At 66.9% G+C, this 55,300-nt stretch carries 53 protein-coding genes, 1 tRNA gene and 2 riboswitches (2 of these 56 running past the window's edge); of the genes, 17 read left to right on the forward strand and 37 right to left on the reverse strand.

Features of this window, described 5'->3' with window-relative positions; genetic code table 11:
- Positions 1-248, reverse strand: partial view of an omega-aminotransferase AptA gene (gene aptA, locus AC24R4_RS15470; RefSeq protein ID WP_400394908.1) — the start only. The gene continues 1,084 nt to the left of window position 1, outside the view; the window shows 248 of its 1,332 coding nt (coding positions 1-248); the start codon lies at positions 246-248; the stop codon falls past the left edge of the window.
- 306 nt (positions 249-554) lie between these two features.
- On the opposite strand from aptA, the gene AC24R4_RS15475 reads away from it, so the two are divergent.
- On the forward strand, positions 555-2,000 hold the full coding sequence (locus AC24R4_RS15475; protein ID WP_400394910.1) for an aminotransferase-like domain-containing protein: 1,446 nt from the start codon (positions 555-557) through the stop codon (positions 1,998-2,000).
- A 9-nt stretch (positions 2,001-2,009) separates the two neighbouring features.
- On the opposite strand, the gene AC24R4_RS15480 is transcribed toward AC24R4_RS15475, so the two are convergent.
- The 4 genes from AC24R4_RS15480 to leuC form a co-directional block, all read right to left on the reverse strand.
- Positions 2,010-2,597, reverse strand: coding sequence for an acyloxyacyl hydrolase (locus AC24R4_RS15480; protein WP_400394913.1), 588 nt, complete (start codon positions 2,595-2,597; stop codon positions 2,010-2,012).
- Positions 2,598-3,146: 549 nt separating this feature from the next.
- Positions 3,147-4,031, reverse strand: coding sequence for an alpha/beta fold hydrolase (locus AC24R4_RS15485; RefSeq protein WP_487523326.1), 885 nt, complete (start codon positions 4,029-4,031; stop codon positions 3,147-3,149).
- 12 nt (positions 4,032-4,043) lie between these two features.
- Positions 4,044-4,688 carry a 3-isopropylmalate dehydratase small subunit gene (gene leuD / locus AC24R4_RS15490; RefSeq protein WP_400396818.1) on the reverse strand — a complete coding sequence of 215 codons (645 nt, stop codon included), beginning with the start codon at positions 4,686-4,688 and terminating at the stop codon, positions 4,044-4,046.
- Between the two features lie 14 nt (positions 4,689-4,702).
- Positions 4,703-6,118 (reverse strand): 3-isopropylmalate dehydratase large subunit, encoded by a 1,416-nt coding sequence (leuC, locus tag AC24R4_RS15495; RefSeq protein WP_487523327.1) that lies wholly within the window; start codon positions 6,116-6,118, stop codon positions 4,703-4,705.
- Between the two features lie 140 nt (positions 6,119-6,258).
- On the opposite strand from leuC, the gene AC24R4_RS15500 reads away from it, so the two are divergent.
- The gene (locus AC24R4_RS15500; RefSeq protein ID WP_400395368.1) at positions 6,259-7,176 is read left to right on the forward strand and encodes a LysR family transcriptional regulator; all 918 of its coding nucleotides are present in this window, start codon (positions 6,259-6,261) and stop codon (positions 7,174-7,176) included.
- 113 nt (positions 7,177-7,289) lie between these two features.
- Positions 7,290-8,300, forward strand: coding sequence for a CDF family Co(II)/Ni(II) efflux transporter DmeF (dmeF, locus tag AC24R4_RS15505; RefSeq protein ID WP_400395366.1), 1,011 nt, complete (start codon positions 7,290-7,292; stop codon positions 8,298-8,300).
- Positions 8,301-8,321: 21 nt separating this feature from the next.
- On the opposite strand, the gene AC24R4_RS15510 is transcribed toward dmeF, so the two are convergent.
- The 9 genes from AC24R4_RS15510 to glmU all read right to left on the reverse strand — a co-directional run bounded on the left by AC24R4_RS15510 (position 8,322) and on the right by glmU (position 16,970).
- Complete coding sequence (locus tag AC24R4_RS15510; protein WP_400395364.1) at positions 8,322-9,305, reverse strand: quinone oxidoreductase family protein; 984 nt, start codon at positions 9,303-9,305, stop codon at positions 8,322-8,324.
- A gap of 76 nt (positions 9,306-9,381) precedes the next feature.
- A complete protein-coding gene (locus AC24R4_RS15515; protein ID WP_153949864.1) occupies positions 9,382-9,825 on the reverse strand; it encodes a GNAT family N-acetyltransferase in 444 nt (147 codons plus the stop codon).
- A gap of 370 nt (positions 9,826-10,195) precedes the next feature.
- Positions 10,196-10,270 (reverse strand) — tRNA-Cys (locus AC24R4_RS15520).
- A 138-nt stretch (positions 10,271-10,408) separates the two neighbouring features.
- Positions 10,409-10,888, reverse strand: coding sequence for a bacterioferritin (bfr, locus tag AC24R4_RS15525; RefSeq protein WP_487523328.1), 480 nt, complete (start codon positions 10,886-10,888; stop codon positions 10,409-10,411).
- Between the two features lie 220 nt (positions 10,889-11,108).
- Entirely contained in the window at positions 11,109-11,564 is a 456-nt protein-coding gene (locus AC24R4_RS15530) for a PA2169 family four-helix-bundle protein (protein WP_487523329.1), read from the reverse strand.
- Positions 11,565-11,741: 177 nt separating this feature from the next.
- Entirely contained in the window at positions 11,742-12,338 is a 597-nt protein-coding gene (gene ribA / locus AC24R4_RS15535; RefSeq protein ID WP_487523330.1) for a GTP cyclohydrolase II, read from the reverse strand.
- A gap of 183 nt (positions 12,339-12,521) precedes the next feature.
- On the reverse strand, positions 12,522-13,343 hold the full coding sequence (locus AC24R4_RS15540; protein WP_487523331.1) for a hypothetical protein: 822 nt from the start codon (positions 13,341-13,343) through the stop codon (positions 12,522-12,524).
- Positions 13,344-13,754: 411 nt separating this feature from the next.
- On the reverse strand, positions 13,755-15,593 hold the full coding sequence (glmS, locus tag AC24R4_RS15545) for a glutamine--fructose-6-phosphate transaminase (isomerizing) (protein WP_400393509.1): 1,839 nt from the start codon (positions 15,591-15,593) through the stop codon (positions 13,755-13,757).
- Positions 15,594-15,605: 12 nt separating this feature from the next.
- Positions 15,606-16,970, reverse strand: coding sequence for a bifunctional UDP-N-acetylglucosamine diphosphorylase/glucosamine-1-phosphate N-acetyltransferase GlmU (gene glmU / locus AC24R4_RS15550; RefSeq protein WP_400393511.1), 1,365 nt, complete (start codon positions 16,968-16,970; stop codon positions 15,606-15,608).
- A gap of 266 nt (positions 16,971-17,236) precedes the next feature.
- On the opposite strand from glmU, the gene AC24R4_RS15555 reads away from it, so the two are divergent.
- Complete coding sequence (locus AC24R4_RS15555) at positions 17,237-18,043, forward strand: DUF6279 family lipoprotein (RefSeq protein ID WP_400393513.1); 807 nt, start codon at positions 17,237-17,239, stop codon at positions 18,041-18,043.
- Between the two features lie 81 nt (positions 18,044-18,124).
- Here AC24R4_RS15555 and ttcA read toward each other — a convergent pair whose 3' ends face one another.
- The 3 genes from ttcA to AC24R4_RS15570 form a co-directional block, all read right to left on the reverse strand.
- Positions 18,125-19,096, reverse strand: coding sequence for a tRNA 2-thiocytidine(32) synthetase TtcA (gene ttcA, locus AC24R4_RS15560; protein ID WP_400393515.1), 972 nt, complete (start codon positions 19,094-19,096; stop codon positions 18,125-18,127).
- A gap of 133 nt (positions 19,097-19,229) precedes the next feature.
- Entirely contained in the window at positions 19,230-19,628 is a 399-nt protein-coding gene (locus AC24R4_RS15565; protein ID WP_153949925.1) for a dihydroneopterin aldolase, read from the reverse strand.
- 24 nt (positions 19,629-19,652) lie between these two features.
- The gene (locus tag AC24R4_RS15570) at positions 19,653-20,474 is read right to left on the reverse strand and encodes an SDR family oxidoreductase (RefSeq protein ID WP_400393517.1); all 822 of its coding nucleotides are present in this window, start codon (positions 20,472-20,474) and stop codon (positions 19,653-19,655) included.
- A 16-nt stretch (positions 20,475-20,490) separates the two neighbouring features.
- On the opposite strand from AC24R4_RS15570, the gene AC24R4_RS15575 reads away from it, so the two are divergent.
- Together AC24R4_RS15575 and AC24R4_RS15580 are read left to right on the forward strand one after the other, a co-directional pair.
- Positions 20,491-21,669, forward strand: a complete 1,179-nt coding sequence (locus AC24R4_RS15575) for a class I SAM-dependent methyltransferase (RefSeq protein WP_400393519.1) — start codon at positions 20,491-20,493, stop codon at positions 21,667-21,669.
- Between the two features lie 20 nt (positions 21,670-21,689).
- Positions 21,690-21,884, forward strand: coding sequence for a DUF2905 domain-containing protein (locus AC24R4_RS15580; protein ID WP_092602987.1), 195 nt, complete (start codon positions 21,690-21,692; stop codon positions 21,882-21,884).
- A gap of 18 nt (positions 21,885-21,902) precedes the next feature.
- Here AC24R4_RS15580 and AC24R4_RS15585 read toward each other — a convergent pair whose 3' ends face one another.
- The 4 genes from AC24R4_RS15585 to AC24R4_RS15600 all read right to left on the reverse strand — a co-directional run bounded on the left by AC24R4_RS15585 (position 21,903) and on the right by AC24R4_RS15600 (position 27,122).
- Complete coding sequence (locus tag AC24R4_RS15585; RefSeq protein ID WP_400393521.1) at positions 21,903-23,144, reverse strand: multifunctional CCA addition/repair protein; 1,242 nt, start codon at positions 23,142-23,144, stop codon at positions 21,903-21,905.
- 2 nt (positions 23,145-23,146) lie between these two features.
- Positions 23,147-23,836 carry a glutathione S-transferase family protein gene (locus tag AC24R4_RS15590; RefSeq protein ID WP_400393523.1) on the reverse strand — a complete coding sequence of 230 codons (690 nt, stop codon included), beginning with the start codon at positions 23,834-23,836 and terminating at the stop codon, positions 23,147-23,149.
- Between the two features lie 200 nt (positions 23,837-24,036).
- Positions 24,037-25,059, reverse strand: coding sequence for a complex I NDUFA9 subunit family protein (locus AC24R4_RS15595; protein ID WP_400393570.1), 1,023 nt, complete (start codon positions 25,057-25,059; stop codon positions 24,037-24,039).
- A 95-nt stretch (positions 25,060-25,154) separates the two neighbouring features.
- Positions 25,155-27,122, reverse strand: coding sequence for a lytic transglycosylase domain-containing protein (locus AC24R4_RS15600; RefSeq protein WP_400393568.1), 1,968 nt, complete (start codon positions 27,120-27,122; stop codon positions 25,155-25,157).
- Positions 27,123-27,223: 101 nt separating this feature from the next.
- Here AC24R4_RS15600 and AC24R4_RS15605 point away from each other — a divergent pair, with 101 nt between their 5' ends.
- Positions 27,224-27,856, forward strand: a complete 633-nt coding sequence (locus AC24R4_RS15605) for a 5-formyltetrahydrofolate cyclo-ligase (protein ID WP_400393567.1) — start codon at positions 27,224-27,226, stop codon at positions 27,854-27,856.
- Positions 27,857-27,895: 39 nt separating this feature from the next.
- Here AC24R4_RS15605 and AC24R4_RS15610 read toward each other — a convergent pair whose 3' ends face one another.
- From AC24R4_RS15610 to ahcY, 5 genes are all read right to left on the reverse strand, one after another.
- On the reverse strand, positions 27,896-28,666 hold the full coding sequence (locus AC24R4_RS15610; protein WP_400393565.1) for a Mut7-C RNAse domain-containing protein: 771 nt from the start codon (positions 28,664-28,666) through the stop codon (positions 27,896-27,898).
- A gap of 41 nt (positions 28,667-28,707) precedes the next feature.
- The gene (locus AC24R4_RS15615) at positions 28,708-29,070 is read right to left on the reverse strand and encodes a TfoX/Sxy family protein (RefSeq protein WP_400393563.1); all 363 of its coding nucleotides are present in this window, start codon (positions 29,068-29,070) and stop codon (positions 28,708-28,710) included.
- A gap of 4 nt (positions 29,071-29,074) precedes the next feature.
- Positions 29,075-29,905 carry a methylenetetrahydrofolate reductase [NAD(P)H] gene (metF, locus tag AC24R4_RS15620; protein ID WP_153949881.1) on the reverse strand — a complete coding sequence of 277 codons (831 nt, stop codon included), beginning with the start codon at positions 29,903-29,905 and terminating at the stop codon, positions 29,075-29,077.
- Positions 29,906-29,951: 46 nt separating this feature from the next.
- Positions 29,952-30,299, reverse strand: a complete 348-nt coding sequence (locus AC24R4_RS15625; protein ID WP_153949882.1) for a phage holin family protein — start codon at positions 30,297-30,299, stop codon at positions 29,952-29,954.
- A 150-nt stretch (positions 30,300-30,449) separates the two neighbouring features.
- Positions 30,450-31,868 (reverse strand): adenosylhomocysteinase, encoded by a 1,419-nt coding sequence (gene ahcY / locus AC24R4_RS15630; RefSeq protein WP_400393561.1) that lies wholly within the window; start codon positions 31,866-31,868, stop codon positions 30,450-30,452.
- Between the two features lie 141 nt (positions 31,869-32,009).
- Positions 32,010-32,082, reverse strand: a riboswitch (S-adenosyl-L-homocysteine riboswitch).
- Between the two features lie 101 nt (positions 32,083-32,183).
- On the opposite strand from ahcY, the gene thiD reads away from it, so the two are divergent.
- Both thiD and AC24R4_RS15640 read left to right on the forward strand, forming a co-directional pair.
- A complete protein-coding gene (gene thiD, locus AC24R4_RS15635; RefSeq protein WP_400393559.1) occupies positions 32,184-33,014 on the forward strand; it encodes a bifunctional hydroxymethylpyrimidine kinase/phosphomethylpyrimidine kinase in 831 nt (276 codons plus the stop codon).
- Positions 33,015-33,032: 18 nt separating this feature from the next.
- Complete coding sequence (locus AC24R4_RS15640) at positions 33,033-33,488, forward strand: PGDYG domain-containing protein (RefSeq protein WP_400393557.1); 456 nt, start codon at positions 33,033-33,035, stop codon at positions 33,486-33,488.
- Here the strand turns inward: AC24R4_RS15640 and AC24R4_RS15645 are convergent.
- The 6 genes from AC24R4_RS15645 to thiC all read right to left on the reverse strand — a co-directional run bounded on the left by AC24R4_RS15645 (position 33,485) and on the right by thiC (position 39,874).
- Positions 33,485-33,970, reverse strand: coding sequence for a PaaI family thioesterase (locus AC24R4_RS15645; protein ID WP_153949886.1), 486 nt, complete (start codon positions 33,968-33,970; stop codon positions 33,485-33,487). The genes AC24R4_RS15640 and AC24R4_RS15645 overlap by 4 nt on opposite strands.
- Positions 33,971-34,427: 457 nt before the next feature.
- A complete protein-coding gene (locus AC24R4_RS15650) occupies positions 34,428-35,558 on the reverse strand; it encodes a thiamine phosphate synthase (RefSeq protein WP_400391722.1) in 1,131 nt (376 codons plus the stop codon).
- Entirely contained in the window at positions 35,555-36,403 is an 849-nt protein-coding gene (locus AC24R4_RS15655; RefSeq protein WP_400391724.1) for a thiazole synthase, read from the reverse strand. The genes AC24R4_RS15650 and AC24R4_RS15655 overlap by 4 nt, the downstream gene beginning before the upstream one ends.
- A gap of 11 nt (positions 36,404-36,414) precedes the next feature.
- Positions 36,415-36,612, reverse strand: coding sequence for a sulfur carrier protein ThiS (gene thiS / locus AC24R4_RS15660; protein ID WP_092602951.1), 198 nt, complete (start codon positions 36,610-36,612; stop codon positions 36,415-36,417).
- A gap of 12 nt (positions 36,613-36,624) precedes the next feature.
- Positions 36,625-37,833 carry an FAD-dependent oxidoreductase gene (locus AC24R4_RS15665; protein ID WP_400391728.1) on the reverse strand — a complete coding sequence of 403 codons (1,209 nt, stop codon included), beginning with the start codon at positions 37,831-37,833 and terminating at the stop codon, positions 36,625-36,627.
- Positions 37,834-37,996: 163 nt separating this feature from the next.
- Positions 37,997-39,874, reverse strand: a complete 1,878-nt coding sequence (gene thiC / locus AC24R4_RS15670) for a phosphomethylpyrimidine synthase ThiC (RefSeq protein ID WP_153949890.1) — start codon at positions 39,872-39,874, stop codon at positions 37,997-37,999.
- A 124-nt stretch (positions 39,875-39,998) separates the two neighbouring features.
- A riboswitch (TPP riboswitch) is annotated at positions 39,999-40,101 on the reverse strand.
- 175 nt (positions 40,102-40,276) lie between these two features.
- Here thiC and AC24R4_RS15675 point away from each other — a divergent pair.
- The gene (locus AC24R4_RS15675; protein ID WP_400391731.1) at positions 40,277-41,971 is read left to right on the forward strand and encodes an acyl-CoA dehydrogenase family protein; all 1,695 of its coding nucleotides are present in this window, start codon (positions 40,277-40,279) and stop codon (positions 41,969-41,971) included.
- A gap of 178 nt (positions 41,972-42,149) precedes the next feature.
- Positions 42,150-43,691 (forward strand): methyl-accepting chemotaxis protein, encoded by a 1,542-nt coding sequence (locus tag AC24R4_RS15680; RefSeq protein ID WP_400391734.1) that lies wholly within the window; start codon positions 42,150-42,152, stop codon positions 43,689-43,691.
- Positions 43,692-43,752: 61 nt separating this feature from the next.
- Here AC24R4_RS15680 and AC24R4_RS15685 read toward each other — a convergent pair whose 3' ends face one another.
- Positions 43,753-45,435 (reverse strand): GMC family oxidoreductase, encoded by a 1,683-nt coding sequence (locus AC24R4_RS15685; RefSeq protein WP_400391737.1) that lies wholly within the window; start codon positions 45,433-45,435, stop codon positions 43,753-43,755.
- 236 nt (positions 45,436-45,671) lie between these two features.
- Here AC24R4_RS15685 and AC24R4_RS15690 point away from each other — a divergent pair, with 236 nt between their 5' ends.
- Positions 45,672-47,075, forward strand: coding sequence for a coniferyl aldehyde dehydrogenase (locus tag AC24R4_RS15690; protein WP_400391740.1), 1,404 nt, complete (start codon positions 45,672-45,674; stop codon positions 47,073-47,075).
- 9 nt (positions 47,076-47,084) lie between these two features.
- On the opposite strand, the gene kdoO is transcribed toward AC24R4_RS15690, so the two are convergent.
- Positions 47,085-47,972 (reverse strand): Kdo hydroxylase KdoO, encoded by an 888-nt coding sequence (gene kdoO / locus AC24R4_RS15695; protein WP_400391743.1) that lies wholly within the window; start codon positions 47,970-47,972, stop codon positions 47,085-47,087.
- A gap of 137 nt (positions 47,973-48,109) precedes the next feature.
- The gene (gene metK / locus AC24R4_RS15700; protein WP_092602939.1) at positions 48,110-49,273 is read right to left on the reverse strand and encodes a methionine adenosyltransferase; all 1,164 of its coding nucleotides are present in this window, start codon (positions 49,271-49,273) and stop codon (positions 48,110-48,112) included.
- Between the two features lie 285 nt (positions 49,274-49,558).
- On the opposite strand from metK, the gene AC24R4_RS15705 reads away from it, so the two are divergent.
- The 4 genes from AC24R4_RS15705 to AC24R4_RS15720 all read left to right on the forward strand — a co-directional run bounded on the left by AC24R4_RS15705 (position 49,559) and on the right by AC24R4_RS15720 (position 53,110).
- The gene (locus AC24R4_RS15705; RefSeq protein ID WP_400391747.1) at positions 49,559-50,452 is read left to right on the forward strand and encodes a lysophospholipid acyltransferase family protein; all 894 of its coding nucleotides are present in this window, start codon (positions 49,559-49,561) and stop codon (positions 50,450-50,452) included.
- On the forward strand, positions 50,449-51,342 hold the full coding sequence (locus tag AC24R4_RS15710; protein ID WP_400391750.1) for a lipid A biosynthesis lauroyl acyltransferase: 894 nt from the start codon (positions 50,449-50,451) through the stop codon (positions 51,340-51,342). The genes AC24R4_RS15705 and AC24R4_RS15710 overlap by 4 nt, the downstream gene beginning before the upstream one ends.
- Before the next feature lie 14 nt (positions 51,343-51,356).
- The gene (dapF, locus tag AC24R4_RS15715; RefSeq protein WP_400391753.1) at positions 51,357-52,223 is read left to right on the forward strand and encodes a diaminopimelate epimerase; all 867 of its coding nucleotides are present in this window, start codon (positions 51,357-51,359) and stop codon (positions 52,221-52,223) included.
- Positions 52,224-52,300: 77 nt separating this feature from the next.
- Positions 52,301-53,110 carry a polyphosphate kinase 2 family protein gene (locus AC24R4_RS15720; RefSeq protein ID WP_400391756.1) on the forward strand — a complete coding sequence of 270 codons (810 nt, stop codon included), beginning with the start codon at positions 52,301-52,303 and terminating at the stop codon, positions 53,108-53,110.
- 62 nt (positions 53,111-53,172) lie between these two features.
- Here the strand turns inward: AC24R4_RS15720 and AC24R4_RS15725 are convergent, their stop codons facing one another.
- Together AC24R4_RS15725 and pyrE are read right to left on the reverse strand one after the other, a co-directional pair.
- Positions 53,173-54,504 (reverse strand): DUF3734 domain-containing protein, encoded by a 1,332-nt coding sequence (locus tag AC24R4_RS15725; RefSeq protein WP_400391759.1) that lies wholly within the window; start codon positions 54,502-54,504, stop codon positions 53,173-53,175.
- 59 nt (positions 54,505-54,563) lie between these two features.
- A complete protein-coding gene (pyrE, locus tag AC24R4_RS15730; protein WP_066730642.1) occupies positions 54,564-55,241 on the reverse strand; it encodes an orotate phosphoribosyltransferase in 678 nt (225 codons plus the stop codon).
- Between the two features lie 30 nt (positions 55,242-55,271).
- Between pyrE and AC24R4_RS15735 the strand changes: the two genes are divergently transcribed.
- Positions 55,272-55,300, forward strand: partial view of an exodeoxyribonuclease III gene (locus tag AC24R4_RS15735; protein WP_400391762.1) — the beginning only. 748 nt of this gene lie beyond the right edge of the window; only the first 29 of its 777 coding nucleotides appear in the window; it begins with the start codon at positions 55,272-55,274; its stop codon lies beyond the right edge, outside the window.

Genomic DNA, 55,300 nt, shown 5'->3' on the forward strand with positions numbered 1-55,300 from the left:
AACGGCGGCGCATAGTCCAGCGTGGCCGCCTGCTGCGCGATCGCGTCGACGATCTCCTTGCGCGAATGGCCGGCGGCCACGCACCAGAGACCGGCGCAACCATCGAGCACCTTGCGGCCATCGTGGGTCGTGTAGTACATGCCGCTGGCCGATGCCAGCAGGCGCGGGGCGGCCTTGTACTGGCGATTGGCGGTAAACGGCATCCACAGGGCTTCGAGATCGGGAATCACGGTCTTGGCGGCGTCCATACGTTCTCCTGGTGCGGTATGCGGGGTGGCGCGCGCGAAATGCGACGCCGAGGTTTCCGGCAACTCTACCGGCGGGGTCCGGCGTAAAGAATATACGGTCACGAGATCGCCGCCTTACCGTACAGTTTAGGCATCGGCAACCGTACAGGCATGCATGCCGCGGGCGGCACGGCCGCACGGCGGGCCGTGCGCTGTGACAGCCCTGAAACCGATCCGGCACAAGGCCCGCACGCTGCAGCGCACCAATTCGGGCGTCCTGCCCGCAAGCCAGTACACTGTACAGGTTTCGCACCTTGCAGCCGTCCCATGTTGAACCTGAACCTCGCACGAAGCCGCCGTGGCGGTGAAACCCTGACCGAACAGATCGTGGCCGGCATTGCCGGGCTGGTGGACCAGCGCGCCCTGCGTGCCGGCGCCCTGCTGCCCTCGGTGCGGCGCTTCGCGCAGCAGCACAACGTCAGCACCTTCACGGTGGCCGAGGCCTATGGCCGGCTGACCGCGCTGGGCTACCTGACCGCGCGGCCCGGCTCGGGCTACACGGTGGCGCATCGGCATACGCCGGCCGGCCAGGCGCGCACGTCGCAATGGGAGGCCCCGGCGCTCAACGCCGCGTGGCTGCTGTCCGATGTCTTCGCCGACCATTCCGTGCCGATCAAGGCCGGCGCCGGCTGGCTGCCCGGCGACTGGCTCAACGAAGAAGGCCTGCACCAGGCCATGCGCAGCGCGGCGCGTGTGCCGGCCGCGCAGGTGTCCGGATACGGCCACCCATACGGCTTTGGCGCCTTGCGCGAACACATCGCCACGCACCTGAGCCAGTACGGCATGCCCGTGCAGGCACAACAGGTGGTGCTGACGCAGGGCGCCACGCAGGCGCTGGACCTGGTGGTGCGCACCCTGCTCCGGCCCGGCGACACGGTGCTCGTGGAATCGCCGTGCTATTGCAATCTGTTGCAGATCTTGCGGCTGGCCGGCCTGCGCGCCGTGGGCGTCAATCGTACCGAGGCCGGCCTGGACACCGATGCGCTCGAAGACGCCATCCGCCAGCACGCGCCGCGCGCCCTGTTCGTCAACACGGTGCTGCAGAATCCGACCGGCGCCAGTCTGACCAGCATGAACGCGTTTCGCGTGCTGCAACTGGCCGAGCAGCACCGGCTGCTGGTGGTGGAAGACGATATCTATCGCGAACTGGCGCCGGCCGGGTCCCCAATGCTGGCGGCCATGGATGGCCTGTCGCAGGTGATCTACGTCAACGGGTTTTCGAAGACGATCACGCCGTCGCTGCGGGTGGGCTACCTGGCGGCCAGTCCGGACCTGGCCAAGGCCTTTGCGCAGACCAAGATGGCGGTGGGTCTGACTTCATCGGAAGTCACCGAACGGCTCGTGTATTCGGTGCTGACCAGCGGCCACTATGGGCGGCACGTGGCCGCGCTGGCCGAACGGCTACGCGCGCAACAGGATCGCGTGGCGGAAAGAATGGAAGCGCATGGTCTGGAGATCATGCTGCGGCCCGACGGCGGCATGTTCGCCTGGGCCCGCCTGGCGCAGCAAGATGGCGCGCCGGCACTGACTGGCAACCAGCTGGCAACGCTGGCGCTGGAACACGGCATCTGGCTGGCGCCCGGTTCGTACTTCGAACCCGATGAAACCGATTCGCCGTGGATCCGCTTCAACGTGGCCACTGGCGATGCGCCCCAGCTGTGGGCGTTTTTCGACGCGCTGCGCGGCGGCCGGGCCCGCACCCGGGCCGCCTGACGCAGGCAATCAGAAGCGATAGCGCACGTAGCCGGTGTAGAAGTTGCTGCCCGGGTTCGGTTCCTTGATGCCGGCATTGGAAATGTGCTGGAACCGGAAACCGACTTCGGTATTGGCGTTCTTGCCAAAGCCCACGCCCACGCCAAGCATGTCGGAGAACTGGAAGGCGCTGCCCATGCGATGCTCGTCGGACGTTCCGGTGTGCGTCAGCACGCGCACACCCACCGAGGCCTCGGCGAACGGCACGAAGTAGCCACCGCGCTTTTCGACGCGCAGGATCGGCGAAATGCCAAATTCGAACAGGTTTTGCTGGTTGGTGCCCCCGCGCGCGTCCCAGCCGGCCACATTGAACTCCGCCTGCAGCCTGAACAGCCAGCCTTGCGGGTTGCCGTACTGGATCGGCGTATTGAAGTTGACGCCCAACTCGTACTTGTTGACGTCGTGGCTGGTATCGCGGCCATAGGCCATGTGCACGGCCGGATGGGCCCAGCCCACCAGCTCTTCGGCGCTGGCGGCCGAACTGGCACCAGCGAAGGCTGCGGCGACGGCCAGGGTACGGAGGACGAACAGGGATCGGGGTGACTTGGCGAGATGCATGCGGCGTTCTTGTTGTGTTGTCTTCATGGTGAAGACATCGAAGAGAGTGACTCGGCAACTAGACGAAATCGACTGCCGGCCCCGCCGAAGCACCTTGGCGCCAGGGACGGGTCAGGCCCAGAGCCGCTCTACCACCCAGCTCGCGGCAACACAGATCCCGAGCCAGATGGCGAGGCAGCTTGCAATAAATCGGTACGTCATTGTGGGAATTAACAGCTGAGGAGAAGTTTTAACTGGAATTTTTGCGACGGATTATACATACATTCACGAATGCATGTAAATCGCCGAGCAGGCTGCCGATGTGCGGGCAACGCGGCAATTCCACTAAAAACATCCTCCAGCTCGCGATGATGCCAGCACATGGCCATCCGTGCAGACCGGAGTTGGAACAGGTGTATCGACGTAAATGGTGTCGCGCCGCTGCCAGATGTGTCGCGAGCGCCTCACGAGCCCATCACGCAGCGGCCGCCGACACCGGCCAGTCCAGGGCCGCGCGCGCAGCCGGGCAGCCGCAGCGGGCAAAGAAATCTCTGAGAAATCAGAGAGTTGTCATCGTCCGTCGCGCAGGAACGGCAGCACTTCGGCCAGCAACAGTTCCGGCGCTTCCTCGGCGATGTAGTGCCCGCAGGGCATGGCGTGACCCGTCACATTGCGCGCGACCTTGCGCCATTCTTCCAAAGGTGAAAAACACTGTTCCACGGCACCGTTGGCGCCCCACAACGCCAGCATGTCGCATTCGACCTTTCGGCCGGCCTCGATGTCGGCGCGGTCGTGCTCGAGGTCGATGCCCGCGCTGGCCCGATAGTCCTCGCAAAGGCCATGCGCGGCGCCCGGCAGCTTCAGGCAGCGCAGGTATTCGGCCAGTGCGGCGTCGGTAAATGGCGTCATGCCGGCGCTGCGCCCGCCCATGGTCTGGCGCAGGTACAGCGTCGGATCGGCCTCGATCAGCGTTTCGGGGAACGGTGCCGGACGGATCAGGAAGAACCAGTGGTAGTAGGCACGCGCAAAGGCCTCGGTGGTCTGGTTGTACATGGCCAGCGTCGGCGCGATGTCCAGCGTGACCAGCTTTTCCACGGCCTGCGGATGATCGACCGCCAGCCGGTGCGCCACGCGGGCGCCCCGGTCGTGCGCCAGCACCCGGAACCGCTCGAAGCCAAGCTGGCGCATGACGGCCAGCTGGTCGGCCGCCATCACGCGCTTGCTGTAGTTGCTGTGGTCCGGCAGCCCGGCCGGCTTGCCGCTGTCGCCATAGCCGCGCAGGTCGGTGGCCACCACCGTGAAATGGCGCGCCAGTTCGCCCGCCACCTTGTGCCAGATCACGTGGGTCTGCGGGTGCCCATGCAACAGCAGCAGCGGCGGCCCCTCTCCGCCCACCACGGCGTGGATCTGCACGCCATCATGGTCGATCCGGTGCGTCTTGAAACCTTCGAACATCGTCCTGTCTCCTTAGCCCGCAAGTCGCGCCATGGTAGTGCGGGCCACATCGCGAAGCCAAGGGCTGGCCGCATGGTGGCGGCCCGCGAATGCCGCGATGGCGTCGGCGTGGGTCAGCGACATGCCAATGATGTCCAGGCCGCGCCGGAACATGTCGAGGTGCCGGTCCGACAGCGTGAACGGCGCCGTGAAGTCGCCGGCGGCCACGGTCATCGTGTCCAGATCGATGCGGATCGATGCCGGTGCCGCCGGGTCGCTCACGGCGCGCATCAGCACATCCACCTGGGCCTGCGGCAGCATCACCAGCAGCAGGCGGTTGTTCATGGCGTTCGAATAGAAGATCTCGCCGAAGCTCGGCGCGATGACCGCGCGGATGCCGTACTGCTGCAGCCCCCAGACGGCGTGCTCGCGGCTGGAACCGCAGCCGAAGTTGGGGCCGGCCACCAGCACGCCGGTATCGCGCCAGGCCGGCTGGTTCAGTACGAAATCCGGGCGCGGCGCGCCATGCTCGTCGAAGCGCATGTCGTAGAGCAGGCCACGGTCCAGCCCGGCCTTGTCGATGCCGCGCAGGAACTGCTTGGGCATGATCTGGTCGGTGTCCAGGTTCGGCAGCGGCAGCGGTGCGCCGATGCCTTCGATCAGGGTGAATGCGGACATTGTGGGGTCTCCGGTCAGCGGGAAAGGCCAAGCTGGCGCACGTCGGTGATGCAGCCCGTGATGGCGGCCGCGGCGGCCATGGCCGGGCTCATCAGGTGGGTGCGGCCCGCCCGGCCCTGGCGGCCCTCGAAATTGCGGTTGGTGGTGGATGCGCAGCGTTCGCCCGGCGCCAGCACGTCGTCGTTCATGGCCAGGCACATCGAGCAGCCGGGCTTGCGCCATTCGAAACCGGCTTCCCGCAGCAGCGCGGCAATGCCCTCGGCCTCGGCCTGCTCGCGCACGGCACCGGACCCGGGCACCACCATCGCCCGTACGCCGTCCGCCACCTTGTGCCCGCGTACCACATCGGCCACGGCGCGCAGGTCTTCGATCCGGCCATTGGTGCACGAGCCGATGAACACCCGCTGCACCGGCAGGCCCTGCAGCAGGCTGCCGGGCGCCAGGCCGATATAGTCGAGCGCACGTTCGGCCGAAGCCCGCGCGATGTCGTCCGCGGCGTCCGCCGGATGCGGCACGGCGGCGCTGACCGGGATGGCCTGGTCCGGGCTCGTGCCCCAGGTCACATAGGGTTCCACCGCCAAGGCATCGAACACCAGTTCGGCGTCGAAGCCAGCATCGGCATCGGATACCAGTTGCGCCCAGGCCGTGCGCGCGGCCTGCGCCATGGCCCCGTCGATATCGGCGGCGCGCCCCAGCACATAGTTCACCGACGTGGCATCCGGCGCGATCAACGCGCCACGCGCGCCGGCCTCGACCGTCATGTTGCACAGGGTCATGCGCGCCTCCATCGACAGGGCGTGGATGGCGCTGCCCGTGAACTCCACCACGTAGCCGCGCGCCCCCTGGGCGCTGATGCGCGAGATGATGTGCAGGATCAGGTCCTTCGACGTGGTACCCGGCGGCAGCAGGCCGTCCACCCGGATGCGCATGTCGCGCGCCAGGCGGTAGACCAGCGTCTGCGTGGCCAGCACGTGCTCCACTTCGGACGTGCCGATGCCAAACCCCAGTGCGCCAAAGGCGCCATACGTGGTGGTGTGGCTGTCGCCGCACAGCACGACCATGCCGGGGCGGATCATGCCGTGCTCGGGCGTGATGACGTGCTCGATGCCCTGCAGCGGGTCATTGGTATCAAATAGCGGAATGCCGTGCAGGTCGCAGTTGCGCTTGAGGTTGCGCGCCTGCAGCGCCGACGCCGGGTCCTGGATCACGCGCGGCGACTCCGCATGCGTGGGGATGATGTGGTCGACCACGGCCAGCTGCTGGCCCGGCGCCGGCACCTTGCGGCCGTGCTCCGCCAGCCCCGCGAAGGCCTGCGGGCTGGTGTACTCGTTCATGATGTGCAGATCGGCGTAGAGCAGCACGTTGTCAGCGTCCAGCGTGACCACGGTGTGCGACTCCACGAGCTTGCGATACAGCGTGCGTCCGGCCATGTTGCTTGCCTGCCTGTTGTGGGGGATGGAATGACAGGCAGTCTAATCGCGGAATCCATCGCTATAATTTCGCGAATCGCATGTCATTCGTGCCGTGGATTCACCAGTCTCGCTGTCGGATTTCCAGCACGATCGCCACCATGGACACCTTTTCGGACCTCGCCTTCTTCATCCTGCTGGTCAAGCGCGGCAGCCTGGCCGGCGCCGCGCAGCAGCTGGGCCTGACCCCTTCGGCCGCCAGCAAGCGGCTGGCCGCGCTGGAGGCCCGGCTCGGCGTGCGGCTGCTGAATCGCACCACGCGGCGTCTGTCGGTGACGCCCGAGGGCGAGGCCTACCTGGACCAGGGCGCGCGCATCCTGGCCGAACTGGAGGAACTGGAACAGGGGCTGGGCGGCAGCCGGGTAGCGCCGCGCGGTCTGCTGCGGGTGAATGCCACGCTGGGCTTCGGCCGCCGGCATATCGCGCCGGCCGTGGGCGATTTCCTGCAGGCGTATCCCGATGTCGAAGTCCAGCTGCAGCTGACCGACCGCGCGCTGAACCTGGCCGAGGAAGGCTTCGATGTCGGCATCCTGGTGGGCGACCTGCCCGATGCCCGGCTCAACGCGCGCAAACTGGCGCCGAACAGCCGGCTGCTGTGCGCCGCGCCGGCCTACCTGGCGCGCCATGGCGAGCCCGCGTCGCCGCGCGCCCTGCAGCAGCACCGCTGCATCGTCATCCGCGAGAGCGAAACCGCGTACGGTACCTGGCACCTGCAGGCGGCGGGCCGTCAGGAGACGGTCAAGGTGCGCGGCGCGGCGGCCACCAACGATGGCGAGGTGGCCGTGAACTGGGCGCTCCAGGGGCACGGCATCGTGCTGCGGTCCGAATGGGAGGTGGCGCCGCTGCTGCGCTCCGGGCGGCTTCGGCAGGTGCTATCCGAATGGTCGGCGCCGTCGGCCGATATCTACGCGGTGTATCTCTCGCGCGACAAGCTGTCGGCCCGCGTGCGCGCCTTTGTCGACTTCATGGCCGACCACTTTGGCGGGTACGACACGGCGGCCGACTATCACGGCTGGTAGCGGGCCCCGCGCCGGCGGCGCAACAACCCCCGGGCGCCCATGGTTGTCAGATGACTGTCCGGATGCGGCTGGTACCCTAGGGACTGCATCCATCCCGCATCACGGACTTCCTCATGCATACGCACAATTTCTCGGCCTGGACCCATTCCCACGTCTTCGACACCGGCAACCAGGCCGCCGAACGCGGCACCCGCCTGGTGATGTGGATCACGCTGGCGATGATGGCCATCGAGATTGCCGCCGGACTGGGCTTCAATTCGATGGCGCTGCTGGCCGACGGCTGGCATATGAGTTCCCACGCAGTGGCCATCGGCCTGTCGGCATTTGCCTATGCCGCGGCCCGGCGGCTGGCGCAGGACGCGCGCTTCACGTTCGGCACGTGGAAGATCGAGGTGCTGGCCGCCTTTGCCAGCGCCGTGTTCCTGCTGGGCGTGGCCGGCCTGATGGCCTTCGGTTCCATCGAACGGCTGTTTAGCCCCGCACCGATCCACTACCGCGAAGCCATGGCCGTGACCGCCATCGGCCTGCTGGTCAACCTGGGCTGCGCGCTGATCCTGGGCGGCGCCCACCATGGACACGATCACGGCCACAGCCACGGGCACGACCACCACCACGGCCATGGCCATGGTCACGATCACGGCCACGCGCATCACGACATCAACCTGCGCGCCGCCTACCTGCACGTGATTGCCGATGCGGCCACGTCCGTGCTGGCCATCGTGGCACTGGCCGGCGGCTGGTGGCTGGGCTGGGGCTGGCTGGACCCGGTGATGGGTCTGGTGGGCGCCGTGCTGGTGGGTCGCTGGGCGATCGGCCTGCTGCGCCAGAGCGGCACGGTGCTGCTGGACCGCGAGATGGACCACCCCGTGGTAGCGGAAGTACGCGAAGTGCTCGACGCATTCGCCCACGGCGACAGCCACACCCGCGTGGCGGACCTGCACGTCTGGCGCGTGGGCCGCGAACAGTTTGCCTGCATCGCCAGCCTGGTCACCCATGACGCCACCCTGACGCCGCAACGCGTGCGCCAGGCCCTGTCAGTGCACGAGGAGCTGGTGCATGTCAGCGTCGAGATCAACCAGTGCGACGATGGTCCGGCACCGGGCCGGACCTCGCACCGCCACTAGATCGCGGCCGACGTCAGGGATTCAGGGCTGCAGCAGGATCGCGCCGGTCGTCTCGCGGCGCTCGGCCGCCTCGTGGGCGTGCGCCACGTCGGCCAGCGGGAATCGGGCGCCGATATCGACCTTCACATGGCCGGCGGCGATGGCATCGAACAGATCCTTGGCGTTGGCGCGGAAGCGCGCCGCATCGGCGTTATGCGGGAACACCGACGGCCGGGTCAGGAACAGGCAGCCTTTCTTGTTGAGCAGTTCGGGCTCGATCGCCGGTGCCGGCCCCGATGCCGCGCCGTACAGCACGACCATGCCGAAGGTCTGGGCGCAGTCGAGCGACCCAAGGAAGGTGTCCTTGCCCACGGCGTCGTAGACCACCGTCACGCCGCGCCCATCGGTGGCATCGCGCACCTGCTTGACCCAGTCGCCATGGCTGTAGTCGATGGCGATATCGCAACCGGCTGCGCGCGCGCGCTCGCACTTGGCCGCCGAACCGGCCGTGCCGATCACGCGCGCGCCCAGCGCCTTGGCCCAGCCGCTGAGGATCTGGCCCACGCCGCCGGCCGCCGCATGCACCAGCACCGTGTCGCCGGGCTTGACCGCATGGGTATGGCGCACCAGATACTGCGCGGTCATGCCCTTGAAGATGGTGGCGGCGGCCTGTTCGTCGCTGACGTTGCCGGGCAGCTTGACGAGTTTGTCGGCGGCCACGTTGCGGCCTTCCGCATAGGCGCCCAGGCCCGCGTTCATGTAGGCCACGCGGTCGCCCACCGCCACGTCGGCCACACCGGGGCCCACGGCGTCCACCACGCCGGCGGCCTCGAAGCCGAGCCCGGTTCCGGCCGGCAGCGGATACGTGCCACGGCGCTGGTAGATATCGATGAAATTGAAGCCGATGGCCGTGTGCCGCACGCGCGCCTCGCCGGGGCCTGGATCGGGCAGTTCCACCGATTCCAGCCGCATGACCTGCGGCAGACCAAATTCGTGAAGGCGGATGGCGCGGACGGTCGTCGGCATGGGGTCTCCTCGATGGACTGGCTGAACGTGAAGGCCCGATTATTGACGCTTTTACGAAACCTTGCCGGCGCTCACGTCAGATCAGTTCGGCGCTCATGCACAGCGCGCTGGTATCGCGCAGCCGCCGGAACTCCTGGCTCTCCAGTACCTCGGTCGGCAGCTTCGACGCGTGAATCAGCGAGAAACCGTAACGCGCGAAGTAACTGGGGCAGGTGGACGTCAGCAAGACCGCGCGACGGCTGCCGTTGGCGCGCGCGCGCATCATCACGGCGTGTACCAGATGGCTGGCCACGCCCTGGTCGCGCCATTCGTGCAACACGGCCACCGATCGGATAATCGCCGTATCGCCAAATAGCTCGGCGCAAGCGCAACCCACCAGTTGCGCTTCGAGCACGGCCACATGAAATTCGCCGACGAGTCGCGGCAGATCGTCTATCGGCAAGCCGCACCGCTCAAGAACGGTACCGATAGCGAGCGCATCCGACGGCTGCGCCATCCGGATTCGCAGGTCTTTAATCATTGGGAGCCTCTGTTTCTCTCATCACGTTGCGACGGATACGCCATGGAAGCCCTGCATGGTGAAACGTGTGCGCCGGCGCCGTGCCGCCACGACCCGCCGGTCGTACGACAACGGCACCAAAGAGAGCGGTGATTTGCTGACGATTGGTGCACGCGGGCCTCACAGTATCGCAATCGCGCACGAGTTTCCAGAGGGAAATCACCGAATGCGACGCGTGCCATGCATGACCGGAAAGGGAGCATAAATAGCGCCAGGCCTGCCCGTCAGTATCGGCATGTTTCGTGAAGATAATGCGTGCGCGGAAACCTTCGTCCAGCCAGGCGCCCCGCGGAAAAAACCGGGGAGAGAAGACGGGATGCGCGTCGGGGAGTGGAGGCGGGGATACGGAATCGAACCGTCGTAAACGGCTTTGCAGGCCGTCGCATAACCACTCTGCCACCCCGCCCCGGGATGCCGGCCCGAATGGGCCGTGCTGTGGTGCGGGGCGCAGTGTAGCCGAAGTCAGAAAAGTCTGCTGGACGCGAGTCTGTCCTGCCGGCCGGCGAAGGGGCTCGCGCCGGGGCCGGCCGACTATTCCCCCGGGCTATTCCCCCGGCTCTCCCATGGCCGACTGCAGGTAGTTCTGCACGCCGACCTTGGCCACCAGTTCGATCTGGGTCTGCAGCCAGTCGATATGGTCTTCGGTGTCATCCAGGATGTCGGTCGCGATATCGCGCGACACGTAGTCGCTCACCGATTCGAAGTACTTGATGGCTTCCTTCAGGCTGGCCTGCGATACCAGTTCGAGCTTCAGATCGCAGCCGAGCATTTCCTCGGTGTTCTCGCCGATCATGAGCTTGTCCAGATCCTGCAGGTTGGGCAGGCCATCGAGCATGAGAATACGTTCGATCAGCCGGTCGGCATGCTTCATTTCCTCGATCGACTCTTCATACTCATGTTTGCCCAGCGCCTGGAGCCCCCAATGACGGTACATGCGGGCGTGCAGAAAATACTGGTTGATCGCCGTCAGTTCGTGCTTGAGCTGACCGTTGAGCAACTGAATTACCTTTTTGTCGGCTTTCATGACCTTGGTCCCCTTCCATCCTCAATACGGGCCAGCGACGATTTTCATGGTAATTCCCCCAACCGGAACTTCAAGCTCCGTGCGGCTTTCCGGTCGATCATGGCTTGCAAACCAAAAAATACCGCACAACGATGATTATGCGAGTGATACTGATTCCGATTCAGATGAAATAAAAAGGCGCCCCGCAATGGAGGCGCCTTCCTTATATTGGCCGGACCCTTCATTCACCGCTGGCACGATAGCGATTGCGCAGATCCCGAATCAGGTCGTGGTTGCGCAGCACGCCCTGATATTGCCGTTCGATCAGTGCACGAATATCGAAACTGAGATCGGGTTCCTGCAGCGCATCGGCGTACTTCTTCTTCGCAACGTCCTCGCCCTTCTCGGTTTCTTCCAGAATGGCCAGATCGGTGCGGTCCGTGACCGCCGTGCGCAGGCTCAGCCAACCGCGATGCAGCGCACCGGCCACGCTGCCGTGGTCTTCCGGTTTGCCGCCAAGCGCGGCCACCTGCCCCTGAAGCTCGCGCACCGCCGCACCAATCTCCATGGCGCGGCTCGAAAACAGCGTCTTCAGTTCCGGATTCTTGGCATCTTCGGCAGCCTTGCGAAACCCTTCCTCGCCGTCCCGCGAGACTTCAATCAGGTCGTTAAGCACAGAGACGTTGTTGTCAGCCATGTCGGACTCCTCTCATCGGCGCGCACGCACCGCGCGACGCGCATGGAACATCCCGCACGGCGCCTGACGCCACGCGGCCCTTGTGTTCCAAGATAGAAGAGTGGCCCCGGCCGGGCTGTCGGGGGGCCTCGCAAGCCGCTGTCGGCCTATGCCTACAGGCCGGCAGCGCGCCCGAAGTCAGTCCAGCAAGTGACCCATGCGCGATCGCTTGGTCGCCAGGTACTTCTCGTTTTCGGCGTTGGCCGGCACGATGTGACGCATCTGCTCCGTCACCTTGATGCCGGCGTCTTCCAGTGCCTTGATCTTGATGGGATTGTTGCTCATCAGGCGAACCGACGTGACCCCCCATTGGCGCAGGAAATCGGCGGCAAACGCATAGGTCCGCGAATCGATCGCCTGGCCGAGCGCCAGGTTGGCATCGACGGTATCGAGGCCGGTGTCCTGCAACGCATAGGCGCGGATCTTGTTGGACAGGCCGATGCCGCGGCCTTCGTGGCCGCGCAGGTACAGCAGCACGCCGCGGCCTTCCTCGGCGATCTTCTTCATGGCCAGATCGAGCTGCTCGCCACAGTCGCAGCGGCACGAGCCGAACACATCGCCGGTGAGGCACTCGGAATGCAGGCGCAGCAGCACGTCCTCGCCCGAAATATCGCCCATCGAGAGCGCCAGGTGTTCGGTGCCGGTGTCCAAGCCCTGGAAGGCATGGGCGGTGAATTGGCCATAGCGGGTCGGCAGCCGGGCGGAGCCGATCAGCTCACTTTCTAGGTCTTTCATATTGATGTTCGCTGGAGGCGCCATGGTGCCCGCGCGGCATGATGCGGGCGCGGGGCAGGCGCGCCACGGAGCGCCGATTGGGAGAGGCGCCGACGCGGCATGCCGGCAAGGATACCGCGAAATGCAATCCGCCATCCGCAGAGGGGTTACCGGGCGGTAGGCCGCAGGCGGGTTACGCAAGGCTCAATCGGGAACGAACAGGCCGCTCGACCGCGCGCGGCGGACCCGAACCGGCTGGTTGTTCCGGCCGATCAGCGTAAAGCGATACCGGAACTGGGCCGGCGTCAGAACCGCCGGATCGGGCACATGCTTGCGGCAACGATACCGCTGCAGGCCGCGCTCGGTGAGCAGGAAGTCCAGGCGTTGGCGCCAGGAGGCTGCCCGCAGGTCGTCCCGCATGGCGGGATCGATGAAACCGGCGGCGTCTTCGATCAACGCCAACAGCCCGCGCAGGCGGTCGATGCTTTCCGCAGGACTTCTGGAAGGGAGCAGGTTCGTGGCGTCCGGGGTCCCGGAGGCATCCCGCATCGCGCCAAATTTCCACAACGGCTCGTGATGCGCAAGACGGTTCCTGAATGCGTGCAGTTCAAAGACGAACGCCAGCGCCCGACGCCGCACCTTCGTGTCACGCCATTGCGGCACCGGCGCACTCAGCGGATGAAAGGGAAATACGGCCGGCAGGATCAGATTGGCGTGCGCATGATCGATATTGCGCAGGACAGCGGGCCAGAAGCCCAGCGAAAGACTTGCCACCATCTCGTCCGCGTCAAGTGTCACCTTGGACCTGCGCTGGCGCACCTCTTCGATGCGCCGCTGAGTCGTCGGGCTCAGGGTCTTCCAGATCTGGTCATACCAGTGCGCGCTTGTGCTCCGGCCTCTTGTGCAGAACATCGACATCGCGCGATGGACGCTGTTGCGCAGCACGATCTCGAAGTATGCAAGGTGCGACGCGAAGCACGATGAAACCTCGCCATTCCACAAATACAAACCGATGGCTTCGTCCATCGTTTTTGTCTTGAAGTATCTTCGGTAGCTGTTCAGACGTCGCGACGAAACGACGCGTTCAAAGTTCTCGATGGATGATGTCCGCATAGCGATTGACAGTGCCTATTGGGTTCTCTAGGATCCCTCCTGAGACGTCGATCGGCATACCCCGCAAGGGCGCCCCGGCGTAAGGAGTAAAAGGCCTCCCAAGCGGGAGGCCTTTTGCTTTGTAGCGCGCCGGAAACACCACGGCTATGAGACAACGCCGCAATCGTGCGGGGCCTTGCGTCAGCGCTGGCCGGGACGCTCTCCAGACGGCCACTTTCGGCCCGACAGCCTGGCCCGCCAAAGACAAAGGCCGCCCGGAGGCGGCCCTTGTTCGATGGGTCAATGTCCCGGTGCCCCCGATGTCCGGGGGCCGGACGGGGAGGATTACTCCACCGTCACCGACTTCGCCAGGTTGCGCGGCTTGTCCACGTCGGTCCCCCGGGCGCACGCCGTGTGGTAGGCCAGCAGTTGCAGCGGCACCACGTGCAGGATCGGCGAGAGCGCGCCGTAGTGCTCGGGCATGCGGATCACCTGGATGCCGTCCGACGACTGGATGTGCGTGTCCGAATCGGCAAACACGTACAGGCGGCCGCCACGGGCGCGCACTTCCTGGATGTTCGACTTCAGCTTTTCCAGCAGCGCGTCGTTCGGGGCTACCGTCACCACCGGCATGGCTTCCGTCACCAGCGCCAGCGGGCCGTGCTTGAGCTCGCCCGCCGGATACGCCTCGGCGTGGATGTACGAGATCTCCTTGAGCTTCAGCGCGCCTTCCAGGGCAATCGGGTAATGCAGGCCGCGGCCCAGGAACAGGGCGTTCTCGCGGCGGGCAAAATCCTCGGACCAGGCGATGATCTGCGGCTCCAGCGCCAGCACGCCATGCAGCGCGGAAGGCAGGTGCCGCAGGTTGGTCAGCGCATCGGCTTCCTGCTGCGCGGTCAGGTGGCCGCGTACCTTGGCCAGCGCCAGCGTCAGCATGTACAGCGCGGCCAGCTGCGTCGTGAACGCCTTGGTCGATGCCACGCCGATTTCGGTGCCGGCGCGCGTCAGGAAGCGCAGTTCCGTTTCGCGCACCATCGCGCTGGTGGCCACGTTGCAGACGGCCAGCGTGTGCGTATGGCCCAGCGATCGGGCGTGGCGCAGCGCGGCCATCGTGTCGGCGGTCTCGCCCGATTGCGAGATCACCACCACCAGGGCGCGCGGGTTCGGCACGGTATCGCGGTAGCGGTATTCGCTGGCCACTTCCACCTGGGTCGGGATTTTGGCGATCGATTCCAGCCAGTACTTGGCCGTGCAGCCCGAGTAGTAGCTGGTGCCGCAGGCCAGGATCAGGATGCTGTCGGTCTCGGCAAACACCTGCGCGGCGTTGTCGCCGAACAGCTCCGGCGTGATGGCGGCGATGCCTTCCAGCGTATCGCCCAGCGCACGCGGCTGCTCGAAGATTTCCTTCTGCATGAAGTGGCGGAACGGGCCCAGTTCCACGGCGGCGGCATGCGCTTCCACCACGCGCTCCTCGCGCTGCACTTCGGCGTCATGGACGTCGCGGATCGTCGCGCCGGCGCGGGTCAGTTCGACCACGTCGCCCTCTTCCAGATAGATGATGCGGTTGGCGGTGCCGGCCACGGCCAGCGCATCCGACGCCAGGAACGACTCGTCGTTGCCCAGCGCCACCACCAGCGGCGAACCGGCGCGCGCGCCGACCACCACGTCGGGCTGGTCCTTGGCCACCACGGCAATCGCGTAGGCGCCATGCAGGCGCTTGGTCACCGCGCGGACCGAGCCGAACAGGTCGCCACGGGTGGCGCTGCTGGGATAGGTGTAGGCCTGGTGAATCAGGTGGGCCACCACTTCGGTATCGGTCTGCGACTCGAAACCGTAGCCCACGGCGCGCAGTTCGTCGCGCAGCGGCTCGTAGTTCTCGATGATGCCGTTGTGCACCAGCGCGATGGTCTCGTCCGAGAAATGCGGGTGCGCGTTGACGGTATCGGGCTTGCCGTGCGTGGCCCAGCGCGTGTGGGCAATGCCCAGCTGGCCGCCCAGACCCGACGCCTGGGTCTGCGTGTCGAGGTCGGCCACGCGCGACACCGTGCGCGCACGCTCCAGGATCGCGTCGCGCACCACGGCCACGCCGCAGGAGTCGTAGCCACGGTATTCCAGGCGACGCAGCCCTTCAACCAGGACGGGAACGATATTGCGGTGCGAAACCGCGCCGACGATGCCACACATAACGGAACCCCTTTATTTTTTCGGTTGCTTGACCGGACGCTGCCAGGCGTCGATCGTCATCTGTTTCGCGCGCGACAGCGTGAGCTTGTCGGCCGGCGCTTCCTTGGTCAGCGTGGTGCCCGCGCCGATCGTGGCGCCGCGGCGCACGGTCACCGGCGCCACCAGCTGCGTATCGGACCCGATGAAGACATCGTCCTCGATCACGGTGCGGTGCTTGTTCACGCCGTCATAGTTGCAGGTAATGGTACCCGCGCCAATGTTCACGCGCTGACCCACCGTGGTGTCGCCCACGTAGGCCAGATGGTTGGCCTTGCTGTGGTTGGCGATCTGGCTGTTCTTGACTTCGACGAAGTTGCCGATATGCACGTCCTGGCCCAGCTCGGTGCCGGGGCGCAGACGCGCGTAAGGGCCGATGCGGCCATCCGGCCCGATCTTTGCTTCCTCGAAATGGCAGAACGGTTGCACACGTGCGCCAGCGCCGACCACGGTGTTGCGGATCACGCAGTGCGCGCCGATGTGTACGCCATCGTCCAGGTGCACGCGGCCCTCGAACACGCAGCCTACGTCGATGGTCACGTCGCGGCCGCAGGTCAGCTGGCCACGCACGTCGATGCGTGCCGGGTCCAGCAGCGTGACGCCCGCTTCAAGCAGGCGTTGGGCGATGTTGCGCTGGTGGATGCGTTCGATTTCGGCCAGCTGGACCTTGCTGTTGACGCCCAGCGTTTCCCACAGTTCGGCGGGCTGGGACGACACGATCTCCACGCCGTCGGTGGCGGCGCGCTCGATGGTGTCGGTCAGGTAGTACTCGCCCTGCGCGTTGTCGTTGCGCAGCGTGGACAGCCAGCGGCGCAGGTGGGCGGTCGGGCAGACGATGATGCCGGTGTTGATCTCGCGGATGGCGCGTTCTTCCTCGCTGGCATCCTTCTGTTCGACGATGCGTACGACATTGCCGGCCGCATCGCGCACAATACGGCCATAGCCGGTGGGATCGGGCATTTCGACGGTCAGCACGCCCAGGCGTTCGCCGCCGGCGGCCTGCACCAGGTGCTGCAGCGTGGCGGTCGAGGTCAGCGGCACGTCGCCGTAGAGCACCAGCGTGGGCTGGGCGTCATCGAGCAGCGGCAGGGCCTGCATGACGGCGTGGCCGGTGCCCAGTTGCTGCGCCTGCTCGGCAAAGGCAACATCGTCGGCACCCACCGCCTGGCGCACCTGCCCGGCGCCGTGCCCGACCACGACCACCAGCCGCGACGGCGACAGCGTACGCGCCGTGTCGAGCACGTGGGCCAGCATCGGTTGGCCGGCCACCGGGTGCAGCACCTTGGGCAGCGCGGAGTTCATGCGCTTGCCCATGCCTGCGGCAAGAATGACGATATTCACAAGGAGGTTCCTAAGTGAGTGTGTCTGAGAAGAAGCTGAAGAATCCGAGCCTGGGAGCACTGTGGCCGATGTGGCTGAACCGTTGCCACGACTGGGCTGGCGGGCGATTCGCCGGCCCCGGAAACATGCGCGCCGATTCTAGCACGCGGGCCTGTGCCGCATTGGGTCCATCACCTCGCGTTACCGTTGTTCACATTTGGTCACGCGGCGTTTTTGCATGGTTTGCAGCATTTACCATGCTCCTGGCGTTGGCTGGATGCAACGCCATGAAGCTCGGATACCAGCAGGGCGACCGCCTGGCCTACTGGTGGGTGGACCGCTATGTCGATGTCTCCGACGCCCAGGAGCCGCCCACCAAGGAAGCCATCGCGCGCTTCTTTGCCTGGCACCGGCGCGGCCAGCTGCCCGAAATCGCCACTGTGCTGACCCGCGTGCGCGGTGAAGTCGCGGGCGAAGTCACCCCGGCCATGGTGCGGCAGGTCCAGCAGGACTCCCAGCGCCTGGGCCGGCAGGCCTTCGACAACGCGGTGCCCGACCTGGCCGACCTGCTGCTGACGCTGGAGCCCGACCAGATCCAGCGGATGGAGGCCAAATTTGCCGAAAGCAACACCAAATACCGCAAGGAATTCCTGAAATCGGACCCCGCCGCCCGTACCGACGCCCGGTTCGACAAGATCATGAGCTACGCCAAGCTGATCTACGGGTCGTTCTCCGGCGAGCAGGAACGCGCCATCCGCGACGCGATGGGCCCCTATATGCAGAGCGCCGACGCGCGCTATGCCGAGCGCGTCAAGCGGCAGCAGGAATGGGTGGCCCTGGCGCGCGAAGTCTCTTCGACCCGCCCGCCCAAACCCCAGGTGGAAGCCATGCTGCGCAAGTATGCCGACGACTGGCAGCGGCCCGGCGGCGGCGAGCAGCGCAGTACCTCGGCCGGGGTGGATCTGACCGTCCGGATCGCCAACATGACCACGCCCGAGCAGAAGGCGCATGCCGTCAAACGCTTCGACGGCTGGATCAACGATACGCGCTCGCTGATGGCCGAGAGCGGCCGGGCGCCCCAGGCAGCCAGGTAGCCGCCGGGTTCGCCCACCATCGACAGGAAAGCCCCGGGCCAGGCCACGGGGCTTTATCTTTTCCCGGCGCGGCGGCGCGACTCAGGCCGCTGGCTGGCCCGCCGGCTCGGAAGCCGGTGCGGCGGCGGGCTCCGAGGCCGGCGCCGCCCCCTTCTGGATCTTGTCGAAGCGCACGAATTCCATGCGGTTCGGTTCCACGCTGCCGCTGAACTGCAACGCCTGCTGGCTGTAGGTGGTCTCGCCGAACAGCGACGCCTCGTCCACCTTGGCCAGGCCGGTGGCCAGCCCCGTGAACGGGAACAGCTCGGTATCGGCCAGGTGCGACGGCACCACGTTGCGCAGCGCCGAGAAGATGTTGTCGATGCGGCCCGGGTGCTCGCGCTCCCACTGCTGCACCATCTCGCTCACCTTCTTGCGCTGCAGGTTTTCCTGCGAGCCGCACAGGTTGCACGGGATGATCGGAAATTCCATGGCGCGCGCGTACGACGCGATGTCCTTTTCCGCGCAGTAGGCCAATGGACGAATGACGATGTGCTGGCCGTCGTCGGTGGCCAGCTTGGGCGGCATCGCCTTCATCTTGCCGCCGAAGAACATGTTCAGGAAGAACGTGTTGACGATATCGTCGCGATGGTGGCCCAGCGCGATCTTGTTCGCGCCCAGTTCCTTGGCCGTGCGGTAGATCACGCCACGGCGCAGGCGCGAGCACAGCGAGCACGTGGTCTTGCCCTCGGGCACCTTCTCCTTGACGATCGAATACGTGTCGGCCTCGACGATCACATATTCCACGCCCGTGGACTTCAGGTATTCGGGCAGGATGTGCTCCGGGAACCCCGGCTGCTTCTGGTCCAGGTTCATCGCGATCAGCTTGAACTGGATCGGCGCCCGCTTCTGCAGCGCCATCAGGACCGACAGCATCGTGTACGAGTCCTTGCCGCCGCTCATGCAGACCATGACGGTGTCGCCGTCCTCGATCATGCCGAAGTCGCCGATGGCCTTGCCGGTCAGCGACTGCAAGCGGGTTTCAAGGCGATAGAAGTTAGCCGAGTGACTCATAAGACGTACCTGTAACGGATGCGGCGCTGAATAATGGCCGCGCGCCCGATAGAAATGCCGGAATGGACGGGGCGGTATTCTACTGGACCGGCCCGTCCGGCGCTGCAGGCGTCCCGAGTTGCCCCGGCCGGCGTCAGGCCTGCTTGATGTGGAACACCTCGACGCCGACCGAATCGCAATCGGGGTAGACATCGGGCTTTTCGGTCGACACCCGCACGGCGCGCACCTTGGGATGCTGCAGCATGGCGCGGGCCACGTCGTCGCACAGCGTTTCCTGCAGGTGGATATGGCCCTGGGCCATGCGGGCCGCCACCGTGTTGCGCATGAAGTCGTAATCGACCACTTCCTCCAGGCGGTCGGCGTGCGGGGTGGTTTCGGACAGCGACACGAACAGGTCGATGTTCACCAGCACGCGCTGTTCGCCCTTTTTCTCGAATTCATGCACGCCGATGTTGATCTGCACTTCGTAGTTGCGCAGGAACATGCGGCGGCAGTCTTGCAGGCTGGGATGGGAAAGGGCGGCAAAGGTCATGGCAGGGTCAATCAAGGTACGGCTTCATTCAGTCAAAAACATCACGTCACGGGCCAGCGGCATCAGATGCTGCCCGCCGTCGACGTACAGCGTGGTGCCGGTCACGGCGCGCGCCCCGGCCAGGTAGGCCACGGCCTGGGCGATGTCGTCGGGGGTGCTCGACTGGCCCAGCGGCGTCATGCCGTGGGCCCGCACGAAGCCAGGGTCGGACTGGTCGCCGGACACCAGCGTGATACCCGGCGCCACGCCCACCACGCGCAGGCGCGGGGCCAGGGCCTGCGCCAGCTGCACCGTGGCAGTCTGCAGCGCGGCCTTCGACAGCGTATACGACAGGAAGTCGGGATTCAGGTTGTTGAGCTTCTGGTCCAGCAGGTTGATCACCACCCCGCGCTGCTCGCCGGCATTGCCGGCTCCGTTGCCGTCGGCGCCAAGCGCCTTGTGCATCTCACGCGCCAGCAGCAGCGGCGCCGCCACGTTCGTGCGCATATGGGTGTCGAGCGATCCATACGAAAAGCTCGTCGCCACGTCGTACTGGAACAGCGAGGCATTGTTGACCAGGCAGGTCGGCGCGCCCAGCGCATCGACGCAGGCGGCCACCAGCTTGCCCGTGGCGGCCTCGTCGGACAGGTCGGCCTGCAGCACGGCGGCCCGGCGGCCCAGCGCGCGGATCTGCGTGGCCAGCACCTCGGCTTCGTCACGCGACCGGTTGCAGTGGACGGCCACGTCCCAGCCCTGCGCGGCAAGCTCCAGCGCGATGGCACGGCCCAGCCGGCGCGCCGCGCCGGTCACCAGCGCCACGCCGCGCGATTGGACGCCCGCGGCGCCCTGAGTATTCGAATCTGGCATTGCTACAATTCGCGGTATGCAGAAAGTCGCTAGTCTACCCCTTCCCTCCGCCGATGCGCTTGACGCATCCAAGGCCCTTTCCATCGTGATCGGCGACGCCATCGCGGCATCCGGCGGCTGGATCGGCTTCGACCGCTACATGTCGCTTGCGCTCTATGCCCCGCGCCTGGGCTATTACAGTGGCGGCGCGGCCAAGTTCGGGCGCGGCGCCGACGACGGCAGCGACTTCATCACCGCCCCCGAGCTGACCCCGTTCTTCGCCCGCACGCTGGCCCGCCAGTTCGCGCCACTGGTCCGGATGTCGCTGCCGCGCGTGATGGAATTCGGCGCCGGCACCGGCCGGCTGGCCGCCGACCTGCTGCTGGCCCTGGAATCGGAAAATGCGCTGCCCGAGTCGTACCGCATCGTCGAGCTGTCCGGCGAACTGCGCGCCCGGCAGCAGGACACGCTGGCGCAGCGCGCCCCCCATCTGGCGGGCCGCGTGCAATGGCTCGATGCCCTGCCCGACAGCTTCGAAGGCGTCATCGTCGGCAACGAGGTGCTCGACGCAATGCCCGTGCGGCTCTTCGCCCGTATCGGCGGCCAATGGCACGAGCGCGGCGTGGTGCGGCAAGGCGATACGTTCGCGTACGAAGACCGGCGGCTCGACGCCGCCGCCGTGCCGGCGCAGCTCCACGAAATGCCCGGCGACCACGATATGGTCACCGAGACCCATGCCGAAGGCGAAGGCTTCACGCGCGCCGTGGGCGCCCTGCTCAAGCGCGGCGCGGCGTTCTTTATCGACTATGGCTTTCCGGCATCGGAGTACTACCACGCGCAGCGCGTGGGCGGCACGCTGATGTGCCACTACCGCCATCATGCGCACCCCGATCCGTTCCTGTACCCGGGCCTGCAGGACATCACGGCCCACGTGAATTTCAGCGGCATTGCCGAAGCGGCGGTCGATGCGGGGCTCACCGTGGCGGGCTTTGCCTCGCAGGCGCGCTTCCTGATGAACGCCGGGATTACCGAGCTGATGATGTCGCTCGACCCGTCCGACGCGCGCAACTTCCTGCCGCAGGCCAACGCGGTGCAGAAGCTGCTCAGCGAGGCCGAAATGGGTGAGTTGTTCAAGGTCATCGCGCTGGCACGCGATGTCGACGATGCCTTGCCGCTGGCCGGATTCGCGCGCGGCGACCGCAGCTACGCCCTCTGACCGATCCACACGCCATCACCATGTTGCGCTGGACCTTCACCATCTTCCTGTGCGTGATCGTGCTGTCGGCGGCGCTGCCGTGGCTGCAGAAGATCGGCCTCGGACGCCTGCCCGGCGACGTGCGCTTCCGGCTCTTCGGCAAGGAATACGTCTTGCCGTTCGCCTCGACGATCCTGCTGTCGCTGGTGGCGCTGGTGATCGGGAAAGTGCTGTAGGGCCTGGTTGGACGGGATCTAGTCCGGCAGCCCCAGTTTTTCCGCCACGGCCGCCACGCGCGCCTTGTGCACCTTATCCTTGATCAGATCCACCCGATCGCCACACGCCTTGGCCACGGCCCCGGCATCGACCGATGCCGCCGCCTCGCGGGCCGCCAGCAGCCGCGCGGTCTGCGGATAGTCGCGATCCTCGAACCCCAGCCGGCCACGGGCGTCGGCCTCGCAGGCCTGCAGCGCCTCGGCGAACCGGTCGGGCTTGCGCAGTGCGTCGCTGCGCTCCACCAGCCGTGTCAGCGCGGCCGCGCCGAACGCTTCCGAGCGATGGATGTTGCCGTGCTCGCGCGCCACAAGCAGCGCCAGTTCGCGGCAGTCGTTCGGCACGCGCAGGCGCTTGCACACCGCCTCCAGCAAATCCACGCTGCGTTGCTCGTGGCCGATATGGCGCGGCAGCACGTCCTCTGGCGTGGTGCCCTTGCCCAGGTCGTGGGTCAGCGCCGCAAAGCGCACCGGCAGCGACGCGCCCTGCGCGGCGGCGTAGTCCACCACCATCATCACGTGCACGCCGGTGTCCACCTCGGGGTGGTAGTCGGCGCGTTGCGGCACGCCCCAGAGCCGGTCCAGCTCCGGCAACAGCCGCGCCAGCGCGCCACATTGGCGCAGCACGTCGAACATGCGCGATGGCCGGGCCTCCATCAGGCCGCGCGCCAGTTCCTGCCAGACGCGCTCGGGCACCAGGGCGTCGACCTCGCCCGCATCCACCATCTTGCGCATCAACGCGACGGTTTCCGGCGCCACCGAGAAATCATCGAAGCGGGCGGCGAAGCGTGCCGCGCGCAGGATGCGTACCGGGTCCTCGGCAAAGGCGTCGGACACATGCCGGAACAGGCGTGCCTGCAGGTCCTGCCGGCCGCCGTATGGATCGATGATCGGACCCACCAGGTTGTCCTGGTCGTCCACGGCCTGCGCCATCGCATTGATGGTCAGGTCGCGGCGCACCAGGTCGTCTTCGAGCGTGACATCGGGCCCGGTATAGAACGCAAAGCCCTTGTAGCCCACGGCCGTCTTGCGCTCGGTCCGGGCCAGCGCGTACTCGGCCCGTGTCTGTGGATGCAGGAAGACCGGAAAGTCCTTGCCCACCGGCTTGTAGCCGGCGGCTTCCATCTGCTCGGGCGTAGCACCCACCACCACGTAGTCGCGATCCTGGCTTGGCTTGCCCAGCAGTTGGTCGCGGATGGCCCCGCCGACGGCGTACACCTGCATGATCAGCCCGTGACGATGATCGCGTCGGCCCGTTCAGGCTGCGTGCGGTAGGGTTCATCGGCCGGCACGAAATCGCGCTCCTCGCGGGCGCCCGCCACCCATTCCTGCATGGCCGGCAAGGCCAGGATGAAATCGGCGTAGGTCTTGGCGGCTTCGGGCAGATGCACGCCATAGGTGGCAAAGCGGCTCACCACGGGCGCGTAGAACGCGTCGGCAATCGTAAATTCGCCAAACAGGAACGGGCCACCGGCGCCGTAGCGCGCACGCAGGTCGGTCCAGATCGCGGCAATGCGGTCCACGTCCTGCTGCACGGCCACGTTCCAGCCCAGGCCCGGCAGCACGGCGGTGCAGTTCATCGGCATCTGGCTGCGCAGGTTGCCGAAGCCCGAGTGCATCTCGGCGCAGATCGAGCGTGCCATGGCGCGTGCGGCCACGTCGGCCGGCCACAGCTGCTTGTGCGGAAACCGCTCGGCCGCGTATTCGGAGATCGACAGCGAATCCCACACGGTCACGTCGCCGTCGATCAGCGCCGGCACCTTGCCGGCGGGCGAGTAGCGGGCAATTTCCGTCCCGAAATCCTTCGTGAACAGGCGCAGCGGGATTTCCTCGAATTCGATGCCGGCGTGGCGCAGCAGCAGCCACGGACGCAGCGACCAGGACGAATAGTTCTTGTTGCCGATGACGAGCTTCATCGTAAATTCCTTGGGGGCGGAAACAGAGGCGGACAAATGCGACACGCGCAAATACGAAGGCGCGGGCGCCGGTCCATCGCCAGGCGCCCTGAACCAGACATTCTATCGATGCGGCGCCCGGCGTCCAAATGAATTGCGCTCGCAAGGCTGTGAGCGCCAATCACATCGGTGCAAATTGCGTGCCCCCTGGCGCCGGCGCTTCAGCGATGCACGCTGCCGCGCAAGGACTGGAAGAACGTGTCGCGGCTGCGGCCGGCCAGCACGTCGGTCATCACGACCTCCAGGCTCACCGGATGGACACCCAGTTCCGCCGCCATGGGCGCGCCGAGCACGTTGTCCAGGCGCATCGAATCGAGGTTGTCGCGCGACAGCACCGTGCCGCCCGGCATGTGTTCCAGCACGGCCGCCTGCATGCGCGCCAGCGCATCGGGCAGGGCGATGATCGGCCGCGGATGACCCGACGCATGGCCCGCGAACTTGACCAGCTCCTCCAGCGTGTACACCTGCGGGCCGCCCAGTTCGTAGGTCTGCCCGACGGTCGATCCATTGGCCATCGCGTTCACGAAGGCCTGCACCACGTCCATCACGAACACGGGCTGGAAGCGCGCATGGGCGCACGCCAGCGACACCACCGGCGCCATCTGCTGCAACTGGGCGAACAGGTTCAGAAAATGATCGTCCGGGCCGAACACGACCGATGGACGGAAAATGGTCCAGTCCAGTCCGCTCTCGCGCACGACGCGCTCGCCTTCGCCCTTGCTGCGCAGGTACATCGACGGCCCTTGCGGGTCCGCGCCAAGCGCGCTCATGTGGATCAGCCGGCGAACGCCGGTGCGGCTGCAGGCCTCCACCAGCTGTCGCGGCAGATCGACGTGCGCGGCGGCAAACTGGGGGCCGTACGGGTCGCCGCGGTCGCCGTGCAGCACGCCCACCAGGTTGACGACGATGCCATCGACGCCCAGCGGGCCGATTGCATCGTCCAGCGAAGCCGCGTCGGCCAGGCCCAGCTCGGCCACTTCCACACGCGGCAACAGCAGCAGATGCTGCGCATGTTCGACGCTGCGCGAGCCGACCACGATGCGGTCGGGCGCGATGGGACTATCGGGATTGGAGGCCGGATCGAGCGGCGCGCCGGAAGCGGTCGCCGCGCCGGCCAGGCGGGACACGAGGTGGCTGCCGATGAAACCGGCGCCCCCCACGACAAGGACGTTGCTGGTCTTCATGCTTGGGGCTCCGTGACGATTCGTGTGACGCTGCGTGATGCACGCGTCCCGACAGTCACGGAGCCGCCGCCCCGCCCCATGCGGGGCTTACAGGGTCAGGGCAGGCTGGTCGTCGTGACCGAGGACGGCGCGACCACCCCAAGCCGGTCTTTCAGCGACTGGGGACGGCCACTCATCAATGCAGCATAGTACGTCGCGTTGGAAAGCACATTCTTGACATACGTTCGCGTTTCCGTGAACGGGATCGTCTCTGCAAAGATCGCGCCTTCCACGGGCCGCGACAGGCTCGAACGCCACGATTTCGGGCGTCCCGGGCCGGCGTTGTACCCGGCGGACGCCAGCGTCCACGAGCTGTCGAGGTCCGTCAGTACCATGCTCATGTAATTTGTACCGAGCAGGATATTGATATTGGGGTCACCCATCATCGACGGCGAGAAGTCGGCCATGCCGATCTTCTTCGCCACGTACCTGGCCGTGGCCGGCATCACCTGCATCAGGCCGTGCGCACCCGCCGACGAGCGCGCATTCATGATGAAGCGCGATTCCTGACGGATCAGGCCATATGCCCAGGCCATGTCCAGGCCCACGTCATCGGTGGCCCGCTGCATGATGTCGCGATACGGCATCGGAAAACGCTGGGCGAAATCGTGTTCGGCCTTCGTACGGTCCGACGTGTTGACCGTGCGGTCCAGCAGGTCGATCTTGCGCGCGTACTCGGCGGCAGCGATCAGTTCGCGATCGCTCATGCCGCGCAGTTCCCAGTTCCACTCGCGGTTGCCCTCGAAGCGCAGGTTCAGGTCATAGAACTTCTGCGCGCGGACAAAGCCGGGTCGCGTGCGCATGGCCATGGCCTCGGCGTCGCTGACCGTGGTGCGGGCCGGCAGCGTGATCCGGCTGCCCAGTTCCTCGCTGGCCAGCTGGCCGTAGAAATGGAACTGGCCCGCGATCGACTGGAATTGCGCCTGGGCTTCGGCGCCACGGCCGTCGGCCTTCAGCGCGCGGGCGTACCAGTATGTCCACGCCGGGTCCTTGGCGCGCAGCTCGGGGCGCATCAGTTCGATCGACTGGCGCACCTGCTTCCAGTCGCCCTGGCGCAACGCGGCGCGCACGCGCCACTCCTGCGTTTCGTCCGACAGCCACTGGTTGCCGCCCAGGTCCATCTGGCGGCGGTAGTAGCCCGCGGCTTCCGGCATCAGCTTCTTGGCCGCGTACTGGCCAACCACGCCCCAGGCGGCGCCTTGCTCGTCGCGCGACAGGCCGCCGGCGATGGTGTTCAGGTACGACGCGGCCTGCGACGGGTCGTTGCGGGCCATCTTGACCACGGTGGCCAGCGCGTCGCTGTCCACGCGTGCATCGGGCACGGCGGCCGCGATCTTCGCGGCCAGCGTCGTGTAGTTCTGTTCCAGCGCCTGGCGTGCCTGGAACGCCACGTCGCTACGCTGGATCTGCTGGCTCTGCGCCAGGTAGCCCACCAGATCGACGCAGCCGTCGCCGTAGTAGCGCGGATCCACCAGCGTGGCGCGCGCCTCGGCGGCCACGTTCTGGCCCTTGAGCGCCTTCGACAGCAGCGCGTAGCACTCCACCTGCGTGTCGTCCTTGAGCACGAACTGCGGGTACTGGATATCGAAATTGGCCCAGTCGCGCTTCTTGCCCAGCACCAGCAGCCAGTCGTTGCGCATGCGGTCGGCAATCGCCTCGCCCTGGTAACGCTGCAGGAACGCCGCCACTTCGGCGTCGGGCGCGTCGATGCGCGCCTGGCCGCCGGTATCGAACATCTGCGGCTTGATGCGGAAGTATTCGACGTACGACGGAATCGGGTAGTCGACCAGCGTGGCCGAAATGGCGGCGGCGCGGTCCACGTCGTTCTTGCGGGCCGCTTCGCGCAGCGCCACGAAGGCATCGTCCGGGCTGGACGGAATCATCGTCGACGCGGCCGGCTGCTGCGGCGCCGGACGCGACGGCGCCGGCTTCTTCTGCGCGTATGCCGGCATGGCCAGCACCGCGCCTGCGAACGCGAGCCAGGCGAAGCGGCCGGCCCGGCGCAGATATACTCCCTTCGACATTCTTGGCTATCCCTTATGTGGTGGCGCGTGCCCATTCACGAAGACAGGCACGCATCCTTCATCTGTTTCTGATTGTCTGATCGCGGTCATTATTGCACGCCATGCCCCCATCCCAAGCCCCGGACAACGGGCCGGACGCCCGTCAATTCCAGGCCGTCACGGACCAGCCTGCCGCCCCCGCCAATGACCGGCGCGCCCTCCGCCGCGACCTGCTGGCGCGGCGCGCCGCGCTGCCCGATCGTGCCGCATCCGATACCGCTATCGACCAGGCGCTGGGCGCCCTGCTGGAACGCCTGGGCGTACGGAAGCTGGGGTTCTACTGGCCGATCCAGGAGGAATTCGACGCCCGCGGCACGGTGGCGCGCTGGCTGGCCGGGATGCCCGGCCGCGTGGCCGCCCTGCCCGTGGTCTCGGCCCCGGGCACGCCGCTCGATTTCCATTTCTGGACCCCTGACACGACGATGCGCGCCGGACACTACGGCATTCCGGTACCCGACGGCACGGAGGCCGTGACGCCCGACGCGCTGCTCATTCCCTGTGTCGGTTTCAGCGCCAACAAGTTCCGCCTCGGCTACGGCGGCGGCTTCTACGACCGCACCCTGGCGGCCCTGGCCGGGCTTGGCGTCACGCCCATCGCCATCGGCATCGGCTTCGACGCCTGCGAGATCCCGCTTGTTGCACAGGCGCACGACCTGCCGATGGACTGGATGGTGACGGAGCGCGGGGTGCGGTAGCACCCGCGCCGGGTTTCCTCCGGCAAGCCGGCTGGCCGATCAGCCTGGCGCATCGTCCGGGGCGGGCTCCGTGGCGCGCACCAACCCCTCCACCAGCTCGCGCATCCGCCTCCAGTGCGAGCCTTCCCAGAACACCCTGCGGCAATGCGGGCATGTGACAAAGCGGTCGTGGCGCGCGAACACGCCGTCCGGCACGCGGCCCTGCGCGTCGGCCTTGTCGATGCGTTGCAGCGGCACGTTGCAGGTCAGGCAGAGCGAGAACGGGCGGGCGCTGCGTGCCAGGTCGAGCCGCGCGAAGATCTCCTGTGCCTGCGGCGTCGATTTGATCGCCCGCACATAGCAGCCGTGCGTGATTTCGCGGCGCTTGAGCAGTTCGCGGTCGCGCGTCAGCACGATGCGCTGCTCGTCGGCCGCGATGCGGGCAATCTCGCTGTCTTCGAAGTGGTTGTCGTAGAGCGTGTCGAAGCCGGTCATGCGCAGCAGGTGCGCCAGGCCGCCCAGATGCGCATCGGCGACAAAGCGGAGGTTGCGCAGCGGATGCTCGCGCACGCGCAGCAGCGGCGTCACGTCGAGGGATTCGAATTTTGGATAAACGGCGACGCGGTCGCCGTCCTCGACGAGGCGCTCGAACGGCACCGATTCGCCGTTCACGAGGATCAGTTCCACCTCGGTATGCGGCACGCCTAGCGCCTCGATCATGTGCTTGACCGTGGCGGCGCGCGCGCAGGGGCACGACAGGTCCCGGCGGCGCTGCGATGGCGCCAGAAAGTCGTTCAGTTCCTCGTAGAAACGGAAGGTGGCGGTGACCATGGCGGCGAGTATGCCACCATCGCCCCCGGTTGCCGATATGCCTACTTCGCGTTGCCCAGCCGCAGCGCGGCTTCCACGGCCATGCGCGCCCAGGGCGTCATGGCGGACGGCGACTCCAGGCAGGCCGCCGGCAGGCTCAGGTAGTGACGCATCGTCACCTCGCGCCGGGCCGACTGGTAGCGGAACGGCTCGCTGCCTTCGGCCGCGAAGCGGGGCAGCGTGATGTCGTCCGCCTTCAGGTAGCACTGGCCGCCGCTGGCCAGCGCGAACATCAGCCCGTCATAGAACAGGCCATGACCGCCAAACATCCGCCTGGCCGTGACCGGCCCGATGCTGGCCGCCAGCGGCGCCATCAGTTCCAGCAGATGCTCGACGAACGGGTCCGGACGGCGCGCGGCGGGCATGCGATCAGAGCTTGAGCCGCTGCCAGATGGCCTTGGTGGCGCCGGCCGTGTTCAGCGTGTAGAAATGCAGGCCGGGCACGCCCGAAGCCAGCAGGCGTTCGCACAGCGCCGTCACCACGTCCAGGCCGAACGCGCGGATCGACTCCTTGTCGTCGCCGAACGATTCGAGCCGCTTCGCCACCCAGCGCGGCACTTCGGCGCCGCACATCTCGGAAAAACGCATCAGCTGCGAGTAGTTGGTGATCGGCATGATGCCGGGCACGATCGGCACTTCCACGCCCATCGCGCGGACATCGTCGACAAAGCGGAAGTAGGCGTCGGCGTTGAAGAAATACTGCGTGATGGCCGAGTTCGCGCCGGCCTTCACCTTGCGCACGAAGTTGTCCAGGTCGTGGCGCGGCGAACGGGCCTGCGGGTGGTATTCGGGATAGGCCGCCACCTCGATGTTGAACCAGTCGCCGGTTTCGGCGCGGATGAACTCCACCAGTTCGTTGGCGTAGCGGAATTCGCCGATCTCGCCCATGCCGGACGGCATGTCGCCGCGCAGCGCGACGATATGGCGGATACCGCCGTCGCGATAGGTCTTGAGGATGTCGCGGATGCTCTCGCGCGACGACCCCACGCACGACAGGTGCGGCGCCGCCTCGATACCCTCGCGCTGGATTTCCAGCACGGCGTCGAGCGTGCCCTGCTGCGTGGTGCCGCCGGCGCCGAATGTCACCGAGATGTACTTCGGCTGCAGCGGTGCCAGCTGGGCGCGGGTGTTGCGCAGTTTCTCGGCGCCCTCCGCCGTCTTGGGCGGGAAGAATTCGAAGCTGTAGTAGCGATCAGTCATGGTTGGCACGCCGCACGCGCGGCGCCCCGAAGAATTTCAGTCGCGCTTAGTCCCGGTCGCCAAGCAGTACGCTGGCGAGAATCGTGGAGATCACGCTATAGAGAATCGAGCCAAGCAGCGCGGCGCCAAATCCGGCCACGACAAACCCCTGCAGCAGGTTGCCGACGAACAGGAACAGCAGCGCGTTGATGACGAAGATGAACAGCCCCAGCGTCAGCAGCGTCACCGGCAGGGTCAGGATGACCAGGATCGGCCGGATCAGCGTATTGACCAGACCCAGCACCAGCGCGGCAATCATCGCCGCGCCAAATCCGCGCAGTTCGATCCCGCCGATCAGATAGCTCACCAGGAACAGCGACGCGGCGTTGATGATCCAGACGGCCAACAGTCTCATTGCAACTCCCTTGTTATTGGTGGGATGACACTATTTGTGCACGGTCTGCGCGATGGGGTGTCGCACAGCTGGCTCAATGCCCTCTGCCCCGGCCCCCCTCCCGCATGCGGGAGAGGGGCGCAAACCGGGGGTCGGGGCAGACGTGGCCGATCAGTAGCGGTAGTGGTCGGCCTTGTACGGGCCCTGCTTCTGCACGCCGATGTAGGCGGCCTGCTGCTCGGTCAGCTCGGTCAGCTGCGCGTTCAGCTTCTTCAGCTGCAGGCGCGCCACCTTCTCGTCCAGGTGCTTCGGCAGCGTGTAGACGCCCACCGGGTACTTGCCGCTGTCGCGCTCGGCCCACAGTTCGATCTGGGCGATCGTCTGGTTGGCGAACGAGCTGCTCATCACGTACGACGGGTGGCCCGTGGCGCAGCCCAGGTTCACCAGGCGGCCCTTGGCCAGGATGATGATCTTCTTGCCGTCCGGGAACTTGACGTGGTCCACCTGCGGCTTGATCTCCTCCCATTCGTACTTCTCGACCGATGCGATGTCGATCTCGTTGTCGAAGTGGCCGATGTTGCAGACGATGGCCTGGTCCTTCATGCGGGCCATGTGGTCATGCGTGATCACGTGGTAGTTGCCGGTGCAGGTCACGAAGATGTCGCCGTGCTCGGCGGCGTAGTCCATCGTCACCACGCGGTAGCCTTCCATGGCGGCCTGCAGTGCGCAGATCGGGTCGATTTCGGTGACCCACACCTGGGCCGACAGCGCGCGCAGGGCCTGGGCGCTGCCCTTGCCCACGTCGCCGTAGCCGGCAACCACGGCGACCTTGCCGGCGATCATCACGTCGGTGGCGCGCTTGATGCCGTCCACCAGCGATTCGCGGCAGCCATACAGGTTGTCGAACTTGCTCTTGGTCACCGAGTCGTTGACGTTGATGGCCGGGAACTTCAGTTCGCCGCGCTGGGCCATCTGGTACAGGCGGTGCACGCCCGTGGTGGTTTCCTCGGTCACGCCGCGGATGGCGGCCAGGTTGCGGCTGTACCAGGTGGCATCCTTGGCCAGCTTCTCCTTGATGGCGGCGAACAGGTAGGTTTCTTCCTCGCTGGTCGGCTTGCTGATCAGCGATGCGTCCTTCTCGGCGCGGGCGCCCAGGTGCAGCAGCAGCGTGGCGTCGCCGCCGTCGTCCAGGATCATGTTCGGCGTGCCGCCGTCGGCCCAGTCGAAGATGCGGTGGGTGAAGTCCCAGTATTCCTTGAGCGACTCGCCCTTGAACGCGAACACCGGCGTGCCCGATGCGGCGATGGCGGCGGCGGCGTGGTCCTGGGTCGAGAAGATGTTGCACGAGGCCCAGCGCACGTCGGCGCCCAGTGCCTTGAGCGTTTCGATCAGCACGGCGGTCTGAATCGTCATATGCAGCGAACCGGCGATGCGGGCGCCCTTGAGCGGCTGCGCAGCGGCGAATTCGTCGCGGATGGCCATCAGGCCGGGCATTTCGGTCTCGGCGATCGCGATTTCCTTGCGGCCCCAGCCGGCCAGGCCGATGTCGGCGATCAGGTAGTCTTGCTTCAGGTCAGTCACAGCGTTCATGTTCACTCCGATGTAAGAGTGGCGCATACGCGGGACGGGAGACGGATAAGGCCCATGAACCCAGGGCCTGGCCGCGTCACGGGCGCCTCACGTGAGGCCATGACGGGCAGACAGGTCGACTCGCGCCCCGTGCGAACCACGGAACAGCGAGCGCCGTTGAGACATTCCGAGCCTGGCGGATGGCAGGGCATCCGTTGCAACGCTCCTCGGAGTGGCGGTATTGTAGCGTGCCTGTTCGCGCCGAGCAGGCAGAAATGCCAGATTTTTTCCCGCCTAATTGTTTCGGACCGTTCCCGTCCCGTTCCTGCCTTGCACATGCTCCCCACGCCACCCCGCACCCTGACCATCGCCGGTTCCGACTCCGGCGGCGGCGCCGGCATCCAGGCGGACCTGAAGACATTTGCCGCGCTCGGCTGCTTCGGCATGAGCGCGATCACCGCCATCACGGCCCAGAACACGCTCGGGGTGACCGGGGTGCACGCCATTCCGGCCGACATGGTGGCCGCCCAGATCGATGCCGTGGCCAGCGACATCGGCGTGGATGCCGCCAAGACCGGCATGCTCGGCACGGCGGCCATCGTCGAGGCCGTGGCCGGCGCGGTGGACCGGCACGGCATCCGCAAGCTCGTGGTCGATCCGGTCATGATCTCCACGTCGGGCGCCACGCTGTCGGACGACGCCACCAGCCAGGCCATGGTGAAGCAGCTCTTCCCGCGCGCCATCCTGGTCACGCCGAACCTGCCGGAAGCCTCGTACCTGCTGGGGCGCCGCATCGCGCGCCGGGCCGAGATGGAAGCCGCCGCCGCCGACCTGCTGGCGATGGGCTGCCATGCCGTGCTGCTCAAGGGCGGGCACCTGGAGGACGATGGCCCCGGCGCCACCGGCCTGGACGACCTGCTGATGCTGGCCGACGGCACCACGCGCATCTACACGCATCCGCGTATCGACACCCCCAACCTGCACGGCACCGGCTGCACGCTGGCGGCGGCCATCGCGTCGCAACTGGCGCGCGGCGACGCGCTGCCCGACGCCGTGGGCACCGCGCTGGACTACGTGGCCCGGGCCATCGCGGCTGGCGCGCCACTGCGCCTGGGTGCCGGCAACGGCCCGCTCAACCACAGCTTCGCCCCGCGCCCGCTGGGCTGACGCGGCATCGGATTCGACATGGAAACCCTGAAAAACATCGACCTGCGCGACGATCCCGCCGCGCGCTGGTACGTGAAGGACGAAACCGTGCAGGTGGCGTTTGCCGCCGAGCCCGGCGAACTGATCAGCCGCGAGGGGCCGAACCGCTACCAGCGCGGGGATGCCATCGTGACCGGCGCCACGGGCGACCGCTGGGTGGTGTCGCGCGGGCGTTTCGACGCGCGCTATGTGGCCGTGGGGCCGAACGCGCACGGCGAGGCCGGCCCGTATCGCAACAAGCCGGTGCCGGTGCTGGTCAAGGAAATGCCGGTCGCGTTCGCGCTGGAACGCTCGGCCGGCGGCGATGTGCTGACCGGCAAGCCGGGCGACTGGCTGATGCAATACGCGCCCGGCGACTATGGCATCACCGAGCGCGCAAGGTTCCTGGCGGTCTATCGCCCCACGGAAGGCCCGCCGGACGGGCCGGACGCCTAGTTCCCGCCGGCCAGCTGCACCAGCTTGAACGACGCGCGGGCCACGCAGCAGACCGTGCCCGATGCGTCGCGGGCCTCGCCCTCGCAGAAGGCGATCTTGGCGCCCCGGCGCAGGATGCGCGCCTCGAACGTCAGCGCGCCGCGCGCGGCGGCCAGGAAATGCGTGGACATGTCGATCGTGATCACGCCCACATCCAGCGGCGCATGCGAGCGCGCCGCGCCGCTCAGCGTGAAGTCCAGCACGGCCATCAGCGTGCCGCCATGCACGTCGCCACGGCTGTTCACCACGTTCGGGCTGGCCGGCAGGCGCGTACGGCATAGCCCTTCCTCCATATGCACCGGCTGCAGGCCCAGCAGGCGCATCAGCGGAATCTCGATACCGAAATAGGGCTTGTCGGGGGTGCCCGGGGCGGCGGGGATGATCTCGTTCACTGCTGTTTCCTCTCTGCGGGTCCCGTTCCGTACTGCGGAACCTCTATCCATTGGTGACTGGATGGAGAGGATATGCGGATTGTCCGGTCGCGACCAGCCGGGGTGGCCGGTCAGCGCCCAATCTGTGAGTTCTTGATACGCCAGCCCTCTCCCCCGGCCGCCATGCGGGAGAGGGGAGAAAAACGCGGCAGCGAATCTTCGGGGGAGAAAACCGTCGCGGCAGCGCAGGGGGGACGGATTTGCTTTGCTTTCAGGGCGCTTGAAGATTGCGGCCCTTGCTCTCACCGGAGGGTGCGGCTCCCCTCTCCCGCCTGCGGGAGAGGGGTTGGGGGAGAGGGCAAGCGTGTCCGCACTTGCCGAGCCGCGTTAGCACCCCATGCGCCTGCCCTCTCCCCCGCCCCTCTCCCGCGCGCGGGAGAGGGGAGCAAACCGAGGAAATATCAAGCGCCGGCGGTTCGCTCCCTCAGCGCGGTTTGGGGAGCGGGTAAAACCGTTCAGCCAGCGACCATCAGGCAAACAAGGCGTTGAGCCCCGCCACCGCCGCCGGCACATCGCTGGCTTCCGTGATCGCCCGCACCACGGCGGCGCTGCCCACGCCAACATCGAGCACTTCGCGCATATTGCCGGCGTTCACCCCACCGATGCCCACCAGCGACGGCATTACTGGCTTCATCAGCGTCACATATGACTGGAAGCGGCCCATGCCTTGCGGCTGGGTCGGCATGACCTTGGTCGTGGTCGGAAAAATCGCGCCCAGCGCCAGGTAGCTGGGCCGGATCGCCGCCACGCGCAGCATCTCGGCGTAGCCGTGCGTCGACACGCCCAGGCGCAGGCCCGAGGCGCGGATGGCATCGAGATCCGCCTCGTCCAGGTCTTCCTGGCCCAGGTGGATGCCATAGATGCCGCTGTCGCCGCCGCAGGCCGCGTGATGGTCGACCGCCACGCGCCAGTGGTCATTGATGAACAGGCGCGATGTCGAACCCTTGGCGGCGTTGGCCGCCCGCACCACTTCGGCCTTCACCTCGGCGGGGTCGGCCGACTTGAAGCGCAGCTGCACGGTTGGCACCTGCAGCGGCACGAGCTGCTCGATCCAGGCGGCGGTTGGCATGACCGCATACAGGCCAAGATCGGGCGGGCACGGCGCAAAGGCCGGCGCCGGCTGGTCGGGCGAGACCAGCGCGGCATGGCGCACGCGCGGGAAGCGCGCGAAATCGCCGGGCCACGCGGTGCTGCCCGGCTCCCAGGCGCGGGCGATGCACAGCGCGTCGTGCGCGGGAAAATGCAGCGACAGCGCCGCCGCCAGCACCGCCACGAAGCCCGGCGAGTGCACGGTGTCATCGTCGGCGTGCGAATCGAACACCCAGGTGCCCATCCACGAGCGCACCGTGTCGATCCAGCGGCCGCCTTCGCGCTCGGACACGATCAGCACGGCATTGGCCGCCGCCACGCGGTCGATGAGGTCGGCGGCAGCCTCGCCGTCCGACAGCACCACGTCGTGACGGCCCAGCGTGGCCGGGGCATTGGCCAGCGGCCACACCTGCCACGGCGATTCGTCGCGGCCGAACATCGCGGCAAAGCGCCGCATCACGTCTTCGAACAGTGCGGCATCGATGGCCGCGGCAACCCCCTGGCGCGTCATGCGCGATCCTCCGCGCCTTCGGCGTGCCAGAACGGCATGCCGACCACCGGTGTGCTGGCCTGCGCCACCTCGCGCTCGGGCATCGGCCCGGCCAGGTAGGCGGTGCGGCCGGCTTCCACGGCCAGCGCAAACGCGCGCGCCATGTTCACCGGGTACGCGGCCTGCGCCACGGCGGTGTTCAGCAGCACGCCGTCGTAGCCCCACTCCAGTACCTGCGCCGCGTGCGACGGCAGGCCCAGGCCGGCATCGACGATCAGCGGCGTGTCGGGCAGGCGGTCGCGCAGCGTGCGCATGGCGTGCGGATTCACGGCGCCACGGCCGGTGCCGATCGGGGCCGCCCAGGGCATCAGCGCCTGGCAGCCCACGTCGAGCAGGCGGCGGCACAGTACCAGGTCCTCGGTGCAGTACGGCAGCACCTTGAAGCCTTCCTTGATCAGCGTCTCGGCCACGGCCGGCAGGTTCAGCGTGTCGGGCTGCAGCGTGTAGTCGTCGCCGATCAGTTCCAGCTTGATCCAGTCGGTCTCGAAGACCTCGCGCGCCATCATCGCCGTGGTGATGACTTCCTGCGCGGTGAAGCAGCCGGCGGTGTTGGGCAGCACGGGCACGCCCAGCGAGCGCAGCATCTGCCAGAAGGTGTCACCGCCCAGCGTCTGGCCGTCGCCGCTGCCGATGGCGGTCTGGCGGCGCAGGGCCACGGTGATCATGGCCGGGCGCGATGCTTCCACCGCGGCCTGCAGCGTGGCCGGCGACGGATAGCGCGCGGTGCCCAGCAGCAGGCGCGAATCGAAGGATTCGCCGTACAGCACGAACGGGTCGCGCAGGGTTTCAGCAGGTTCGAATGTCATGGAGAGTCCCTTTAGCCGCCCGTTACCGGTTGCACGAGGTCGATCTGGTCGCCCGCATTGAGCGATGTGGCCGCATGCGCGGCGCGCGGCACGAACTGGCCGTTCACCGCGGCGGCGAACGGCGGCGCGATGGCTGCCGCCGTCACGGCGTCGGCCAGCGTGGCGGCGTCCGGCACGTCGAGCGGTTGGCCATTGAGCAGGATTTGCATGATGGTTATCGGTTAATGCAGCGTGCCGCCGCCGGTGTTGACGACCACGCTCGGCGCGGGGCAGACCACCTCGCGCACCTGCTGGATCATGCCGGGCCAGCGCAGCGCGGACGGCACGGCATAGGCGGCGGGATCGTCGTTGAGCAGGGCACGCACCACGTGGCAGGCCGCTTCCGTCACGGCCGGCGCGATCAGCCAGCCATGGCGATACAGCCCGTTGATGCGCACCACGCGCGCACGCTGGTCCACGCGGATGGACGGCAGGTGGTCCGGGCGCGTCGGGCGGCGCTGCACGTTCAGTTCCAGCACCCGCGCCTCGCCAAAGGCGGGATGCAGCGAGTGCGCGGCCGACAGCAGTTCCAGCGCGGAGCGCACGCTCATCGGCGAATCGTCCTCGCTTTCGATTTCGGTGGCGCCGATCACGTACAGGTCGTTCGGCTTCGGTGCGATGTAGATCGGGTAGCGCGGATGCAGCAGGCGCACCGGCCGGTGCAGCTTCACGTCGGGCGCATGCACGCGCACCACTTCGCCGCGCAGGCCACGCAGACCCGGCACGGGGTTGCCCTGCGCGTCCTGGTCCATCCAGGCGCCCCGGGCGCCCAGGCCGCGGCAATCGAGCACCACGTCGGCCTTGATGCCCAGCGATGGCAGCGATTCGGCGTCGATCTCGCCGGCCTCCCACACGCAATGCAGCCCTTCGTCGATGGCACAGTGGAGCAGGGCCCGCAGCGCGCCACGATTGTCGAGCTGGCCTTCGCCCTGCAGCAGCAGGCCTTGCGGGAAGCGCCCGGCCAGCTCGGGTTCCACATCGGCCACGCCCTTGCCGTCCAGCGCGCGCAGGCGCGCCTGCACCAGTTCCGGCGGGGCGACGGCGCGCATGCGGCTGGTGAACAGCGACACTTCGCTGCGGTCCCGCGCATGCCAGACCACCAGCGTGCCGTCCTCCTGGAAGAACACGGGCTCGGGCAGTTCCTGGATCCAGGTGCGCCAGAGGTCGACGCTGGCAATGCCGAGGTCGACGATGCGCCGTTCGGCGATGGCCGATTCGGCCAGCGGCGCCAGCATGGCCGCGGCCACGTGCGCGGCCGAGCCGCTGCCGTCGGGGCCGCCACGCTCCACCAGCGCCACACGGGCACCGGCACGCACCAGCAGCCAGGCGGAAATCCGCCCGGCCAGGCCGGCGCCGAGAATGGCGACATCGAAGGACTGTACTGCTGTCATGGGCTTGTATGCCGGCGGCATTGGCCAGGTAAGTGGCGCCGACCGGCCTCCGGTTGGGTGAATACCGCCGCGCTGCGTGGGGGCGCCGCGCGCGGAACTCTCAGGTGCTACGGTACTGCCAGGCGGCGCCGCGTGGGCGGCCGCCCGTCCTGCAAGACAACGCTTACGAGTAGATCTTCGAGCCCGACTTCACGAACTCGATCGACTTCTCTTCCATTCCCTTCTGGGCAGCCGGCAGCGATGCCGCGTAGTCGCGCACTTCCTGCGTGATTTTCATCGAGCAGAACTTCGGCCCGCACATCGAGCAGAAGTGGGCGATCTTGGCGCCTTCGGCCGGCAGCGTGGCGTCGTGGAACGACCGTGCGCGCTCCGGATCGAGGCCCAGGTTGAACTGGTCTTCCCAGCGGAACTCGAAACGTGCCTTGGACAGCGCATTATCGCGCAGCTGCGCGCCGGGCCAGCCCTTGGCCAGGTCGGCGGCATGGGCGGCGATCTTGTACGTGATGATGCCTTCGCGCACGTCTTCCTTGTCCGGCAGGCCCAGGTGCTCCTTCGGCGTGACGTAGCACAGCATGGCCGTGCCCATCCAGCCGATGTTGGCGGCGCCAATGCCGCTGGTGATGTGGTCGTAGCCCGGCGCGATGTCGGTCACCAGCGGTCCCAGCGTGTAGAACGGGGCTTCGTAGCAGTGCTTCAGTTCCTCGTCCATGTTGGCCTGGATGCGCTGCAGCGGCACGTGGCCCGGGCCTTCGATCATCACCTGCACGTCGTGCTCCCACGCCTTGGCGGTCAGTTCGCCCAGCGTGCGCAGTTCTCCGAACTGGGCGTCGTCGTTCGAATCGGCGATACAGCCCGGACGCAGGCCGTCGCCGAGGCTGAACGACACGTCGTACGCCTTCATGATTTCGCAGATCTCGTCGAAGTGCGTGTACAGGAAGTTTTCCTTGTGGTGCGCCAGGCACCACTTGGCCATGATCGAGCCGCCGCGCGACACGATGCCGGTCACGCGGTCGGCGGTCAGCGGCACGTAGCGCAGCAGCACGCCGGCGTGGATCGTGAAGTAGTCCACGCCCTGCTCGGCCTGCTCGATCAGCGTGTCGCGGAACATTTCCCAGGTCAGGTCCTCGGCGATGCCGCCGGTCTTGTCCAGCGCCTGGTAGATCGGCACCGTGCCGATGGGCACCGGCGAGTTGCGCAGGATCCATTCGCGCGTTTCGTGGATGTGCTTGCCCGTGGACAGGTCCATGATGGTGTCGGCGCCCCAGCGGATCGACCAGACCATCTTTTCCACTTCCTCGGCCAGCGACGACGTCACCGCCGAATTGCCCAGGTTGCCGTTGATCTTCACGCGGAAGTTGCGGCCGATGGCCATCGGCTCCAGTTCCGTGTGGTTGATGTTGGCCGGGATGATCGCGCGGCCGGCGGCCACTTCGCGGCGCACGAATTCCGGCGTCATGTCTTCCGGACGCAGCGGCAGCGCGGCGCCCAGCGCATTGCCGGGATGCTGGCGCAGCAGCGCCTTGTATTCGGGCTTGTCGTACAGCGCCTGCAGGTTCAGCGATTCGCGCAGCGCCACGTATTCCATCTCGGGCGTGATGATGCCCTTGCGCGCATAGTGCATCTGCGACACGTTGGCACCGGCCTTGGCGCGGCGCGGGTTGGTCAGCTGGGCAAAGCGCAGGTGCGCCGTGGCGGGGTCGTTGGCGCGCGCCAGGCCATATTCCGACGACAGGCCGGACAGCACTTCGGTATCGTTGCGCTCTTCGATCCACTTGGCGCGCACGGGCGGCAGGCCGGCCTTCAGGTCGATATGCACGTCGGGGTCGCTGTACGGGCCCGAGGTGTCGTAGACGGGAATTGGCGGATTTGCCATCTCGCCCTTTTCGGTGCGGGTGGCGGTCTGCAGGATCGTGCGCAGCGGCACGCGGATATCGGGGCGGCTGCCCGTCAGGTAGGTCTTGGTCGATGCCGGATAGGCAAATTTCTGGTCGAGATCGCTTTCCAGCGACTCAAACGATGCGGCGGGGGCAGTACGGGCCATGGGTGTCGTCCTCTCTCTTGCGGGGATGGACGAAACCAGGAGCCCTGTGAGCCGGCCTGCGCGGCATGGCCGGCGGCGGCGTCCCGGTGCGGCAAAGGCGGCTTTCCCGCGGGACAAGAGGCAAATCGGTTTTTGTGAAACTTCCCACGCCGGTACTAGCCGGATCGGGTTCGAAGGGACTCTCTCAGCGCGCCCGGCCCATCCGGACGGCACCCCTGTTTCATCCAACGGGGTGAATTTAAGCACAAGCCCCGGCCCCGCGCCACCCGAAATTCGGTTCCAGCTGTCGTGCTTCACGGTATCGGAATCATGGTGCCTTGCAGCATTGCGAACCGGGAAGTTGCCGTACCATGGCCGCAGCCCGCCGAAGTGCCGACAAGCATTGCCGCCCCAGGAGATGCCATGACCGCCACACCCGCCGCCGACGTCGATCACGCCCGCATCGCAGACACCCACAGCGTGTTCAACCAGGTGCCCGACCTTGCCCACTACAACCTGTTCGACGCCGACCCCGGCCTGCGTGCCGCGCTGGATCGGCTGGGCGGGACGTGGCATGCCGACGCGCTGTCCGGCTATGGCGCCCGGCTTGGCGACCCCGAAGTGCAGGCATGGGCGGCGGATGCCAACCGCCTGACCCCGACGCTGCACACCCACAGCCGCACCGGCGAACGGATCGACCAGGTGCAGTTCCACCCCGCCTGGCATCACCTGCTGGCCCTGCTGCGCAGCCAGCAACTGCAGGCGCTGCCTTTCGCGCAACCGCGCGAGGGCGCGTGGGTGGCACGCACGGCCGGCTATTTCCTGCAGGCCCAGGTGGAATCGGGCGCGCTCTGCCCCACCACGATGACGTTTGCCAGCATCCCGGTGCTCAGCAAGGAACCGGCGCTCTATCGGGATCTGCAGGCCCGGCTGTTCTCGACCGGGCACGATCCGCGCGACCTGCCCTGGCGCGACAAGACCGCCGTGATGATCGGCATGGGCATGACCGAAAAACAGGGCGGCTCGGACGTCCGCGCCAATACCACCGTGGCCATGCCGGTGCGCGGCGAAGGCCGTGGCGCCGAGTACGCGCTGACCGGCCACAAGTGGTTTTTTTCGGCGCCGATGTGCGATGCCCACCTGGTGGTGGCGCGCATGGGCGCGGCCGACGGTCCGCTGTCGTGCTTCTTCGTGCCGCGCTTCCGGGACGACGGCAGCAAGAATCCGATCCTGATCCAGCGGCTCAAGGACAAGCTCGGCAACAAGTCCAATGCCAGCAGCGAGGTGGAATTCCGGGGCGCCACCGGCATCCTGATCGGTCCGGAAGGCCGCGGCATCCCCACCATCATCGAGATGGCCACCAACACCCGGCTCGACTGCGTGATCGGCAGCGCCGCGCTGCTGCGTGCGGCGCTGGTGCAGGCGCTGCATCACGCGCGCCACCGTATGGCGTTTGGCCGGCTGCTCGCCGACCAGCCGCTGATGCGCAACGTGCTGGCCGATCTGGCGCTGGAATCCGAGGCCGCCACGCAGATCATGATGGCGCTGGCGCACGCGTTCGAGCATGCCGGGGAAGACCCGTTGGCTGCCGCCTGGAAGCGCGTGATGACGCCGGCCGCCAAGTTCTGGATCTGCAAACGTGCGCTGGAAGCCACCGGCGAGGCGATGGAGGTCTGGGGCGGCAACGGCTATGTCGAGGAAGGCCCGATGGCCCGGCTGTACCGCGAGGCGCCGGTCAATTCGATCTGGGAAGGCTCGGGCAACATCATGTGCCTGGACGTGCTGCGCGCACTGCAGCGCAATCCCGATGATGGCGCCCGCATCCTGCACGACCTGGCGCGCCTCTCGAACGGCCACGCGCTGGTACGTGCGGAGCTTGCGTCACTTCAGGCGATGCTCCACGGTCCGGCGGAGGCGCTCGAAGCCAGTGCCCGCCGGTTTGCGCAGGGCCTCGTGCTGACCGCGCAGGCCGCGCTGATGATCGCCCACGCGCATCGGGAATCGGCCGAACAGTTCGTGGCAAGCCGCCTGGGGCGCCAGCACGGTCGCGTGTTCGGCACGCTGGATGCCGATATCGCCACTTTGGCCCGTATCGCCAACCGCGCCTGGCCCGCCTGACACTTATAGTGTGCGGACATCGCACATTGCGTGCTGCGTGGCAGTATCCCCACCTTCAGGGGGGAGGGCCCCTGCCGTAAACGTTGTGGCGACGGGCCCCGGCCCGCCTGCGAAACCTTCCAAGTCGTCGTCACAACGGACGGTCCACGCCAAGTAACGTGGCCGCCAAGCCACCCCCATGAATATCAGCAAACGTCTGCTTCTTACGCTGTCCCTTGCATTGCTCGCGCTACTCTTCGTTGGCCTGGGCGGTATCTGGCAACTGTCCAGGGCCGAGGACCGGTTCGAGTACTTCAACGACAACACGCTGACGAGCGTGCGCGACCTCAACAATGTCAGCGGCGCGCTGGCCAATATCCGCGTCTCGCTTTACCGGCATGCCATGACCACCGATGCCGGCGCCAAGACCGAAGCCGAGGGCATGCTCGACAGGTCCAACAAGCGTTTCGACGATCTGCTGGCCAAGTACGAGCGCGAAGACATCTCGGACGAGACCGACCGCAAGTTGCTGGAAGCCGATCGCGCGGCCATCAAGGCCTATCGCGAGACGCTGGGCGCGTTCCTGGAAAAATCCCGCGGCAATGATTTCGATGCCACGCGGGAAATGATCACGTCGGGTCCGGTGCACCTTGCCTCGACCGCCGTGCGCAAGGCCCTGGACGAGCATCTGGACTACAACACCAAGCTCGGCGAAGAGGCAGTGGCCTTCAACAAGGCCCAGTACCACACGTCGGTGCGCGTGTTCGTGATCGTCATCGCGGTCGCCGTGGCGCTGACCGCGTTCCTGGCCTTCGGCCTGTACCAGCGCATCCGCACCAGCCTCCATGAAATTCAGGGCACACTCGCGCACGTCAGCAACACGCTCGACCTCGACCACCGCGCCCCGGTGGACCGCCTCGACGAGATCGGCCTGACGGCCCAGTCGTTCAACGCGCTGATCGAGCGCGTGGCGGGCACGCTGCGCGAAGTGCGCCGTTCCACCGATTCGGTGAGCGTGGCCGCCGCGCAGATCGCCGCCGGCAACGTCGACCTGTCGTCGCGCACCGAAGAGCAGGCCGCGTCGCTGGAAGAAACGGCATCGAGCATGGAACAGCTCACGGCCACCGTGCGCCAGAACGCCGAAAACGCCCGCCAGGCATCGTCGCTGGCGTCAAACGCCGCGATGGTGGCCGACGAAGGCAACCAGTCGGTACAGCAGATGGTGGGCACCATGGGCGCCATCAGCAGCAGCTCCGAGCGTATCGCCGAGATCACCAACCTGATCGAGGGCATCGCCTTCCAGACCAACATCCTGGCGCTGAATGCCGCCGTGGAAGCGGCGCGTGCCGGCGAACAGGGCCGCGGCTTTGCCGTGGTGGCCGGCGAGGTGCGCAGCCTGGCGCAGCGTTCGTCGAGCGCCGCCAAGGAAATCAAGGAACTGATCGAGGCATCGGTCGATACGGTACGGACGGGTTCCGGCCAGGCCGAGGAAGTCGGCAAGACCATGACCGACATCCGCCAGGCCGTGAAGCGCGTGTCCGACATCATCGCCGAGATCTCGGCCGCGTCGCAGGAACAGAGCGCCGGCATCGAACAGGTGGGCCACGCCGTGGGCCAGATGGATCAGGTCACGCAGCAGAACGCCGCGCTGGTGGAAGAAGCCGCCGCCGCCGCGCAATCGCTGGACGAGCAAGCCGGCCGCCTGCGCGACATGGTGGGCCAGTTCCAGATGCGCGGGTAAGGCCGGCATCCGCGTTGTGCCTTTCTCCGCTCCCCACGGGTGGGAGCGGAGAAAATATGTCTCAGTCCGCGACGGCCGCCTCGCGGATCCGCAGCGTCACATGGGGGGCGAAGCGGATCAGGTCGTGGGCGCGCTCGCCGATCATGATGGCCGGCGCGTTGGTATTGCCGCCCACCAGCGTCGGCATGATCGACGCATCGACCACGCGCAGCCCCTCCACGCCTCGCACCCGCAATTGCGGGTCCACCACGGCCAGCGCGTCCATGCCCATGCGGCAGGTGCCTACCGGGTGATAGATCGTGTCCGCGTGCCGGCGGATCAGCGCGCACGCGGCCTCGTCGTCGCTGCCATCGAGCCGCAAGGCGTCCGAATACAGTTCGCGGCCGCCGAACACCGCCAGCGGCGCCTGCATGAAGATGCGCCGCACGATGCGCAGGCCTTCCAGCATCGTTGCCATGTCTTGCGGGTCCGTCAGGTAGCGGGGGTCGATGCGCGGCGCCTGCCGCATGTCGGCCGATGCCAGCCGGACCTCGCCCCGGCTGCGCGGACGCAGCACGCAGACATGGCAGGAATAGCCATGACCCAGGTTGACGCGCCGCATGTGGTTGTCGGCCATGCCGACCACGAAGTGCAGTTGCAGGTCGGGCTCGGCCAGGTCCGGACGGCTGCGCACGAACGCGCCGGCTTCGGCAAAATTCGATGTCAGCATGCCGGTCCGCTCGCGCCGATAGCGCAGGAATTCGGCCACCAGGCGCCTGGCGCCGCCCAGCGATATGCCGAACAGGTCGGACGCCGGCACGCGCTTGTGCAGGATGATGTCCAGATGATCCTGCAGGTTGCCGCCGACGCCGGGCAGATCATGCACCACGTCGATATCGTGCTCGCGCAGATGGGCGGCCGGCCCCACGCCTGACGCCATCAGCAGCTGTGGCGACCCGAATGCCCCGGCCGACACGATCACCTCGCGGCGCGCGCGCAGCACGATTTCCTGGCCGTCGCGCCACGCCAGCACCCCCACGGCGCGCCGTTTTTCGAACAGGATACGCAGCACCTGCGTGCCGGTCATCACATGCAGATGGCTGCGCCCGCCGTTGCAGTGGCGGTCGCGGACATTGCCGCCGTGCAGGTAGGCGCGCGCAGCGTTCCACCGTTCGCCGTTGTGCTGCGTGACCTGATACCAGCCCACGCCCTCCTGCTCCTCGCCGTTGAAATCGTCGTTGCGCACGATGCCCGCATGCTGCGCGGCATCGATGAAATGCTGGCCGAACGGATTGGGCGAGCGCAGGTCGCTGACATGCAGCGGGCCGGTGCCGCCGTGCAGCGGATCGTCGTCATGGCCGGCCACGCGTTCATTGCATTCGGCGCGGCGGAAGTATGGCAGCACGTCGTCCCACGACCAGCCGTCGCAGCCCGCCGCGGCCCATCCGTCGTAGTCGGCGGGCCGGCCACGCATATAGATCATGGCGTTGATCGACGACGACCCACCCAGGCCGCGCCCGCGTGGCTGATAGCCACACCGCCCGTCCAGACCAGGCTGGGGCGCGGTCAGGTAGCCGTAGTTGCGCGCGCCGGCGCGCGGCAGCATGGCCGCGCAGCCGGCAGGTGTGCGTACCAGCACATGATGGTCGTGGGCGCCGGTTTCCAGCAGCGCGATGGTGTCATTGCCGCTGTCGGCCAGCCGTCCAGCCAGCGCACAGCCTGCCGAGCCCGCACCCACGACGAGATAGTCAAAGGTCGTTTCCATCTGTCTCCCCGCGTGTCCGGTGCCGGTCCGGTCTCCCTGCGGACGCCCGCCGCGAAAGTCCAGTGTAGGCGCTGCCGCCGGCGTGGTGAAGCGGGGCGGCCCCGGAATCCGGGCGGCCAGCGCGCGGTGCCGCACGCCCCGCGTTTGGGAGCCGTCCTCCATTGATATAACCGACGCTCTGCCTTATGGTGCGCGATGGCCCACGCAAAACAGATCGCGCCTCAAGGAGACCGCCGATGAGAGAAGTGCCCGCCATGTCCACGGTGTTCAACGCCATGCATGCCGCGTCGCGCCACGACCAATCCCCGGCGTGGCCGGTCCGGGCCGACCGGCTGCGGCGCCTCAAGGCGCTGGTGCGCGACCACCACGACGCCATCGCGGCCGCGATCAACGCCGATTTCACGAACCGGCCGCGCCAGGAAACCGCGCTGCTGGAAGTATTCCCGAGCATGTCGGGCATCGATGACGCACTGCGGCATGGCAAGCGGTGGATGCGCGTGCGCCGGGTAAAGACCGGGCTCTGGTTCAAGCCGGGCAAGTCGCGCCTGATGCCGCAGCCGCTGGGCGTGGTCGGCATCGTGGTGCCCTGGAACTACCCGCTGTACCTGGCCATCGGGCCGCTGACCGGCGCGCTGGCGGCCGGCAACCGCGCGATGGTCAAGCTGTCCGAATTCACGCCGCGGTTTTCCGACCTGTTCGCGCGGCTGGTACAGGCCACGTTCGCGCCGGACGAGGTGGCGGTCATCAACGGCGACGCCGAGGTGGCCGCCGCCTTCAGCGCGCTGCCGTTCGACCACCTGCTGTTCACCGGCTCCACCAGTGTCGGCCATCACGTGATGAAGGCCGCCGCCGCGAACCTGACGCCGGTGACGCTGGAACTGGGCGGCAAGTCGCCGGCCATCATCGGCCCCGGCGCCGATTTCGAGCGCGCCGTGGAGCGCATCCTGGTGGGCAAGCTGCTCAATGCGGGGCAGACCTGCATTGCGCCGGACTATGTGCTGGTGCCGGCCGATCAGCGCGACCGGCTGGTCGACACCGCCCGGCGCGTGGTGAGCCGGCTCTATCCCGACATCGCGCGCAACCCGGACTACACGAGCATCATCAGCCCGCGCCATTTCGACCGGCTGGTATCGCTGATCGACGCCGCCCAGTCGGCCGGCGCGCGCGTGGTGCCGCTGACCGATGCCGGCCCCAACGCTGCCGTCCGGCAGCTGCCGCCCGTGCTGCTGACCGACGTTCCGGACGACGTGCGCGCGATGCAGGAAGAGATTTTCGGGCCGGTGCTGCCCGTGGTGACCTACCGCAACCTCGACGACGCAATCGGCTTCGTCAATGCGCGCCCCCGGCCGCTGGCGCTGTACGTGTTCGACAAGGGCGGCGACGTGGTGGATCGGGTGATGCGCCAGACTGTGGCCGGCGGCGTGACCGTCAACGACACCCTGTTCCATATCGCCCAGGACGATCTGCCCTTCGGCGGCGTGGGGCCCAGCGGGATGGGCGACTATCACGGCGCGGCCGGCTTCGAGACGTTCTCGAAACTCAAGCCCGTGTTCTATCAGGCTGGCCTGAACGGGGCTGGGCTGCTCAAGCCGCCCTACGGCAAGCGGTTCGCGTCGATGCTGAAGATGCTGATGCGCTAGCTGGGGAACTCAGGCAGCCAGCATCGGCTTGCCCAGCATGCGCGACAGCACGGCCTCGGGCGAATGGGTACGGTCGCCAATGGCGGCCGGGTCCAGGTAGATCGTCTGTTCCATCATCGCCTTGCCGCGCATGGCGGCGTGCAGCAGCTGGTCGCTGAACACGATCCAGGTGGCGCCCGGCGGGAAATGGAATTCCTGCTGCGGCACGGACTTCTGGTAGTCCAGGTCGGCCTTGGCCAGGTCGTGCAATTGCAGCATGCGGTGATCGTATTCGCTGCGCTCGCGCTTGGTGATGTGCAGCGTCTTCATCAGCCAGGCCTGGCCCGGCCACATGCCGTGCGTCTTTGGCACGAATCGCGCAGCAAAATCGCCAAATGGCTCGCCCACGCGCCACACACGCGGCGCTTCGGGGTCGATGTTGTGGAACACGCGCAGCAGGCGCTTGCCCAGCATCGGGTTCGACGGGAACGAATCCACATGCAGCCGCGTATCGTCCTTGCGCCAGCTGACCGGGCGGCCGGCGATTTCGCTCGGACGCAGCGACGTGCCCGCACGCGTCATATGCCCCTCGTACTCGGGAAACAGCGTGCGGATCAGCGTCTCGCTCGACGTGGCATAGCGATGGATCAGATTGTAGAGATCGGTCAGGTCCTGCTCGGTGCCGGCCGCCCCACGCACGGCGCGGTCGTTGGCGCGCAGGTTGATGTTCTTCGACTTGCCGTCGGAATAGCGCGGATCCAGGAACCGCTCCTCGCCCGGCTGCAAGCGGAACGCCAGGTTCGGAAAGTACAGCACGGCGCCCTGCTCCAGTTCGCGGCGCAGCGTGGCGCGCGTCTCGGGCGTTACCTCGGGCGACCAGTCGGTATAGGGCTGGGTGCGGATCAGGTCCAGGGACATGGCAATTCCGATAATTTCAGGTTGACCGGATTTTACCTCCATGCGGGCGCCGGCCCAGGTGCCGCCCGCGCAACAAAAAACCCCGCGGGCCCGTGAGGACCGGCGGGGTCTTGCAGCCGTGAAGACGCCCTGGGCGCTTACAGGCCGGCGGCGGCGCGCAGCACGGCGGCCTTGTCGGTGGCTTCCCACGAGAATTCCGGCTCCTCGCGGCCAAAGTGGCCGTAGGCGGCGGTCTTTTCGTAGATCGGGCGCAGCAGGTCCAGCATCGCCACGATGCCCTTCGGGCGCAGGTCGAAGTGTTCCTGCACCAGCTGGGCGATCTTCTCGTCGGAGATCTTGCCGGTGCCTTCCGTGTAGACGGTCACGTTGATCGGACGCGCCACGCCGATGGCGTAGCTGACCTGCACCTGGCACTGGCGCGCCAGGCCGGCGGCCACCACGTTCTTGGCCACGTAGCGGGCGGCGTAGGCAGCCGAGCGGTCAACCTTCGACGGGTCCTTGCCCGAGAACGCGCCGCCACCGTGCGGCGAAGCACCGCCGTAGGTATCGACGATGATCTTGCGGCCGGTCAGGCCGCAGTCGCCCTGCGGACCACCGATCACGAAACGGCCGGTCGGGTTCACCAGGTACTTCGTTTCCTTGAGCATGTCGGCCGGCAGCACGGGCTTGATGATCTCCTCGATCACCGCCTCGCGGATCTGTGCCTGCGAAATGTCCGGCGAATGCTGGGTCGACAGCACCACGGTGTCCACGCTGTGCGGACGGCCGTCCACGTAGCGCACGGTCACCTGCGACTTCGCATCGGGGCGCAGCCAGGGCAGGCGGCCATCGCGGCGCAGCTGCGACTGCCGCTCCACCAGGCGGTGCGAGTAGTAGATCGGGAACGGCATCAGTTCCGGCGTCTCGTCGCAGGCGTAGCCGAACATCAGGCCCTGGTCGCCGGCGCCCTGGTTCAGGTAGTCGTCCGATGCGCGGTCCACGCCCTGGGCGATGTCCGGCGACTGCTTGTCATAGGCAACCAGCACGGCACAACCCTTGTAGTCGATGCCGTAGTCGGTGTTGTCGTAGCCAATGCGCTTGATGGTGTCGCGTGCGACCTGAATGTAGTCGACGTTGGCGGTCGTGGTGATTTCGCCAGCCAGCACCACCAGACCGGTGTTGCAAAGGGTTTCCGCGGCCACGCGGGCGTACTTGTCCTGGGCCAGGATGGCGTCCAGGACGGCGTCCGAAATCTGGTCAGCGACTTTGTCGGGATGGCCTTCGGAGACGGATTCCGAAGTAAAGAGGAAATCGTTCGACACGATCTAGTTTCTCCAGGTTGGCTTTTCGGCTATTGCGTGCCACCTTCGGAAACGATGCGGCGACGCTTTAGCGGTATTTAGGCTGCTCCGGTAGAGCGGCATCGCCCCGCAAGTTGTCAGTTAACTCGGCGATGGCAGGTATTATACCGCCCTGCCGCTTCCGTTGCAGGCCGCTAATTCTTCAAATAACGGCAGGAAACGGGCGTATCTCAGAAATCCCTGACTGCTTTTGCGGTTATTACGCTTTACTTTCGGCTTTACCGGCTTCGTCTCGCCCGCACCGACATGACCTTTCTGTTCTGGCTCATCTCCCGCCTGCCACTGCGCGTGCTGCACGCCATCGGCGGTGCATTGGGGCTGCTCGTGGCGCGTCTGCCCGGCCGCTATGGGCGGCGTCTGGCCGAGAATTTTCGCCATGCCTACCCGCAGGCCACCGACGCCATGATTGCGGAGTCGGCGCGCCACACGGGGCGCCTGATCATGGAGATGCCGTACTTCTGGAGCCGCAAGGCGATCACCGTGCGCACGGACGATTTCGATGCATTGTGGTCGGAAGCAGCACGGCTCGGCGCAGCCGGCAACGGCGTGATCGTGCTGACCCCTCACCTGGGCTGCTTCGAGGTATTGCCGCAGGCCTATGCCCGGCAACAGCGCGTGACCTGCCTGTTCAAGCCGCCTCACCAGCCCTGGCTGCGCGATTTCGTCGAGCACATGCGCACCCGGCCCAATATGGCCATGGCGCCTGCCACGCCGCGCGGGGTACGTATGCTGGTCAAGGCACTCAAGCGCGGCGAGACCATCGGCATCCTGCCCGACCAGGTTCCAAGCGGCGGAGAGGGCACCTGGGCGCCGTTCTATGGCAAGCCCGCCTATTCGATGACGCTGGTGCATCGGCTGCAGCAACTGACCGGGGCACCCATCGTGATGGTCTTTGCCGAACGCCTGCCGCGCGGCGCCGGCTACCGCGGGCATCTGCGCGTCCTGTGCGGCGGCGGCATGCTGCCGGAAGACCCGGCCGCAGCGTCGGCTGTCATCAACGCAACGATCGAAGAGTTGATCCACATCGACCCGACGCAATATTTGTGGGGATATAACCGCTACAAACATCCGGCCGGGGCCGGGCTGCCGCCGGACATGGCCCCCGCCATGCCGGCGGTCACCAACAACGAGAATCAATGAGCCGCATCCTTACCTGGCTCGGCATCGGCTTGCTGACGGTGCTGGGCAAACTCCCCTACGCCTTTGTGGCGCGCTTTGGCGAGGCCCTGGGCAGCATCCTCTATCTTGTGCCGAACCCGCGCCGCGAGGTGGTGCGCGCCAACCTGCGCCTGTGCTTTCCGGACCGGTCCGATGCCGAGATCGAGGCCATGGCGCGCGAAACCTATCGGAAGGTGTTCCGCAGCTTTGCCGAAGGCGGCATCTTCTGGACCTGCGGCGAAGCCAAGATGCGCCGCCTGGTGCAGATCCAGGACCACGGCAACCTGCCGGCGCTGGACGGCACGCCGCATATCCTGGTGACGCTGCACCTGTCGGGCCTGGAAGCGGGTGCCATCCGCCTGACCATGCACCTGCGCGACACCGTGGGCCGTTCTGGCGCGTCGCTGTACACGGTGCAGAAGAACAGGCTGTTCGACGATTTCCTGAAGGTGGCGCGCGGCCGTTTTGGCGCCAACATGATCTCGCGCAATGACAGCGTGCGTAACATTCTGCGGGTTCTGAAGAAGGGCGAGGCACTGCAGCTGATTTCCGACATGGACTTCGGCGAGCGCGACTCGGAATTCGTGCCGTTCTTCGGCGTGCAGGCGCTGACGCTGACGTCGGTGTCGCGCCTGGCGCGGCTTGCCGGCGCCCGGGTGGTGCCGATCTACACCGAGCAGTTGCCCGACTACCAGGGCTACGTGCTGCACCTGCTGCCGCCGTGGGAGGACTACCCCGGAGAAAGTGTCACGGACGACACCCGGCGCATGAATGCGTTCTTCGAAGAGGCGATCCGTCCGCGCATCGCCGACTATTACTGGGTGCACAAACGCTTCAAGCACCGGCCGCCCGGCGAACCGGACATCTACTGATTACAATCGGCACCATGAAACTCCAGTTCACCAAGATGCACGGCGCCGGCAACGATTTCATCGTGCTGGACGGCATCCACCAGAAGCTCGACCTGACCGACGCGCAATGGCGCGCCCTGGCCAGCCGCCATTTCGGCATCGGCGCCGACCAGATCCTGATCGTCGAGAAATCGGCGCGCGATGACGTCGACTTCCGCTATCGCATCTTCAATGCGGACGGCGGCGAGGTGGAGCACTGCGGCAATGGCGCCCGCTGCTTCGTGCGCTTTGTCACCGACAAGGGCATGACCGACAAGCGGTCCGTGCGCGTGGAAGTCATGAACGGTGTCATCACCCTGACGCTGCAGGACGACGGCCAGGTCACGGTGGACATGGGCGCGCCCGAATTGACGCCGGCCCGCGTGCCCTTCATCGCCGACGGCCTGCCCACGCGCACCGAGGGCGACGACACGCTGTACGGCCTGGAAGTCAACGGCCGCAGCGAGTGGATTTCGGCCGTATCGATGGGCAACCCGCACGCGGTGCAGGTGGTGGACGATGTCGAGCAGTTTCCGGTGCTGCAGGACGGCCCCGTGATCGAGCATCACAAGTCGTTCCCGAACCGCGTCAATGCCGGCTTCATGGCCATCGCCGATCGCCACACGATCCACCTGCGCGTCTTCGAGCGTGGCGCGGGCGAGACCCTGGCCTGCGGCACCGGCGCCTGTGCCGCCGTGGTGGCCGGCATTCGCCGTGGCCTGCTCGATTCGCCTGTCAAGGTGCATACGCACGGCGGCGACCTCAGCATTGCCTGGCAGGGTGTGGGGCAGCCGGTGCAGATGACCGGTCCGGCGACGACCGTGTTCGAAGGGTCTATTGACCTGGCGACGCTCCCTGCCTGACCATAAGGGCTCGCCCCCGCGCCTGGCGGGGGCCGTGTGGAACGCGGGACGGCACCGGTCCCGCCACCGGAGAGCCCATGAGCCTGGACGATTTCCGCATCACCACGGGCAAGCAGTTCAAGCTTGCCGCCTTCGACGCCGCCAGCAAGCCGCTGTCCACCGGCAACAAGACTTCCGATAACGCCCATCTGGCCGAACTGAGCGGCCAGCTCGACGCCGTGCAGGACATCTTCTATGCCGAGCACAAGCACAAGCTGCTGATCGTGCTGCAGGGCATGGACACCAGCGGCAAGGACGGCACTGTCCGATCGGTCTTCCGCAGCTTCGATCCGCTGGGCGTGCGCATCGCCAGCTTCAAGGCGCCCACCCCCGAGGAACTGGCGCGCGACTACCTGTGGCGCGTGCATGCCCAGGTGCCGCGCAAGGGCGAAATCGTGATCTTCAACCGCAGCCACTACGAAGACGTGCTGATCACGCGCGTGCACGGCTGGATCGACGAAGCCGAATGCAAACGGCGCTACCGGCAGATCCGCGAATTCGAACAGATGCTGGTGGAGACGGGCACGACCATCGTCAAGTGCTTCCTGCATGTATCCAAGGGCGAGCAGAAGCAGCGGCTCGAGGAACGGATCGCCGATCCGCAGAAGCACTGGAAGTTCGACATGCAGGACCTGGCCGAACGCAAGTTCTGGAAGGAATACCAGCAGGCCTACGAAGACGCCATCGCGGCCACGGCCGCGCCCGAGGCGCCCTGGTATATCGTGCCGGCCGACTCGAAAAGCCATCGCAACCTGATGGTGGCGGAGATCCTGCGGGCCACCTTCGACAAGCTGCGGCCCGATTACCCGCCGCCCAAGCCCGAGCTGGCCAAGGTCGTGGTCGAGTAAGGGTCCAAGGGTCGAGTCAGCGCAAGGGCCCGCGTCATGGCGGACCATGCCGTCAGCCGCGGTCAGCCGTCGCCGTTGCCGCGATGCACGTCGTGCGTGACGAACGGGCGTTCGGGGCCGGGCATGGCCAGCCAGTGCGGATGCTTGAGCGTGTCGCGGATATCGTCGAGCCCACTGGACCAGTGCTCGTGCATCGTCAAAACGCCAAACTGGTAATCCTTGGCGCTGCCTTCGAAGCTCTTGTCGCGATAGATCAGCTGGATCACGTTGCGGCGCGCGTCGCAGGCGTGCTCGGCGGCGCGCTTGTACCACGCGTCGTCGCGCTTTGACGGCGGCACCAGCGCCATCAATTCGCTGAGCATGCGGCGATAGTTCTGCTGTTCGCGCATGGCGTCGGTGATGGCGCGCGTGCGGCTCGAATACTGGATGTCCTTCTGCCGCTCGGCCACGTCCAGCAGGTTATGCGGCAGCTTGCCGCGCGCGCTCCACAGATCCACCTGGAAGATCAGCGCGTCGCGCCGTGGCTGGGCCGTCAGCACTTCCTGCAGCGGGGTGTTCGACACCAGCCCGCCATCCCAGTAATACTCGCCATCGATTTCGATGGCCGGAAAGCCGGGCGGCAGCGCGCCCGATGCCATGAAATGCTCGGCGCGCAGCGTCATGCGGGTGTTGTCGAAGTACGCGAAATTGCCGGTGCGCACGTTGACCGCCCCCACCGACACGCGCATTTCCTTCGGCCTGTTGATCCGGTCGAAGTCGACAAACCGCTCCAGCGTGGCCTTGAGCGGCGCAGTGTCGTAATAGCTGGCGCTGCCCGGATCGTCGAAGCGCGACCAGAGATCGGCGATGTTGCGCGGCGAGAAAAAGCCGCGCTGGCCTTCCAGCAGTGCGCGCGTGGCGTTGATGCCGTCGAACCAGATGCGCATGGGCTCCGGCCACATCGGCGCGGCCTCGGTCAGCAGGTCCAGCGGCAGGCCGGGCAGCCACGGCTGGGCGCAGATGTATTCCCAGAACGCCCGCAACTGCGCGACCCGCGTTTCGGGCGGGTTGCCGGCGATGACCGCCGCGTTCAGGGCGCCGATGGAAATCCCGGCGATCCAGTTCGGATGAATGCCGCCTTCGGCCAGCCCCTGGTAGACGCCGGCCTGGTAGGAGCCAAGCGCCCCGCCACCCTGCAGCACCAGCGCGCGGATGGCGTAGGCTTCATGGGCCGGGCCCGCGTGCGGCGGCGCGTCGGGCGCGCAATGTTCGCGCGGCAGCGCCTTGCGGCGGTTTGCGGGCCGTTTGGCCTTGGACGGTGTGGCAGCGTCGGCCGCCGAATCCTGGGGCGGCGCGCCCTGTTCGCCAATCTCGCGCTGGATCGCTTCCTGATTCTGCCGCCGCTTTTCCGCCACGCCCCTGCTCCCCTGAAAATGAAAACGGCCCCAAGGCGGGGCCGTGTGCAACGCAACTGTCAGACGCCGTACTTCTGACGATAGGCAGCAACCGCGTCGCGAGAGTTCCCGAGTGCCGGGTCCTGCGAGGCATCCAGATACGCCAGCAAGTCCTTCAGCGACGCGATGGCGATCACCGGCACGCCGTATTCGCGCTGCACGTCCTGCACGGCCGAATGGGTGCCGATGTTGTCGGCGGTGCCGCTCTTTTCCATGCGGTCCAGCGCGATGAGCACGGCGGCCGGCTCGGCGCCGGCGGCGCGGATCATCTGCATCGACTCGCGCACCGAGGTACCGGCGGAGATCACGTCATCGACGATCACCACCTTGCCCTGCAGCTTGGCGCCCACCAGCGTGCCGCCTTCGCCATGGTCCTTGGCTTCCTTGCGGTTGTACGCAAACCCGACATCGCGGCCCATGCCGGCCAGCGCGACGGCCGTCGCCGACGCCAGCGTGATGCCCTTGTAGGCCGGCCCGAACAGCACGTCGAACTGCAGCCCCGAGTTGATCAGGGTCTTCGCGTAGAATTGCGCCACCTGGCCCAGCATCGCACCCTGGTTGAACAGGCCTGCGTTGAAGAAATACGGCGACTTGCGGCCAGCCTTGGTCACGAACTCGCCAAAAGACAGCACGCCTGCATCCAGTGCAAAGCGGATAAAGGTCTGGCTCAGGTCGGCCGGCGTCGTCTGCTGCGTCATCTTTTCTCTCTGAATTCAAAATTTCCCGAGATGTTACGGATTATCAGCGCCAACCTCAA

It is taken from the genome of Cupriavidus sp. CER-90 (assembly GCF_057652055.1).

Excerpts from the sequence above, each read along its gene's own strand:
- AC24R4_RS15600 (WP_400393568.1), bottom strand. The coding sequence starts at position 27,122 with ATGTCGAAGGGAGTATATCTGCGCCGGGCCGGCCGCTTCGCCTGGCTC.
- AC24R4_RS15675 (WP_400391731.1), top strand. The coding sequence starts at position 40,277 with ATGACCGCCACACCCGCCGCCGACGTCGATCACGCCCGCATCGCAGAC.
- ribA (WP_487523330.1), bottom strand. The coding sequence starts at position 12,338 with ATGAAAGACCTAGAAAGTGAGCTGATCGGCTCCGCCCGGCTGCCGACC.
- AC24R4_RS15555 (WP_400393513.1), top strand. The coding sequence starts at position 17,237 with ATGAAGCTCGGATACCAGCAGGGCGACCGCCTGGCCTACTGGTGGGTG.
- AC24R4_RS15565 (WP_153949925.1), bottom strand. The coding sequence starts at position 19,628 with ATGACCTTTGCCGCCCTTTCCCATCCCAGCCTGCAAGACTGCCGCCGC.
- AC24R4_RS15605 (WP_400393567.1), top strand. The coding sequence starts at position 27,224 with ATGCCCCCATCCCAAGCCCCGGACAACGGGCCGGACGCCCGTCAATTC.
- AC24R4_RS15625 (WP_153949882.1), bottom strand. The coding sequence starts at position 30,299 with ATGAGACTGTTGGCCGTCTGGATCATCAACGCCGCGTCGCTGTTCCTG.
- AC24R4_RS15515 (WP_153949864.1), bottom strand. The coding sequence starts at position 9,825 with ATGATTAAAGACCTGCGAATCCGGATGGCGCAGCCGTCGGATGCGCTC.
- kdoO (WP_400391743.1), bottom strand. The coding sequence starts at position 47,972 with ATGTCCCTGGACCTGATCCGCACCCAGCCCTATACCGACTGGTCGCCC.
- AC24R4_RS15645 (WP_153949886.1), bottom strand. The coding sequence starts at position 33,970 with ATGGATAGAGGTTCCGCAGTACGGAACGGGACCCGCAGAGAGGAAACA.
- metF (WP_153949881.1), bottom strand. The coding sequence starts at position 29,905 with ATGACTGATCGCTACTACAGCTTCGAATTCTTCCCGCCCAAGACGGCG.
- AC24R4_RS15585 (WP_400393521.1), bottom strand. The coding sequence starts at position 23,144 with ATGCAGGTGTACGCCGTCGGCGGGGCCATCCGCGACCAACTGCTGGGC.
- AC24R4_RS15575 (WP_400393519.1), top strand. The coding sequence starts at position 20,491 with ATGCAGAAAGTCGCTAGTCTACCCCTTCCCTCCGCCGATGCGCTTGAC.
- AC24R4_RS15680 (WP_400391734.1), top strand. The coding sequence starts at position 42,150 with ATGAATATCAGCAAACGTCTGCTTCTTACGCTGTCCCTTGCATTGCTC.
- ttcA (WP_400393515.1), bottom strand. The coding sequence starts at position 19,096 with ATGAGTCACTCGGCTAACTTCTATCGCCTTGAAACCCGCTTGCAGTCG.
- AC24R4_RS15570 (WP_400393517.1), bottom strand. The coding sequence starts at position 20,474 with ATGCCAGATTCGAATACTCAGGGCGCCGCGGGCGTCCAATCGCGCGGC.
- AC24R4_RS15500 (WP_400395368.1), top strand. The coding sequence starts at position 6,259 with ATGGACACCTTTTCGGACCTCGCCTTCTTCATCCTGCTGGTCAAGCGC.
- glmS (WP_400393509.1), bottom strand. The coding sequence starts at position 15,593 with ATGTGTGGCATCGTCGGCGCGGTTTCGCACCGCAATATCGTTCCCGTC.
- dapF (WP_400391753.1), top strand. The coding sequence starts at position 51,357 with ATGAAACTCCAGTTCACCAAGATGCACGGCGCCGGCAACGATTTCATC.
- AC24R4_RS15655 (WP_400391724.1), bottom strand. The coding sequence starts at position 36,403 with ATGACATTCGAACCTGCTGAAACCCTGCGCGACCCGTTCGTGCTGTAC.
- AC24R4_RS15595 (WP_400393570.1), bottom strand. The coding sequence starts at position 25,059 with ATGAAGACCAGCAACGTCCTTGTCGTGGGGGGCGCCGGTTTCATCGGC.
- AC24R4_RS15710 (WP_400391750.1), top strand. The coding sequence starts at position 50,449 with ATGAGCCGCATCCTTACCTGGCTCGGCATCGGCTTGCTGACGGTGCTG.
- AC24R4_RS15580 (WP_092602987.1), top strand. The coding sequence starts at position 21,690 with ATGTTGCGCTGGACCTTCACCATCTTCCTGTGCGTGATCGTGCTGTCG.
- AC24R4_RS15685 (WP_400391737.1), bottom strand. The coding sequence starts at position 45,435 with ATGGAAACGACCTTTGACTATCTCGTCGTGGGTGCGGGCTCGGCAGGC.
- thiC (WP_153949890.1), bottom strand. The coding sequence starts at position 39,874 with ATGGCCCGTACTGCCCCCGCCGCATCGTTTGAGTCGCTGGAAAGCGAT.
- AC24R4_RS15540 (WP_487523331.1), bottom strand. The coding sequence starts at position 13,343 with ATGGACGAAGCCATCGGTTTGTATTTGTGGAATGGCGAGGTTTCATCG.
- AC24R4_RS15475 (WP_400394910.1), top strand. The coding sequence starts at position 555 with ATGTTGAACCTGAACCTCGCACGAAGCCGCCGTGGCGGTGAAACCCTG.
- leuC (WP_487523327.1), bottom strand. The coding sequence starts at position 6,118 with ATGGCCGGACGCACGCTGTATCGCAAGCTCGTGGAGTCGCACACCGTG.
- AC24R4_RS15640 (WP_400393557.1), top strand. The coding sequence starts at position 33,033 with ATGGAAACCCTGAAAAACATCGACCTGCGCGACGATCCCGCCGCGCGC.
- AC24R4_RS15480 (WP_400394913.1), bottom strand. The coding sequence starts at position 2,597 with ATGCATCTCGCCAAGTCACCCCGATCCCTGTTCGTCCTCCGTACCCTG.
- thiD (WP_400393559.1), top strand. The coding sequence starts at position 32,184 with ATGCTCCCCACGCCACCCCGCACCCTGACCATCGCCGGTTCCGACTCC.
- leuD (WP_400396818.1), bottom strand. The coding sequence starts at position 4,688 with ATGTCCGCATTCACCCTGATCGAAGGCATCGGCGCACCGCTGCCGCTG.
- AC24R4_RS15690 (WP_400391740.1), top strand. The coding sequence starts at position 45,672 with ATGAGAGAAGTGCCCGCCATGTCCACGGTGTTCAACGCCATGCATGCC.
- AC24R4_RS15610 (WP_400393565.1), bottom strand. The coding sequence starts at position 28,666 with ATGGTCACCGCCACCTTCCGTTTCTACGAGGAACTGAACGACTTTCTG.
- dmeF (WP_400395366.1), top strand. The coding sequence starts at position 7,290 with ATGCATACGCACAATTTCTCGGCCTGGACCCATTCCCACGTCTTCGAC.
- AC24R4_RS15485 (WP_487523326.1), bottom strand. The coding sequence starts at position 4,031 with ATGTTCGAAGGTTTCAAGACGCACCGGATCGACCATGATGGCGTGCAG.
- AC24R4_RS15720 (WP_400391756.1), top strand. The coding sequence starts at position 52,301 with ATGAGCCTGGACGATTTCCGCATCACCACGGGCAAGCAGTTCAAGCTT.
- AC24R4_RS15650 (WP_400391722.1), bottom strand. The coding sequence starts at position 35,558 with ATGACGCGCCAGGGGGTTGCCGCGGCCATCGATGCCGCACTGTTCGAA.
- AC24R4_RS15510 (WP_400395364.1), bottom strand. The coding sequence starts at position 9,305 with ATGCCGACGACCGTCCGCGCCATCCGCCTTCACGAATTTGGTCTGCCG.
- AC24R4_RS15590 (WP_400393523.1), bottom strand. The coding sequence starts at position 23,836 with ATGAAGCTCGTCATCGGCAACAAGAACTATTCGTCCTGGTCGCTGCGT.
- AC24R4_RS15530 (WP_487523329.1), bottom strand. The coding sequence starts at position 11,564 with ATGGCTGACAACAACGTCTCTGTGCTTAACGACCTGATTGAAGTCTCG.
- bfr (WP_487523328.1), bottom strand. The coding sequence starts at position 10,888 with ATGAAAGCCGACAAAAAGGTAATTCAGTTGCTCAACGGTCAGCTCAAG.
- ahcY (WP_400393561.1), bottom strand. The coding sequence starts at position 31,868 with ATGAACGCTGTGACTGACCTGAAGCAAGACTACCTGATCGCCGACATC.
- AC24R4_RS15665 (WP_400391728.1), bottom strand. The coding sequence starts at position 37,833 with ATGACAGCAGTACAGTCCTTCGATGTCGCCATTCTCGGCGCCGGCCTG.
- pyrE (WP_066730642.1), bottom strand. The coding sequence starts at position 55,241 with ATGACGCAGCAGACGACGCCGGCCGACCTGAGCCAGACCTTTATCCGC.
- AC24R4_RS15705 (WP_400391747.1), top strand. The coding sequence starts at position 49,559 with ATGACCTTTCTGTTCTGGCTCATCTCCCGCCTGCCACTGCGCGTGCTG.
- AC24R4_RS15615 (WP_400393563.1), bottom strand. The coding sequence starts at position 29,070 with ATGCCCGCCGCGCGCCGTCCGGACCCGTTCGTCGAGCATCTGCTGGAA.
- thiS (WP_092602951.1), bottom strand. The coding sequence starts at position 36,612 with ATGCAAATCCTGCTCAATGGCCAACCGCTCGACGTGCCGGACGCCGCC.